Raw genomic sequence first — 57671 nt, 5'->3', positions numbered from 1 at the left:
AGGACAATTTGGTCCTGATACGGGATTAACCATTATTGGCAACTTTTTCATGTTGAGTATGGTGGTCACTTTCTTACACTTTGCTCGTGGAGAAAGACTAGGCTTTTTTAAAGGTATTTTTTCTGCTTTTACTGATGGCCGGTTTGTACCGGAATTTTTGAATTATCTTTGTGGGTATATTTTTCAATTTCTGTGGTCTCTATTATTAGTTATCCCAGGCTTAATTAAGTCTTATTCTTATGCCATGACGCCATATATTGTTAATGACTTAGTAGAAAGTGGACAAGAAGTTCACGCAACAACAGCGATTACTGCAAGTCGCCAGTTAATGAACGGGCATAAATGGGAATTATTTGTATTAAATTTAAGTTTTATTGGCTGGTATCTTTTGAGTGTACTAACTTTAGGCATTGGTTATATTTGGTTAGTTCCTTACGAGCAGACAACTAAAGCTAATTTTTACCGCAGGCTAGCCGGCGATCGTTATTTAAAAAAATAAATTGATAACAAAACAAATTAAAAGAGCAAGATGTTCATTATCTTGCTCTTTTTAAGTGTCCATTTAAAAAATTAGTATTTGTTCAGGTCTTCAATACTCTCCTGAAACCATTTGCCAGCATATGTAGAGTTGAAATCATCGGTCTTTTTAAGGGCTTCTTTGATTTGACTGGAATTCAAGTGATCCATCAGGTATAGCTTTAATGCCTTGTTAATTAAGTCATTAAAATCGGTATCATTAACTTCTAAATATTTTTCTGTTAACTTTGCTACTTTTTCAGTTAATTCGATTTTCTTTCTGCTCATTTTTAAACCCCTTAAAATATACATTCATTATACCATTTTATTCATAACTAATAAGAAAAAATAATTAACGGCATAAAAAATAGCTAGCAATAAAAAAATAGAGTATTATTTTATTTTAAATACAATATTCAATGTTAGGATCAGAATTAATGAAAGAATTTACTATCGATATCGTAGCACGTATGCAGGAATTTTCTTTTTTTCGTGCGACAAGGCATACCATGGCAATACTGATGCCGATTGCAGTGGTTGGCTCATATTTTAAGCTGTTTAATGATCTGATTTTTACACCCAATGGACTGATTTATAATATTTTTAATTTAGATACAGTTTTATTAGATCACATTTGGTATGGTGGTTCTTTTGTATGTCGCGGAATGGTAGAAATTACTTTTGGTGTTTTTGGCGTCTATGCCAGTTATTTTATGGCCCGTTATACTGCACGGCTTTACCATAAAGATTCAACCATGGCCGGCTTAACAGCGGTTTTAATTATGCTTTTTTGTTCATATGCATCTAGTAGTGGTCGTAATGCCCGCATGCCGTTTACTGCCAGTTTGTTACAAATTAATGCGGTTTTTATAGCCTTAATTATAGGATATTGTGTGGGACAAATATTTCATTTATTAGGGAAAGATTTTTCTTACGTAAAAGATGAAGGCACAAAAGTAATTCAAAAAAGGGCAGGGGATGCTGTTTTACCTAGTGGTATTTCATTAATGCTGGGCATTCTTTTGGGTATTTTGATATATGAACTACAACTTAAGTTGCTTAACTCTGCCAGTTTTAATGAAATTGTCAGTCGAGTTCAGACAACTAATAATTTTGGCGAAGTATTAATACTCTCCGCCGTAATTACCTTTTTAGACTGGCTTGGGATTGGTTATCCGTTGCGGTCTTTATCGGGAACGGTTAACAATGCTTTCACCGCTGAAAACTTAACTTATACATTAAAACACGGTAATTCTTGGAATGTGCCGTATAAATATTTGGGCAGTTCACTCATTAACAGCTATGGCATAATGGGTGGTGCTAGTGTTGCTTTAGCTGTGATTGTGTTGCTTTTGATAAGGCGAGGTAATAGAGAAAATGAAATAAATGCTAAAATTAATTTATTGCCAGCTGCTTTTGGTTCTACCTTAGGGTTTACAATTGGTTTGCCTTTAATCTTAAATCCTGTATTCATATTGCCTAGTGTTTTAATTCCGATTATTAATATGACCTTGGCTGCTTTTGCTATTAGCGTACATATTATTCCTGTTAGTGTTTATCAAATATTAAAAGGAACCCCGGGAATTTTAGTTTCATTTTTCGGTACTAATGGTAATTGGCCAACGCTGATTTTTACATTACTGCTGTTTCTGTTAGATATAATTTTGCTTTTGCCAGTAATTAGAATTAATGAAAAAATCGGAATAAGAATTGCTTATCAGAAGAAGGAACGATCAGATGCGTAAAAATCCTAATTATAAATGGTTAGTCTTGGTCATAATTGTTTTAATTATGCTGGCTGTCCCCAGTTTCTTTTGGATGAAAAAGGATAATAAATCAAGAGCAGAACTTAGCAAGTCGCTGCTTTCGCCTGTAATAATGGTACCTGGTTCCAGTGCTACAACTGAACGTTTCAATGATTTAATTGATGAGTTGAATAAAACTACTCTCAATAGACACAGTGTAATAAAAATTAAAGTTTCACGTGAAGCAAAACTAACTTACAGTGGCTCTATTGGTAAAAACGATTTGGAGCCCTTTATTATTATTGGCTTTGATAACAATAAAGACGGTTATACAAATATTAAAAAACAGGCAAAGTGGTTGGATGTGGCATTTGAATCACTAATTCAAAACTATAAGTTTAATAATTTTAAAGCGTTTGGTCATTCTAATGGTGGTTTGATTTGGACTTACTGGCTGGAACATTATTATTCTGAATATTCTGATAACATTAAGATAAAGAAGTTAATGACTTTAGGAACTCCTTATAATTTTACGGAAAGTAATATTAATAACCGGACGCAAATGCTAGCAGATTTTATTAAAAATCGCGAAAAACTACCACCATTTTTAAAAGTTTATTCTCTTTCTGGGGGCAAAAATTATGAATCAGATGGGATCGTACCCGAAACAAGTGTCGCGGCCGGAAAATTTATTTTTCAAAATCAGGTCAAGAACTATACTGCAATAACAGTTACGGGCGAAAAGGCAGATCACTCAGACTTGCCGCAAAATAAGCAGGTAATTCAAGCAATCAGGCAATACTTGTTGAAGAAACCCAATAAGCCATTAAAGCCAATTAAAAGAAAGGATAATCATTAATGAAGTACCAAGAACAACCGTCAAAAATTGAAGTTATCGGTGGTAGAGTTAATAATCTCAAAAATATTAACGTTAATATTCCCTTACATAAATTTGTAGCCATCTCTGGCTTAAGCGGTTCTGGAAAATCCAGCTTGGCAATGGGCATTTTATACTCAGAAGGTGCAAGACGTTATCTTGATTCCTTAGCAGCCTATACTAGGAGACGAATTAGCCAAGTTGGTCGTGCACAAGTAGATGAAGTCAAGCACATCCCTTCAGCTCTGGCTTTACGACAGCGACCGGCCGTTCCGGGAGTGCGCTCTACTGTTGGCACAGTGACGGAAGTTTTTAATATCTTGCGATTAATTTTTTCCCGATTAGGTTCACCCGTATGTCCTAATGGTCACAGAGTTCCACCAACCATAAAAATTGCGGAAGCAATGGATTTAACTGGGGAAGCAATGGGTCGCTTGACGTGCCCTACATGTGGCATACAATTTTATGCTTTTAGTGCTGAAGACTTTGCGTTTAATTCAGATGGTGCGTGTTAAAAATGCCAGGGTCTAGGAACGGTTGAGCAGATTGATGATAGTAAGATTATTGCTGATGAAAATTTAACGCTTGAAAAAGGTGCAGTAGCTACTTGGCAAATTCCTGGTCGAAATTGGATGTGGCGCATTGCCCGTGAATTAGGTGTACGTACTGATATCCCATATAAAGAGTTGAATGCTAAAGAAAAAGACATTGTCCTTCATGGTAAAGAGCGAAAAGTTCCCATTGACTTGCCAACTTCAACTGGTCGGGTTTATCACCTTGATGCGTTATATGAGAATGCCTATAATGCGGTAGCTAACTCCCGTAAAACTACTAAGTCAGAGCGAGGATTGCAAAGAATTAACTCTTTTTATAAATTTAGCACTTGCCCACGCTGTCATGGCTATCGGATTGATCCTAGTCGTTGGCAGCAGCTAGTTGCCGGTAAAAATATTGTTGAAGCTGAGAAACTGACTTTAGGTGAATTAGAGCACTATATGGATAAGATTTTAGCTAGTTTGCCACAAGACATGCAGGACTTAGCAGCAAATTTAACGGGTGAATTGCTGCACCAAGTAAAACCTTTATTAAAATTAGGACTAGATTATTTGAGCATAGATAGACAAGCAAGCAGTCTTTCCACTGGGGAACTTCAACGTATCCAGCTTGGCAGAACGCTACGTACCGAAACTACAGGAGTGCTCTATGTTTTAGATGAACCATCGGTTGGCTTACACCCTGACAATGTAGCTGGGCTAATTGATGTATTTCATGAATTGGTTAATCAAGGCAATTCTTTAGTTGTTGTTGACCATGAAACTGCCATTATTAATGCGGCTGATTGGGTGATTGAAATTGGTCCAGGTTCAGGTAGTCAGGGTGGAAGAATTATTTCCCAGGGAATACCTAAAGAGATAGAACATGACAAAAGATCTTTGATTGGGCCTTATTTAACAGGTAAGGCACCACTATTTGTTCGCCCCAGGGCTGATAAAAACCAAATTTTTAAACGCGGCAAAGTAGAACTTGATGTTACTGAACGTTTTAACTTAAGAAACTTGCATGTGCAAATACCTGTCAATCGTTTAACTTCTGTTACTGGATTTTCGGGTGCTGGTAAAACTACTTTAATTCTTGATTCCTTAATTCCAGCGCTTAAAGCACAGAAAAATCAAAATGATGGGCCTAGTTGGGTTAAGAACTTAAAGAATGGTGACATTAAAAATATAGTTAGTGTTGATTCTACGCCAGTTGGTAAAAATCAGCGCTCAACTGTTGCAACATATACAGATGTTATGGACAACTTGCGTAAGCTTTTCGCCAAACAACCATTGGCTAAAAAGTTAAAATATCGCGCGTCTCATTTTTCATATAATAATAAAGAAGGTGCATGCCCTGCATGTGGTGGTACAGGTGTGATTGCACTTGATATTCAATATTTACCTGACATGGTTGAAACATGCTCTGTCTGTGGAGGCCATCGTTTCAATCAAAAAGTTTTGCAGGTAAAATGGCACAACTTGAGTATTGCTGATGTTTTAGATTACTCAGTAGATGATGCCTTAAAAGAAGAAATTTTTCAAGAAGTGCCAAAAATTAATAAAACAATTACAACATTGCGTGACATGGGATTAGGTTATCTTCATTTAGGAGAATCTACTCCGGCTTTGTCAGGAGGAGAAGCACAGCGCTTAAAGTTAACTAGCCATATTCATCAAAGACAAAAAGGTACTTTATTTGTTTTTGATGAGCCAACAGTAGGTTTGCATCCACAAGATGTTAGAACCCTCTTACAAGTGTTTCAAAGACTGCTTGAACAAGAAGGCACTATTATTACTATTACGCATGACCTGGATATTATGGCTAACAGTGACTATATGATTGATATGGGACCTAGAGGAGGACAACAAGGAGGAAAAATTATTGCAAGTGGTGTACCTGTGGATATTTCTCGAAAATCTAATAGTTTGACTGGTAAATATTTAGCAAAGCAGTTTAATTTATATCAAAAATAGAAAGCAAAAGTCCTAAAAGTAGCGATTAATGTAACTTTTAGGGCTTTTTTGCTTCTTGTGGAAAAAATTCCAATCCTGTGGAAAAAATTAATCAAAACTATTGCTTTCTGTGGATAACCTGCTATAATATTATATGTAAGCAATTAGCAGTCGAACGCTACGAGTGCTAATTACAAATTTATAACCTATCAAAGGGGTGTTTACATATGGCATATTTTGATAATGATTTTGACGATTTATTTAACGAATTAAACAATTCTTTCTTTAACAATACTAATGATAATGGTGGAGCTATTCCTATTCACTATTCAAGCAGTATGAATATTTCACCGCAAGATATAACTCAAAATGGACAAATGGGGCAAAAGCAAGGTCAAAAACCAATTGGGGTTGATCTGGTTGAACAGGCTAAGAAGAATAAATACGATCCTGTTATTGGGCGTGACGAACAAATTCAGGAAGTTATAGAGATTCTAAGTCGGCGCAAAAAGAACAATCCAGTTTTAGTTGGACCAGCAGGTGTAGGTAAAACTGCCATTGTAGAAGGATTGGCACAAAAGATTGCTGCAGGCGATGTTCCGGACAAGATGAAAGACAAGCATATTATTGCAATCAACATTAATGATATGGTTGCTGGATCAAGTTTGCGTGGTAGCTTTGAAGAGCGCCTGAAAAAAGTGATCGACGAAGCTAAGAAAAATCCTAATATTATCTTATTTATTGATGAATTACATAATATTGTCGGAGCAGGGTCAACTGACTCTGAAAATAACAATGGTGACGCTGCTAATATTTTGAAACCGGCTTTGGCTAGTGGCGACTTGAATCTGATTGGTGCAACGACTACGAGTGAGTACCGCAGGATTGAAAATGATGCGGCATTAGCACGTAGGTTCCAGCCTGTACAAGTTCCAGAACCATCTGCTGCAGTGACTGTCGAAATTTTGGAGGGTCTCAAAGATAAGTACGAAGCTTTCCATCATGTGAAATATAATGATAGTGCCTTAAAGCTTGCAGTCACGTTGTCACAGCGTTATATTCAAGGACGCTATTTACCTGACAAAGCCATTGATTTAATGGATGAAGCAGGTGCCAAAAAGGGTCTCGACACTATTCCTGATGATGAAGCAACTTTAAAGAAGCGGATTAAAAAGCTGGAAAGTGAAAAAGAAACTGCTGCCAAAAAGGAAGATTACAGTAAAGCAAGTGAGCTGAAAAAGAAGATTGAAGAGTTGCGCGACAAAGCTGATCATGTAGATGATGAAGCGACTCCACATGTTACTGATGAAGATATCTATGCTTTGATTGAAGCCAAGACAAAGATTCCAATGAGTGAATTGCACGCAAGTGCAGGACAAAAGAACCTTGATTTAGCTGAAAAATTAAAGAAAGTGGTTATTGATCAGGATAATGCGGTTGATGTCATTACTGATGCAATTGCCCGTAAACAAGTTTTCAAAGACAATGATCGTCCTACTGGGACATTCTTGTTAACCGGACCTACTGGTGTAGGTAAAACGGAATTAGCTAAACAACTGGCCATCCAACTATTTGGTGGTGAAAATCATCTTATTAGACTTGATATGTCTGAATATCAAGATCAAATGGCAGTTAACAAACTAATTGGTTCTGCTCCAGGTTATGTTGGCTACGGTGAAGGCGGTCAGTTGACTGAAAAAGTTCGTCACCAGCCATACAGCTTGATTTTGTTCGATGAAATTGAAAAAGCTAATCCGCAAGTATTTAATGCTTTACTTCAAATCATGGATGATGGCCGTTTAACTGATGCACAAGGCAGAACAGTCTCCTTCAAGGATACAATTTTAATCATGACTTCTAATGCGGGTTATTCTGACCAATTGCTAAAAGACGGTAAAGTAGATCATGATAAATTAATCAAGGCTTTGGAAGCATACTTCAGACCAGAATTTTTGAATAGACTTGATGCGATTGTGCCATTTAATTCATTAACTAAAGATGATATGAATAAGATCATTGATATTTACTTAAAGAAAATGGCACATGCTTTGGCCAAAAAGAAGGTTAAGGTTGACGTGTCTGATGAAGCTAAAGCTTATTTAGCTGAAAAAGGTTATGATAAGAAATTTGGTGCAAGACCTTTACGCAGAGTAGTTGAGCAAGATTTGGAGACACCGATTGCTAAATTATTAATGAAAAGGCCCGATACTAAAGAAGTTAAGTTTACAACTGATAACAAGCATGTTTACTTAAATGACGCTGCAGTATTAGACATTAAACCAAAAGAAAAAACTGAAAATAGCGATAAAACCAAACAAGACTAATTTCAAAAAGGGGTCATATCATATTAAAGGATGATTCCTTTTTTTGTTTGTAATTGTTTCATGTGAAACCTTATATATGATAACAAATTTGCATTTTTGTTTTATTTATTAGTGGAAATTCATATTATTTTATTAAGATTAATGCAATTTTACTATTGACATCAACAAAAATATGGTTTAAATTAGGTAGCAATTAAATTATTATTAAAAAGCTAAAAATTGTTTTTTAGCTTTTGTAGTTTTATTATAGGGGACAATCAAATGAAACAACGAGTAGAAGACCTGGATTGGAAGAATCTGGGATTTAAGTATCGTGATCTGCCTTATCGATATGAGGCGAAATATAAAGATGGTGAATGGCAGGAAGGAAAACTGACCGAAGATTCATCAATGACCTTTTCTGAAGGTGCAGAAGTTCTGCATTATGGTCAGGAAGTTTTTGAAGGACTGAAGGCTTACCGTAGAAAAGATGGTAAGATCAATCTCTTTAGACCTGATCAAAATGCACACCGCTTTACTCTTTCAGCAAAGAGGCTAGCCATGCCACCATTTCCTGAAGATAGATTTGTTGATGCCGTAAAACAAGTTGTTAAGGCTAACGAAGAATTTGTACCACCATATGATAGTGGCGCAACTCTTTATTTAAGACCACTTATGGTGGGAACAACTAAAGTTTTAGGCGTCGAAGCAGCCAGCGAATATACCTTCCGCGTTTTTGCGGTTCCAGTTGGCGCATACATTAAAGGATTGAACCCTGCAGATTACGTTGTTAGTGAATACGACCGTGCCGCATATGCTGGTACCGGTCAAGCAAAGACAGCAGGTAACTATGCCAGCAGTTTGCTTCCGACAGTTGAAGCACACAAAAACGGTTTTGCCGATAGTCTTTACCTAGATCCACGTGAACATAAATATATTGACGAATTTGGTGGTGCTAACTTCTACGGCATTACCCAAGAAGGACAGTTTGTCACACCAAAATCACAATCGATTCTGGTTTCTATTACTAAGCGCTCACTTTTGGAAGTCGCTAAGTGGCAAGGTCTAAACCCAGTTGAACGTCAGATCACTTTGGAAGAAGCGTTCAACATGAAAGAAGCTGGTGCGATGGGTACAGCTGCTGTAATTTCTCCTGTAGGTTCAATTACCTACGAGGGTAAAAAGCATGTCATCTATAGTGAAACAGAAACTGGTCCAGTTACTAAGAAACTTTATAATGAACTAGTTGATATTCAGTATGGTAACAAGAAAGGTCCAGAAGGCTGGGTTCAAACATTGGATTAAGTTTAAATATCGGGAACAAAAAAGCGAGGCTTAGGACTCGCTTTTTTTCTGCTCAAAATAAATTGCCACTACTCTTTATCAGTAAAGTGCGGTTTTATGATATGTTATTCTGCAATCTGGCGTAGGCTTTGCTTCAGCAATCTACGAAAACTTTTATCAGCTGGTAACGATTTATCCGCAAACCAACCTGTCCCAACGTTGACAATATCTCCTATTGCTAAATCTCTAATGCATCTGCTTGCCAGTAATTGTTTTTTAGAGTCAGTGAACTCAGTTGCTATCATTTGATTAAAGATAGATTTTAGTTCATTAAAAGCTGCGGTAGTTTCAGGATAGTTATCAGTGCGTGGCATTTTTAAAACAAATTGAGTTAAGAGAAAATGATTCAGTGCTGTTTCGCGAAATGTCATTGCAAAATCAATAATTGCTGTCAGGCCAGCTTTACCGAACAAATCTTTGCGTAATTGATCTGTTAGCAGGCTAACAGTCCACGCAACTATGGCATAATTTAGTGCTAACTGATTAGGAAAATAATTATATAGAGCTTGCGATTGAGTGCCAAGTTTTTTGGCAATAGACGCAAAATTATTTTCTTTGTTGTCTTCAATTAACTCAATGCTTGTTTTAATAATTATTTCTTTAGACAAAATTTGTCGTGGCATTTTGAACTCCTTACTTAATTTGACTTTTACAATATGTAAATTATAATTACATATTGTAACTATACCATATAATATTAAAAAAATTAAGAAGGTCAAATATCATGAAAATTTTTTTGTTGGGATTAATAGGGTTGATAATAGGAACCTTCGTTATTCTTTTTGGCGGTGGTGGAGCAGCCATTTACCTGGCAATTTTGACGGGTTTATTTGGTCTCAATGCGGCAGCAGCTTCTTCAACTTCCTTAGTGACAGCTTTGCCTTCATTAATTATTGGTGCAATTAGCTATTATCATCAAAGACAAATAAATACCAAAATAGGTAATCAAATATTAATGACAGCAATTCCAGCTGTGATAATAGGCGCATTACTATCAAAATATATTCCTACCCAAATTTATAAATGGCTGATAGGAATCGTTTTGGTAGTTCTTGGCATTAATATGCTAATGAAGAAGAAAACGCAAACTGCCGCAACTGTTAAAAAAACGCAATATGCCAGACTAGAAGCAGGGATGTATGGTATTTTAGGGGGCTTAATGGTTGGCGTTGCTGGCATGAGTGGTGGCGCTGTTATTATCGGTGGCTTATTTTTACTGGGATTACAAGATTTTCAGGCTACTGCAACTTCAACTTATGTTCTGGTTTTTATGACTATCACGGGTGCTATCTTTCATATCGCTGATGGGCGAGTTGATTGGACTGCTGGCTTGCCCTTGATGATCGGTGCTATCATTGGAGCTGTTATTGCACCTAGACTTGCCCAAATTCTAGCTAAAACTAAAATCACACGCTACATGAAACCCACAATTGGTTTCTTGCTGGTATTATTAGGCGTTAAGTCGTTGCTCTGAATCCTGAAAAATACGGTTTATTAGAATTAAAAACGTGATCCTGCTATAAAAACAGAATCACGTTTTTGGTGTATATTAAATTCTTAATTCTATAATTGCACAGACATTATCTTGTCGAAATCTGCAGCAGATTTATTTGTCAGTGTGTATTTAACATTCTTAACTTTGTCTTTTGAATTTGTGATTACCACGATGACAGTTGGATCTTTGCCACTATCTTTAACTTGCTTAATATCCATGAATGCAATTTTTTGACCGGTGACAACTTCATCGTCCTTTTTAATAAAAAGCTTAAAAGGATTGCCTTTTAGTTCAACTGTATCAATTCCTAAATGTATTAAAACTTCTAGTCCATTATTTGTGGTGATACCGATACCATGCTTTGTTTCTGCCAACATAGTGACTTTACCTGAAACTGGAGCATAAATGCTGCCTTCAGAAGGCTTAATTGCAAAACCTTCACCCATACTTTTGCTGGCAAAAACTGAATCAGCTACATCTTCCAATGGAATTACAACTCCGGCAGCAGGAGTAGAAAAAGTCATGCTTTGTGTAGAAGTAGTTTTTGTTTCATTTTCCCTAGCAACCTTTCCACCCAAAATTACTGCCACTAGAGCACTAGTTAAGAAAGCTGCTATTAAGCATATAATCATTAACAAAACATTGGTAAAACCTTGACCCGCCTTGACATAAACAGGCAGAGAAGTGATGCCGGGCATTACAAATGCATAGCACTTAATACCAAGTAAAACGGTTAGCAGGCCACCAACTCCGGAACCACACATTGCTGCTAGCATGGAACTTTTATGAACCACATTAACTGTATAAAGAGCAGGCTCAGAAATGCCTATAAAAGCAGAGAAACTGGTAGATAATCCTGCGGCACGCAATTCTTTATTTTTCATTCTTAAAGAAGTGCCAAAAGCTGCTCCAGATTCGGCCATATTGTGTACAAAAGAGACGGGCAATAAGTAATCATAACCTAATGTAGCGATATTCTGAATTTGAATAGGAGATGTTGATTGATGCATACCCGTTAAAACGATTAGTGGCATGAAAAATCCTAATAAAAATCCTGCTAACAAACCAGCTTTTTGGAATAACCATACTATACCGTCAGCTAGATATTGACCTCCGTATGCTCCTAGTGGTGCCAAAATCCACATTGCAATTGGTACGGCGGTAATTAAAGTTATGGCAGGAACAACTACCAATTTTAATACGTCAGGTATAAAGCGGTCAACAAAGTGATAAATAATGGCCATTAGTCCTACGCCTAAAATAACTGGAAAAACAGAAGAGGCGTAGTTAAAGACTGGAATATTTAAGCCAAATAGCGTTAACCCAGAATGACCACTTGCTATTTTGGCAACAAATGTAGGATAAAGCAATGCACCGGCCATACAGATGCCAAGAAATTCATTTAATTTAAATTTGCGTGCTGATGAAATTGCCAGTAAGAATGGTAAAAAGTAAAAAGGAACATCAGCGATTAAATTAAATAGAGCCATCGTGGTGTTTTTTTCGAGTCCTGGTGAAATTGCTAGAACTATTGCCAAAATACCTTTAAGCATCCCTCCTGCAACTAATGCAGGTAAAATTGGTTGGAAAACTCCTGAAATGACATCTAGAATTACTTTTCCAGTGATTTTAAACTTGTGCTTACCTTGATCTTGACTATTATCATTTTGCTGGGAACCCATAGTTTTCTCAATTTCTGCAAAAACTGAATCCACGTTTGGACCAATTACTATTTGATATTGATTGCTCTTGATAGTAGTTCCAAGAACACCTTGTAAATCATCAATTTTTTCTAATTTTGCTTTACTAGCATCTTTGATTGTAAATCTAAGCCTGGTAACACAGTGCCAATAGTTATTGATGTTATTTTTTCCGCCAAGATAATTAATTATTTGGTTAGCCAACTCCTTCTTTTTCATAATTTCTCCTCCTGTATATTTATTTCTTTTTCGACTTAGCTATGTGTTCTTGGATTCGATTCTTGTACCAGTAAAATGAATCCTTTTTGTATCTTTTTCCTGTGCCTTTGCCACCATTATCTAAATCGACATAGATTACACCATATCTTTTGTCCATGGTTAACGGACCGCAAGAAACGATGTCGATTATGCCCCACATAGTGTAAGCAATTAAATTTACGCCATCTTTTACAGCTTTATCTAATTGATCTATATGGGCACTAAGATATGCGATGCGGTAATCGTCGTGTATTTTGTGATCTGAAGTCAATTCGTCATGGGCACCAATACCATTTTCTGCAACAATAATTGGTAGGTGATAGCGATCATATATTTGGTTAAGAGTGAACCTTAAGCCAATAGGATCGATTTGCCAGCCCCACTCGGATTCCTTTAAATAGGGGTTTTTCTTAGTCATAATCAGATTGCCTGCAGTTTGCTCCCAATTGTCATCATTGGTAGACACTTGTGAAAAGTAGTATGAGAAGGAAACAAAGCCAACAGTTCCGTCTTTTAGTAATTCTTTATCACCGGGTTCAAAATGAATGTGAACGTTGATTTTATCAAAATAACGTTTCATGTATTCTGGATAGTAGCCCCTTGCTAAAACATCTAAGTAAAACCAATTTGAATACTGGTCATCTTGGATGGCTTGCAAGTTGTCTTCCGGCTTTGAAGTTGCCGGATAGGTGGTAAAACGGGCAATCATGCCACCAACTAGTTTTCCTGGCACAAGCTCTCGTCCTAGTTGTACTGCTCTAGCACTACATAAAAATTGGTGATGTAAGCATTGAAAAATTTCCTGATCCATGTTCTTTTCTGTACCAGGTATTAAGCAAACTCCATCCCAAGGGGAAAACTTAGCAGCGTTTATTTCATTGAATGGCAACCAGTAATCTACCAAGTCACCTAATCTTTTATATAAAACAGTTACATATTTTTCGAAAAATGAAATAATTTTTCTGTTTTTCCAGCCACCGTATTTTATGACCAAATTAACGGGGATGTCATAGTGAATCATTGTAGCGAAAACTTTTATGCCGTATTTTTTACACTCAGTAAACATGTCACGGTAATATTTAATTCCTTCTTCATTAGGTTCTTGATCGTCACCGTTGGGGAAGATTCTTGACCAACTAATAGAAGTACGAAAAATTTGCAATCCCAGTTCTGCCAGCATTTTTATATCTTCTTTATAATGATGATAGAAATCAATACCTCTTCTGAGGGGATAATATTTTGTTCCCTGATCTTTCAATGCTTGATCAAATTCCTCTTGTGAAAAAGGATTATTTTGGTGCTTATCTTCAATTTGCTCAGGTGTCCAGCTAGGATCTAGATAGCGTAAATCTTGTGTAGAAATTCCTTTGCCTCCTTCTTGAAAGCCTCCATCTGCTTGAGAACACGCAATTGCTCCTCCAAGCAGGTAATTTTTATCATAATCTTTTTTCTTCATATTTATTTAACTCACTTTCTAAGTTTTTGTACCGCTTACAATGCTATAATAATTGGAGTTGTAAATCATTTAAATATCATTAACAGTTTTATTTTTTATCATATTCATTAAGGTAACATTGTGAGCAAATTATTACAGCAAAAAATTTTTCAAACTACAGATAGCGAAGAATGGCATTTACGAAATAAGAACAAATTAAGTCCTTTTTACAAAACATTAAAAACTAAAAATTATCATGGTCATCAAGTATTCTTCTTTGATTTTGTCAATACGTTAAAGGAAAACAAAATAGGTATGATTCGCGAAACACGATATACAACAATACCACCGCATTTACATAAAGATATGGAAATGAATTATATTTATTCTGGGAAATGTACATTTTTTATTAATGGTAGAAAAATTACTTTGAGGAAAGGTGATGTATGTATTTTAGATACAGATGTTATAAATAGTGCCGCATATAAGGGGACTAAGGACATAGTTTTTAATATAATATTTAAAAAAGAATATTTTTCTTCAAACTTTTTATCACAGTTTAACGGTTCAGATACTTTGAGCAGATTTTTGTTGAATGCAATTATAGGTAAACAAAGCTCCGATAACTTTTTAATCTTTCATACAGAAAACACAAAAAAATTTGCGCAAATTTTTGATATGCTTTTAGAAGAGCATTATTTTCCTAAATCCAATAGTATTAACATAATTGAAAATTATTGTTCGATTTTATTTTTTTATTTGAGCAGGATAATTGGTGATGATAATCAAAATTTAATTGTCAATACGGCCGATAAGAATGTTTTACAGATTTTGCAAACTATTGAGAAGAAAGATGGCAATTGTTCACTCAATGAAGTAGCAAAAGAACTTCATTTTTCTGTTAGCACAATTTATAAGTTGTTAAAAGAAGTAACTGGTAAAAATTTTTCTCAGATTAAAATTGAAACACAGTTAAAAAGAGCAAAATTTCTTCTATCTGAAACGTCATTGCCTATCACTGAAATTATGTTAAACGTAGGTATTAAAAATACAACTTTTTTCTATAGTAAGTTTTATGAAAAATTTGGCGAAACCCCCAAACAATTTAGGCAGAAAAATCAGCACTTGCAGATTTAAAAAAACAATAAATGTAATAATTATTTAATAGCCTTATCATATAGCTTACAAATATACAATGAGTTTTTAATTAAATGATAAAATACCTATGTAACCAATGATATGCTTGTTATAACTATTTGTAATAAAGGAACCTAATCAAATAGCATTTTAAGTTGGAAGCTTTTCAGAGGATAATAAAGAATTAGGGTTTTTCCTGGCAATAATACAAAAAATCAAAAATTTCAAAAATACAAAAGAGAAAAGAGATCGGGATGAATATTATCAAAAATCATTTTTTTGAAGGTGAAAGAATTCTTTTTGGACTAAAAAATTCGGAGCTGGTAGGAATTACTTTTGGTGAAGGTGAGTCGCCGCTTAAGGAAGCCAGTAAAATTGATATCAAGGATTCTATCTTTAAATGGAAATATCCATTATGGTATGACAGGGACATTAATGTGGATAATACTGTATTTGAAACTATGGCTCGCAGTGGTATATGGTATACCAAAAATATTTCTATTAAAAATTCGGCTTTGCAGGCTCCAAAATTATTTAGGAGAGCAGAAAAAATAGTCTTAGACAATGTTCATTTTGCTAATGCTGCAGAAACGATGTGGACCTGTAAAGATATTAGAATTACCAATAGCCAAGTTAACGGTGACTATTTTGGTAAAGACAGTCAAAACATCTATCTTGACCACGTTAGTGTTATTGGTAATTATGCTTTTGACGGAGCTAAAAATATTGAAGTACATCACTCCACTTTTATTTCTAAAGATGCTTTTTGGAATTGTCAAAATGTTGCTGTGTATGATTCGATAATAGATGGTGAATATTTGGCATGGAACGGACAAAATATCAAGTTTATCAATTGTAAAATTGAAAGCGACCAGGGGCTTAATTACATCGATCATCTGGAATTGAAAAATACCAGTTTAATTCATACTGACTTAGCATTTGAATATGTTTCTAATATTAATGCTACAATTTCAAGCAAAATTGACAGTGTGAAAAATCCAATTTCTGGTAAAATTTCTGCTCCTGCAATTGGTAAATTAATTTTAGATCCTCAAAAAATAACTCCTAGTGAAACTGAAATTGATTGTGCTAAAATTGATGCGAAAGTTAATCATTCAGATGAAAATCAGAAACCGAAGGATTAGAAATAATGGATAAGTATGATTTTATTAATGCACCAGATAGAAGAGATACAGATTCAGTCAAATGGCATGTCAAGAAGGGCGATTTGCCAATGTCAATTGCTGATATGGATTTTAAAACAGCATCCGAAATAATTGACGCAATGAAAAGGAAAGTTGATCGCGGTGTTTTTGGCTACGAGTGGCCTGAAGATGACTATTTTAATGCGGTGGCTGACTGGTACGAAAAAGAACATGGTCATCGGCCTCAGCAGGAATGGATGATTTTTACTACAGGGGTGGTACCCGCAATTTCTGCAATTGTAAGACGAGTTTCCCATATTGGCGATAACGTTTTAGTCCAAGCTCCTGTATATAATGTTTTCTACAATTCAATTGAAAATAATGGCCGACATGTTTTATCCAATGACTTGCAATTTGATGGTGAAAATTATGCAATCAACTGGGATGATCTCGAACAGAAATTAGCCTTACCTTTGACAACACTAATGATTTTTTGTAATCCTCATAATCCCATTGGTAAGGTATGGACTCAAAAAGAAGTGCAAAGAATTGCAGATTTATGCTATCAACATCATGTAGTTCTTTTATCTGATGAAATTCATGGCGACTTGGTGCGCAAGGGCCCAGACTATACCCCAGCTTTTTCAGTGAATAATCCTGCACGCGAAAACGTTGTTTCATTAGTTTCACCCAGTAAAACTTTTAACGTTGCTGCACTACACGCAGCAACAGCGATTGTACCAAATAGTAATTTGCGCGCTATGGTTAATCGCGGTCTTAATAGCGATGAGTTAGCTGAACCAAATTTGCTGGCAATTCCTGGAACAATTGCTGCCTATGAACATGGTCACAACTGGCTAGAGGCATTGATTAAGCAATTAAATGTTAATTTCACTTATGCTGAAGAATTCATCAATAAGAACCTTCCACAAGTTAAGGTAGTTGCAGGCGCAGCAACATACTTAATTTGGCTTGATGTAAGTCAAGTTAGTAGTGACTCGCAAAAATTAGCGGAATTCTTAGAAAAAACAACTGGGTTGGTTTTGTCACCCGGAAGCATTTATCGTGGAAATGGTCATAACTTTTTGCGTATGAATCTTGCCTGCCCCTTAACAATGGTTAAAGATGGCTTAGAACGGTTAAAAGTGGGATTGACAGAATATTTGGCTTGAGAGTTTTAAAAAGGCGACTATGGTAATTATCATAATCGCCTTTTTATTGCCTAAAATTGTAGCGGATCAGAAATGTTTCCAGTATTTCATAATCTTTATGCATATTGAAAATATATGATTCTAAAAATCACATTGTTTCATGTGAAACTGGAAAAGTAACGAACCAAATAGTTAAAGTAGACAATTAAACGGTATTTCCCAGGAAATATTGTTTAATTAGTTAATACCTTGATAAATTGGTTAAAAGTATTTGCTATCTTATGATTAGACTCTATCCCTAAGTTCAATCCATGCAGATATGGATTAGCCAGCTTAGATTGAAGTAAATTACTGGTATTTTTAAAATTGAATATAATGCCAACAAAACTAAAAAAGTAGTTAATCAGGCCTAGTTTCTAAGTTACTGCAGTTGTGCCTTTCAAATTGACTGTGTATAGCTAGTCTTTCAATTTTTATAAAAATATATGTAGGCAAAAAGAAAAAGTCGCTTAAACTAATTGCAGTTATGGCGACTTTTAGCTTTTCAAAAAATACTTTTAACTAAGATTAAGAGCAATTTGTGAGATTAAGGTGTCCATAAAGTACATACCAAAGAAAACAAAAATTGCTACGATTAAAATCTTCCAGGATATTTTAGTCAGTTCTTTCAAACGGTGGGTAACTGATATTCCAGCAAATGCTAGAACAGAGGTTGTTAGTGACAAAAAGTCTACAGCATTGATAACGCGAACGCAGTAGGGACTAAGCAAACAAAAAATTAGAGAAACAATTGAAACCCAGCCTAAAATAGGGAAGCCCTGAATGATTTTCCAAGGCACTTTTTTCATCAGCATACTAATAACTATGCCTAATAACGAAAAAAGCCATAACATACCTAAACCAATGAATGTGTCAGTAGTAATTGGTGTGCTTTTGGGATTTCTAATTAATTTAACCCATTGAACAAATAATACTAAGCTAACACTAAGTAAAAGAATGACTGCATCTTTAAATAATTCATATAAATTGTTTTCTTTAGTCATGATCTGGATAAACTTCTTTCTTTTTGTCTAGTAGGCTGGTGATGTGTGTGTACATGAATCTTTGCAGAGGCACTGCTAGGAAGTACATGATATAAGTGCCAATAAAACTAGTTAGCAATTGACTGGCCGCGGCAAAGGACAAAATAGTGTCACTGTGTTTTGGTACCAAAGCTGCTAAAGACGATGAAGCTGCAGTCATCATTGAACTAGAACCAACACCGGCACTCATTGCAACAGCTTTATAGTTAAAGCCCATGCCTAGAAGAAGTGGAGCAAGGATTGAAAAGATAATTGAACCAAAAATGGTACCAATTAAATAAATTCCAAGTACGCCACGACCTTCAGGGGAATTTAGCGTGTATTTTTCACTAATATATGCTAGTTCACCTTCACGGCCTAAGCCTAAGGTTGAACCTATAGCTTCTTCTCTTAAGCCAAGTAATAATGCTACAGGTAGCCCGAAGATAATCGTGCCTAAATTACCTAATTCGTGGACTAGAAAAACCCAACCAACAGAAATAATTTCATTGATTTTAGGAGCCACATTTGCCCCATACCGTGCCATTAAAGGCAACATGATAAGAATCATGTATTTACCGGCAAATTGCACCCGTTTATCGTTATAGAGTTTTTTAATAGGCTTTGCTGGGATTAAATAAACTAAAATAGCAATAATTACCGCAAATACTAGAGGTAAGATAGAAATTTCAATTTTGCCGATTTTAAATACTTGGGTACTGATCATTTCAGAGACTGTATCTATTAACAACACTAAAATGATTAGCGGACCATATGCTTTTAAATATTTCATTTTATTTTGCCATCTTTTCTAATTCAGTTAGATATTCTTCTTTTGTTTTCTTATAAGTTTTTACCTGATCTAAGTTATTTGAAATCTTAAGAATACTGTTAAAGACAAATTCAGGAAAAATTGCTAGTACAAATTCAGGGTCAACTAAAGTAAAATCATCACCATGAATTGTTCCGTTCCAGCCGCCATAACCGATTTGAATGGTTGGTATTAAGAAACTAACATCTCCAATATCACCTGCTGCCATTGTGTAGCCACGGTCTTCTATTAAACCGGTAATTTTTTTATTTGCAGAAAAGACGTCTTTCACTATAGCACTCATACTCTTACTGGAAATCAAAGGCAGGTAGCCAACTTGCCGTTCAGATTCAACAGAACCACCAAGTGCTGATGCACAGCCTTCTGCTGCCTGTTTAAAACGGTTCATTAGTTTTTGTGCATTGTCTATGTCAAAAAATCTTAAGTCCGTACCCATTTTAATATGATCAGGAATGACGTTAATTGATTCATGATTTTCTCCAATAAATACTGGATTGAATCTTATACGATTGGGATCCTTAATTTGTTGACGTTGCAAAGCTAAAGCAGTATTGAATAGTGTTGCTATGCTTTGAGCATTAATACCTGCATCTGGAGCGAAGGCTGCGTGACTAGCTTTGCCATAAAAATCAAAATATTCAAAATTAAAGCCTGCAAGATCACAATTAATTTCGATAGTGCGTTCATCAAAATCTTCGCCAATTGCATGAACTGAAACACAATAGTCAATATCGTCAAAAATGCCAAGTTTAATAGCTTCTTGTTTGCCACCGAAGTAATCTAGTTTACCTGCCTCTTTTTGTTGTTTTCTCCAGGCAAGATCAACAAATTCTTCTGACGGAGTGAAGATAAAAGCTAGATTGGCCCCAAAATCCTCAAGTCGGTGATCGTTAATTACTTCATTCAAGATTGCAAGTGCAGTAGTGACTTGGGTGTAATGACCACAAGCTTGAGCAGCACCAGTATTCACATCTGCTAGTTTGTGATTAGGCTGATAGAGTGAGTCTATTTCAGCGATAATTCCAATAGTTTTCTGGCTGCCATTAGTTAGTGTTACCTTTAAACCTGTATTTAGATAATGTTCGACTTTTAACTCGGGGCTAATTTTGTTAATTTCAGCTTCAATCTTTTTAGATGTTTTAAATTCTTTATAACCAAGTTCTGGATTATGAAGTAAAAAATCAGCAGTTTCAGCTAGTTCAGCATAGTATTTTTGAAAACTTGACATTGTATCCTCACTTTTTGTTTTATTATTATCATATGTGACAATAATAAGAATAAAATAAAATTAGCAACTATGCAAGAACAAAAATATTAGCTTGTGTTATTAAAGTTCGTATTTTATAATTTTTTCTATCAAAATATGTTACTAGAGGGTAGGTATTGATATTTGGACGAAAAGAAAAAATAAATTATTGAAATTACTAAAAAAGCAGATAAATCACATTTTGATGATTTATCTGCACCCGAAATTATAGTTTAAAAGTTGTTTTTAAAACAGAAATAGTTAAGAGCTTTATCTGTAAAAGTAAAAAATATAAAATATATTGCAATACAAATTAAAAATAGCAGAAGATTTCTACCACTAGCCCAAAATGGCGAACAATTCGGTAAAAATTTTTCAACCAAAATGCTGCTTATCATTATGGAGAAAAAGTATGCCAAAAACTGATAAAGTTTAAAGTGTTTGGGCTTACTTCTTAATCTTTTTTGATTTGCTGTTAGTTTTTGTTTATTTGTTTCCATAATTACACTCTATTTTTAAAATATAAAAATTGCAACTGGACTTAAAGCTAAGGCAGTTAATTCTGAGATTGTCATTTTATTAATTTGAAATTAATCATTCCTTTGCTTTTTAACTTTTGTACCGGTACCTTTTAAATTATATAAAAAATTTAATCATAAGCAAGTGATTAATTTAATGTAAATATTATTTATCCTATGATAATTATATCAATATTTTATATACGTTTAAGATAATGTATATTATAAATATTGAAAAAGGTACTACCAGATCAAGCTAATATTTAAATTAAAGTAAATAATTGAAATGCTTTTATAATAAAAACAATTACTAAATTACATGTTTATCATTTGACAGAATCAATTTTTCAGTAGATACTGGCAAAAGTTTGGTTTGTAAATGCTGTTAAACTCAGTAATAGTCAGCTACTTGTTTGCTGGAAAGATAAAAATATATCAGTTAAAGAATTACAGATTATACAGACTTTTATCGCTTGATTGATGCATGATAGTCAATTCTTGTTTCATGTGAAACATAATTATAATATGGACGTTTCTTCGATATTTTGAGTAATACCCAGTTAGCGTAATGAAAATTAAAATAGTCTGAATGATAATCACTATTTCTAAAATGACCTTTATTGAGACAATTACCATCGAATCTTGCTAAACAGATTGAACTTTGACCACGACCGTGTGTAAATGATGCAATAATAAAGTCTCCAGTTGAATATCAACAATATTTTTGCCCACTTTTTCAACAATGCTCAATGTTTCATGCTTCGTAGTTGAATTTGCAGAAATTTTGATATACCACAGAATCACCATAAATCAGATTCGCATACAGAGGAACGAACAACTTTTAAGATTGCATTATTTCCTGGTTGAAGTTTGGGCATAGGACATTCTTTTAATTCACTCTGCTTAGTTTAATAAATGCTCCTGCTTTCATTTATACTAGCTCTTTAGTAAACAGGCCGATCTTTTCCCTGTGTATCTGGATCGGCAATTCCAATGCTGTCATTATCATATAATGCAGGATTGCGCACAATTTTTAAAATTGCGTCTGCAATGCTTTTGCGTGAACCTGAAACCCCAATATAAGGTTCATTATGAGTAGTAATAGAATATTTGATTTCATTACAATCATTGAGCCAGGGTAAACGTAAAGTAGTATAATGCAAGCCAGATCTTGCTAAAAGTTTGTCCGAGTTAATGGCAGCCTGTAGTCCCGGCATAACAAATTGATGATTCCACCGGCCAAATTCACCGTCAACTTCGTTATATATACCCAGAATGTTAGCAAAAATTACACGTGAAACATGGTTAACTTTCATTGCTTCAATTACGTTTTTAGTAATGATATTGTCTTTAGTGTGATCTACAACGTCTACGAAAACTATATCTTGGTTATGCATAGCTTTATTAACGGCCTGATTGTCAGTTAAATCAACTTCCATTATTTGGGCTCTGGATTCCAATGAACATAAGCGATGTGGATTGCGCAAACCCAGAGTCAATTTGATATCTTTAAAAGTATCTTCAGATAATATTCTGCTTTCAACGATTCGAGCTATTTGACCATTAGCCGCTAAAATTAAGAAATTTATAATTACACCCCTTTTTGTAATTAATGTTCAGTATAGTGGGTTCGAGTAACTCTAAGTCAAATTTTTTAATAAATGTCGTTTAGTTTAGTTGAAAGTGAAATATAAAAAATAAGTGCTTTATCCTGTCTTGGTGAAGTTGCTAAAAAGGAGATAATAATGAAAAAATTTAGAATTAAAGATGTCAGCGAATTGCTGGGAATTAGTACATATACTTTACGCTACTATGAAAAAATTGGTTTATTAAAATTTGTTAAACGTGACGAAAATGGGATTCGTGAATTTGAACCAAATGATCTGATAGTGATTAGTACAATTATTTATCTAAGAAAAACGGGAATGCCACTTAAGGAAATCAAAAAGTATCTTAAACTAGCTGAGAATGGTATTGATACAGTTGAGCAGCGCAAGGAAATGTTTTTAAAACAGAAACAAAAAGTGATAGAAAAAATAAGGGTACTGGATAAATCAATGGAAGTAATTAATTATAAGCTTAATTTTTATGATAAAGCTGCGAAAAAACATAGTATGGACGTATGCAGGGATGAGCGCAAAAAGTGGTTAGCGGAAATATTGTCTGGAAAAGAAAAAGTGCAATAACTGCACTAAAGGTACATTATTACACATAATTTATATTATTTAAGTTTAAACAAAGCAACTTGGGCAGGCTTAAAGCAAAAGATTAACATTATTTTAATCGTAATTATTTGCTTTTGACGGCAGCAGCATTAAGATAATAAACCAAATATCTCCAATGATTGGTATTATCATAATTAGAACCCACCAGCCAGAGCGATTAGTATCATGTAAACGACGAAAACGCAAAGATAGCATTGCAATCCAAACAACGAAGGAAATAATGAGAGAACTAGTCTTTATACTCCAATCGCCCCAATTATAAATATCATTAATTGAATGGCCTAATAAACCTTCAACTAAATGCATTAAAACAAAAGCTAATACCCAGTTAATAATTACTGGCCACCAATATTCAGACCGATTAGCAGTACCAGAAAAATTAAAGATATTCTGCCAGAATTTTTTATAAGATTTAAGCATTGAATTTTTCCTCCTGTTTATAGCTCATAAATTCATCATAGAACAAAGAAAGTAATAGAGCAAAGATAATGTATTTTTTGTGCATTAATAAGCAATATTTTTGTTTTATTATTATAAAAGCGGTATCTTGAAATTGAATTTATTGAAGGGAGAAAGTACAAATGGACAATAAATTATCAGACCCGTTAAAACGTTATTATCATGATGATTTTCCTAAGCAATCACAAGAATATCCTGGACTGCAAAGTAAAATGGATCCAGTACCTGCTGGAGACATGAATGACTATGAAGGCCACGGCTTATTAAAAGGCCGTCATGCCCTTATCACTGGAGGTGATTCCGGTATTGGTCGTTCTGTAGCAATTGGCTTTGCCAAAGAAGGAGCCGATGTCGCCATTCAATATCTACCGGAAGAAGAATCCGATGCTAAAGATACAGCTGAACTCATTAAAAAGGCTGGACGTAAGGCAGTTTTGCTGCCAGCTGATTTCCGTAAACGCGGCGAAGCAGCAAAAGTTGTTGAAAAAGCTGTCAAAGAATTGGGCAGCTTAGAATTATTGGTAATGAACGCAGCTATCCAACAAAATGTTGATGGCATAGAGAATTTATCAATGGATCAAGTTCACGATACCTTTGAAGTTAATATCATCTCAATGTTTGAAATGGCTAAAGCGGCTGTACCGCATATGAAACCAGGCAGTGTAATTTTGACCTCGACTTCTTTAGAAGGATTCAGTCCATCACCAATATTGCTTGATTATGCTGCTACAAAAGCAGCAATTGTCAGCTTTTCTATTAATTTGGCTCAAAGTCTTGCTCCTAAAGGAATTAGAGTTAACAGTGTTGCACCTGGTCCGGTTTGGACTCCTTTGCAGGTTTGTGGTGGTCAGCCAACTGATGCACTTGCTACATTTGGTCAAGAAGTGCTATTGAAGCGTGCTGGACAACCTGATGAAATAGCCCATGTTTATATTTTCTTAGCCTCAAATCTGGCAAGTTATGTTACAGGACAAGTATATGGTGCAACAGGTGGACCAGCAATTAATTAAAGGGTAACAAATAAAATCTTAGTTTCCGTTTTTGTTTCTATGTGAGCAAAAGCGGATTTTTTTAGCTAAATTTGCCTTTTGGATGGGTTTTCAGTATATTTAATAATTAATTAGTATTTAATATCCAAAGAATAGGGGTGAAGAAATGAATAAAAGTATTTTTCAAAAAATAGCACTACTGTCGCAAAAAAATGCCAGGATTATTGCAGATGAGTGGCATTACGACGGACAATATGCTTTTTATGATATGAAAAATGATCAAGAAGATTATGATGAAATAATTTCTCCCAAATTGCGTAAAAATAACTACTTTCAGGTTTTGGATACAAACGACAACTTAGTCGCCTTCTTTTGTCTTGATCCAGATAAGAAGAAAAAAGAACAAGTTGAAGTTGGGTTGGGACTAGCTCCTAATCTAACTGGTCATGGTCTAGGCAGCGAATTTATAACTGTCATTGAAAATTTTGTCAAAGATAACTATGACTATAAAGTAATTGTTTTATCCGTTGCTGACTTTAATTTGCGTGCAATTAAGGTCTACCAAAGAGCTGGTTATGTCAAAAGAAATACTGAGATGGTACATTCAAATGGTGGCAGCTATAATTTTGATATCATGTCAAAGAAAATTTGAGTTAAGCTTTATAGATATTTGATGAAAGAATTGCAGGTGAAAATAATGCACAAAAAATGGCAAAAAATGTCTGAAGCAGCGAAAAAAGTGCAAGGGTTCACTGCTATTGGTCCCCATATGGAAGCTGGTGGTGTCGCTGCTGCTGTTCTAGCTGAATCAGGAAAAATTTATACGGGAGTTTGTGTTGACACAGCGTGCGGATTAGGCGTCTGTGCGGAACGTAGTGCTCTTTTTAATATGATTACCAATGACGAAACCAGAATTAGCCGGGTTTTAGCATTAATGGCAGATGGTAAAAAGGGAGCTCCATGTGGTGCTTGTCGCGAATTTATTGTTCAACTCATGGAAAAAGATTATCAACATGTTGAAGTGATGCTGGATTATGAAAGTGGGAAGGTCGCTACGATGGGTGAACTGACTCCAGAATGGTGGTTATAATGGACGAAAAAGTAAAACAATTCTGGTATAACTTTTGTCTTAAACACAATTTGGCTCTTGCTACTAAAGTTGATGCCTGGGCTTTTGGTTCTAATAAAGAAGATGCAGATAAATTAGCTAAATTAGTTGACAAGGGAATAAAAACTGCCACAACTTCGGAATATGTATCGGGTGATGAAGATATGCCTAAAGTTGGCGATTGGAACATAATTCTCGATGGTCAAGGTAAACCCGTCTGTGTTGTCCAAGACAAAGTTGTAGAAATTATTCCGTATAATCAAATTTCCGCAGAACATGCTTATCATGAAGGTGAAGGAGACCGTAGTTATCAATATTGGCGCACAGTTCATGATCAATTCTTTGAAGAAGAATTTAAAGCCAATGGTCAAAAATTTTATCCGCAGGCACCAATGGTATGTGAGATTTTTGAAAAAGTTGAATAATTTGTCTGTTGAAAAATCAAATAAATATGATATAGTTGAAACAATTTAGGAAATGAAGGTAATGCAAAAAATGGAGAATTAATTTCTGGTTTTATTAGTAAGCAAAAAAGTTTGATAACCAATGCTTTTATCATGCATTTTTGCCGATAATCAGAAATTAGTATTGTTCTCTATTAAGGTGGCGCTTTAATTTCACCGCTTTTTGTGCACTGCTAATCAAATTATGGGCAATTTGGTTATCAGTGCTTTTTATTTAGCAAAAAGCAGGTGCTAGTATGGAATATATTAGAATAACTAACCTCAACGTTGAAAATCGTGACGAATCTTTATTTTATGCTCCACATTTGAATATTCAGGACAATCAAATAATTGGTTTAATCGGGGATAATGGTGTAGGTAAAACCACATTGATTAATACTATTGTCCAAATGCCCACAACTTTCAGAGTAACGGGACAAATACTGCGCCATTGTCGTATTGTCTTGGTACCACAGCTTTTAAATAACGATGAGCAAAGTGGTGGGGAAAAAGAAAAAGAAGCCATTACTCAGGCAATAATCAGATTGGGTCAAGCCAAAGATTCTTTGCTAATTCTGGATGAACCAACTTCTAATTTAGATATTGAGCAACAAAGATGGCTAATTAAAGCCTTAAGTAGTTTAAAACAACCAATTTTGATAATTAGTCATGATCAGTCTTTTTTACAGAAACTTGTTAATGTTATTTGGCACATTAAAGATCATCAAGTTCATGAATTTAATGGTTCATATAGTGAATATTGTCAATTTCTCATAGCTGAAGAAAAAAGAAAAAAGATAGAATACCATGAAAAACTAACTAAAATTAAAAAACTAAAGAAAGATCAAAGGCAGGCTGAAATAAAGTCTCAAAATGCTACCAAGAAAAAGAAAGATATGTCTTGGTCGGATTGGAAAATAAAAGACAGCGGCAAGATTGAGAAAAGGCTTAGCCGAATTAGTACTCAATTAAAAAAACGTATAACAAGCGAGGAAGCTGCGCTGGAAAAACCACAAGTCCATCATACAATTACATTAAGTAACGTTAAAACAACAAACTTAGATCTATCACAAAAAAGTAGTTTGGTCAGATTAGGCATTCAAGATGTTGTCTTACACGGAAACAAATTGTTTAGTATAACAAAAGAATTGCAAATAAAAGGAAGAGAAAAAATTGCATTAACTGGCAAAAATGGTGTCGGAAAATCAGTTTTTTTAGCAAAATTATTTCATCAAAAACTTAACGCTTGGTTTAATCCGCAATTAAAAATCGGTTATGTTAAACAGAATATTGCTCAAGAAGCTGCGGTAAAGGAGACATTGATAGAAACAATTTCTAAGATCAGTGTTTTTGATAAAACAACTACCATGCAACTTCTAGGTGATTTACGTTTAAGAAGATTTTTGAATAACCAAGTCTGTGATTTAAGTGGAGGTCAGCTAGTTTGTTATAAATTGGCAAAGGTGTTATTAGGTGAACACAATTTACTGATACTTGATGAGCCAGATAATTTTTTGGATATTTCAGCTATTAACGCTCTTGAAGAGTTCTTAAAAAATTATCCATTTGCTATTATCCTGGTATCTCATGATCAAAACTTGCTGAAAAATTTGAATTTTGCAACCTGGGAAATAAAAAATCATAAATTAATTAAAACCACTGATTTTTCGAGTCATAAGAATACCAATATTGATAATCGGATTAATTTGCTGCAATTTAAATTAGATAAACTAATTGCTGACCCCAATGCTTCATTTAAAGAGATAGAAAATATTTCCCGGGAAATAAATAATCTCAAAAATAAATAAAGTCTCTAAAGAGAACCAAGTCTTATTAATTAAGGAAGCAGAAGCATTACTATTCTGGCCAGTATGATTAAAAAATAAAGTTGATTACCAAAAAGTCAATTAAAACTCGACTGTTACAGATATGTGTCTGTTTTAGAACAGGAAGTGGAGTTGCTGGAATTACAAATCTTGTTAATAAAATTAATTAAAAACAATGGAAATGAAACTTTGAAAAATTGAAAGTAGAAAGCTGATAATGATTATAGAGATAGAGGTTCAGTGGGATTAGCGAAAGGAGTAATGTACTTCTTAGATTGGCTGCAATTGAGGTTTGTGCCAAAGGAAAGAAAATAAGTTTAGTTTTTTACACTCAAGACTGCGAACTATTGCTATATTTTTTGATAAAAACAAATGGCACACTTAAATTGCTAATAACTATTATAATGTTAATAACTAGTAGTATAAGTTTAATTAAGGAGAAAAAATGACAAAACCAATTATTGGCATAGCAGGATCTGAAATGATTGATTCTGCTGGAATGCTTCCAGGATACAGACGTAGTTATGTTAATGAGGACTATGTGGATTCTGTTGTTAAAAATGGCGGAATTCCCTTTATAATTCCTTTTACTGAAGATAATGAAGTTATTAAAAGCCAGATGGCTCATGTGCAAGGATTGATTTTATCTGGTGGACATGATGTTGATCCTCACTTATATGGTGAAGAATTAATGCCTAAAATTGGTCCCATTTGGCCTCAGAGAGATCACTTTGACATGCTTTTATTAAAAATTGCTGAAGAATCTAATAAACCCGTTCTGGGAGTTTGCCGCGGGGCACAAATTATTAACGTAGCACATGGCGGCAGTCTCTACCAGGATGTTAGTTATCGCTCAGAGCAAACTCTAAAACACGAACAAGGTCATACACCTGATTTACCTACTCATAAAGTAACAATAAAGGAAAACAGCTTATTAGCTAAAACATTAGGTAAGACTGAATGCATGGTTAATTCTTTTCACCACCAATTAATTAAAAAGGTCGCCCCGGATTTGCTTGAAGTTGCGGATGCAAGCGATGGTGTCCCGGAAGGACTTGAAAATAAACAGGGTACTGTTTTGGCGATTCAATGGCACCCCGAAATGTTACATAATAATCCGGATACAGAATATATGAATAATTTATTTAAATTTGTGGTTAAAAATGCCAAGTAAGGAGTAATAATGACTCAAAATAAAAATGCTGGGGATAAACTAGGTTTCTGGTCAATTGTCTTTTTAGCAATTAATTCAATCATTGGCTCTGGTATCTTTTTGACGCCTGGGAGTGTGGTAAGTCAGGCAGGGAGCAAGGCCCTAATTGTCTATTTCATCGCTGCAATTTTTGCTTCAATTTTAGCAATTTCCTTTTCAGCAGCAGCCAAATACGTAACTAAGTCTGGCGCTTCTTATGCTTATTCTAAGGCAGCCTTTGGTGACAATGTTGGCTTTTACGTCGGTATCTTGCGCTATTTTTCAGCCAGTGTTGCTTGGGGAGTAATGGCTGTCGGTGTAATAAAGTCAACTATTTCTATTTTTGGTGGCAATCCTGACAAATTTTTAAATGTCACCATTGGCTTCATTATATTGATGCTTGCAGTAACTGTAATTAACTTATTTGGACAAAAATTTGTAAAACTTGTGATGAACATGGCTACAGCAGGTAAATTAGCTGCATTAATTTTGATCATAGTGGCAGGTGTCGTTTTACTTATTACCACTGGTGCCAGCCATAGTCTGTCGTCTGTCGACCAAATAACGCAAAATGGGCATAAAATAGTACCGGCTTTAACCACTACCGGTCTTGTTATGGCTGTTGTTTCTGCATTTTATGCTTTTACCGGTTTTGAATCAGTTGCTTCTGGTTCGGAAGATATGCAGGAACCGGAAAAGAATTTACCTAAGGCTATTCCACTGGCAATTTTGGTTATCGCTGCTATTTATATTGGAGTAGTCGCTGTAGCAATGGTTTTGGATCCTAAGGCATTGATGACGACTAAACAAGTGGTAGCAATTAGTGCGATTTTTAAAAATGATATATTGCGGGATGTAATTTTAGTCGGAGCGCTTATTTCGATGTTGGGAATAAATGTTGCCTCTAGTTTTAATGCACCGCGCATTTTGGAGGCAATGGCCCGTGAACATCAACTGCCGGCTACTTTAACAGAAAGGACTAAAAATAACTTTCCCATTAAAACTTTCTTTATTTCTGAAGCACTAGCTATTTTAGTACCCTTAGCTTTTCAATATAACATGACTAACTTGATTACGTTGAGTGCTATGGTCAGATTTTTAGGATTCATCATTGTTCCTCTGGCAGTAATCTGCTTTTACTATGGTAAAAATAAGCAGCCAATATTGCCGGCTCCTAAAAATGCATTGACTGATATTTTTGTACCAATATTGTCAATTGTTTTGGTAATCTTTTTGCTAGTCAAATATAATTGGCAAGCGCAATTTGGTATTATTGAAAATGGCAAAGTCGTTGGCGTTAACTGGTATGCAATTTTTATGATGATCTTTGGCTTCATAATTTTGCCGCTGTTTATGTTTTGGTTTTCCAGAAAAGAAAGAAGCAATCAGCAATAGCTTTAAAAGCATACAGTAAAAAACCGGGCTAGACAAGACTAGTTCGGTTTTTTACACTGTTAATTAATGTATTTACGGAAAAAGTTTAGCTCATCTTCATTACATTTCTTGGCCAATTCATCTTTTTGATTAACATGAAAAACATGACCTCGTGGGTGTTCCTTATCACCATAGAAATGAAGTTCATGGTAAACATTTTTGGCTTTCAGGTAGCCTGACAGCATATAGGCATTATCACGCAAGAAATCATCTGTGCAAGTCATTAAGAAAAGCGGTGGCATTGCTTGAGTTAAAAATTGTTCCGCATCTAATTCGTCATGCTTATTTAAGAGAATTTCAGGTCTGAAATAGGCTTCGGGTGCCCCAGTATATGATGGAATTTCAGTTAGGAAGTAGGCGCCACAATTTAAAGCGGCAGCTTTAATTGTTAAACGAGGTACTGAATAACCAAAATACTTACGGTATTCATTGTTAGTGTATGCTGCTAAAATTTGTTCTCCCATTTGGCCGCCGGCACTGTCTCCAACAATAAAGACGTTATTTAGATCGAATTGATATTTTGTCGCATTTTCCTCTTGGGCTACCCAATGAAATACACGGTTGATATCATCCAGTTCTCCGGGATAGGCCACATCTGGTGCTAAGCGATAATTGGCATTAACTACGGCAAATCCTTCTTTAGCCAGAGCCAAGCAATAAAACTGATAAGTTTCTTTGGTGCCATATATCCAGCCACCACCATGAATATTTACGATTACCGGTAATTTAGCATGGGTTCTATTCTTTGGTAAATAAACATCGAGTATCTGATACTTAGGATCCTTACCATAGGAAATATTGTCAAACCTTTCTACTTCCGGAATTTGTGTTGGCAATCCAGCATCGCGCTGATCATCACCTTTTTTAATTACTTTTCGTGTTTCTTCAACTAATTTTCGATAGTCAGGTTCTGACATTTTACAGCTCTCCTTTTTTGTAATCGCTTTAGTATTATATTTTACTTCATCACGAGTAAAAAAGAACGGTATTAAGACTTTTTAAAGTGATAATAAAGAAACTTTGTAATAGCTAATTCTTATAAAAGTAAGTACTAATTTTTAAACATCAATTAGCATAACTTGAACAGCTTTAATAAAACAACTAACATAATTGGTAAATAAATATGGGGTTTTTAAATGAATGTAAAGCAAAAAGTGTTAACTTTAATTAAAAAAAGCCAACAGGAAAACAATCAATATTTATCAACTACTGATTTGGCAGAAAAACTTAGCCTTAAACGTAATACAGTTAGTCACTATCTAAATCAGTTAGTTAAAGAAAATGAATTAATAAAAATTAATACACGCCCAGCAGTATTTATTTTTAAAAAAATTGCTGAGAAAAAATCAGGATGTGTATTAGACAATGAGTATAGCAGTATAAAAGAGTTACAGAAAAAGTATCGTGATGAAGATGTCTTTAATAACGTAATTGGACATGATAAATCACTTTATAGCCAAATAAAAAAACTCAAAGCAGCTGCATCATACCCAGGAAGCTTACCAATTCTTATTAATGGACAAACAGGAACAGGTAAAAGCTATATCGCACGAAAGTATTTCGAATATTGTGTAGCAGAAGATTACATTTCTAAAGATGGTAAATTTGTCAGTTTTAATTGTGCGGAATATGCGGATAATCCAGAACTGCTGACGGGAACTCTATTTGGTTATGTAAAGGGAGCTTTCACTGGCGCAGATAGTAATCATCTTGGGCTTTTTGATGAAGCCGATGGAGGCATGCTCTTTCTAGATGAAGTTCACAGACTAGATGCCAAAGGACAAGAAAAACTTTTTTCATATTTAGATAATGGCAGTATTTCTGCTTTAGGAGATGCAGGAAACAAGAAAAAAGTAAATGTAAGGTTAATTTGTGCGACTACAGAAGATATTCAGAGTAGCTTCCTAGAGACATTTATTAGAAGAATCCCAATTCAAATTTCAATGCCTCCTTTGAAAGAGCGTACACAAAATGAGATTCGTGCTTTAATTATTTATTTTTATATTCAACATGCTCAAAAGATCAACAAAAGCTTTAAAATTAATAATCAAGTTTTCTTAACGCTGAGCAATGTTAACTATCAAAATAATATTGGTCAATTAAAAAATGATGTTTTATTGTCTGTTGCCAGTGCTTTGGAAAAAGATAGTAATTCCAAAATTATAAGTATTAAACTTGCAGATTTACCACAAGATATTTTGCCTTCAAGCTTAGCTGAAGTTAATAATTCAGTCAAAAGTAGCGCAGACTTAAATATTAAACCTACTAGTAAAATTACTGACTTTATTGAAAGCGAAAATAGCACTAATTATATTAATAAAGCGATCCAAAAGATATACTTGTTATATCAAAAAGAGGACTTTTTACAGTTTAGATCAAAAGCTTTTGATGTTGTTAACTCTCTATGTGATTATTTAATTTTTAAAAAAGATGACTTAAACATAGGTGAATTACCCTTAAATTTGATAAAAAACACACTTAACCAAGAAGTAGGTTATTTGAAAAATGATTTTTATAATGACTTTAATGGCAACATTATTGTAGCTATTTCTTATTACTTTTATTTTCGACAGGAAAATCATTGGGCAATTTCTTCTAAAGAGAGCCAATTGATTAGAGAAATCATTGCAAAATTAAATGAAGTAACCTACGTCAAGCAAATTGTGCAAGTAATCTTGGATACTATAAACAAAACCCTGAACTTGTATACTGATGAAGTCGACAGAATGTTTCTGACTATTTATCTTGAAAGTATAAAAAGAAGTACTAATTCTGACCTAATTCACTGCATATTGTTAGCACATGGTTATTCCACTGCAAGTAGTATTGCTGACACGGTTAACAAAATAATAGGTGAACCATTGCTGGATTCTTTTGATATGCCAATTGATATTAAACCTGAAGATATAGCTCAGAAAGTAGCAAACTATATTCGTGTAAGACATGTCACTAAAGGAATAATTTTAATGGCAGATATGGGTTCTTTAGAAAAGATACCTGAATTAATAAAAACGGAAATAAACTTTCCTATAGTTATTTTTAATAACGTATCAACCCAATTAGCATTGTTTGCTGCTGAGTATATTAAAAAGAAAAAACCTTTATCAGCTATGGCTAAAGATTTAAATCAAGTTATTCATAATGATTATCGTATTATATATCCTAAGATGATCAAGCAGAATGTTATCATTGTTTGCTGTACAACTGGAATAGGGACTGCTGAAAAGATAAAAACAATGATTAAAGATAGCTTACCAAATAAAACCAAAATAATGGTGAAGGCATATTCTTACGACTCATTAAAGATAGAAGACCAGGAAAATACTCTTAAAAGAAAATATAATATTCTAACAATTATAGGGACTGTAAACCCTGGATATGAAAAAATCCCATATATTTCAATCGATCAACTTGTAAATGGATCTAAATTAACTACATTAAAAGATTCTTTGCAAGGTATCCTAAGTAAACAAGATTTATATAAATTTAATGATTCTATTCTTAAAAACTTCAGTATAGAAAGAGTAATTAATTCCTTAACAATTTTGGATACTAAAGCAGTTATAAGAAACATTAGTTTTTGTCTTGAAAAAATGAATAATTATCTCAATAAAAGATTATCAAACCAAACAACAATGGCACTTTATGTGCATATTAGTTGCATGATTGAAAGAATTATTCGCAACCAGTCCTTAGAGAACAGTCCAAGAAATTTTACAGACAGTAAGGAAAAAGAAAAAGGGATTGAGACAATAAAATTAGCTTTACACCCACTTGAAGAAATCTATAATATTAGAATTCCTAAGACGGAGCTAAAATATATATATGAGTTAGTTTTTAATTATGATAGATAATAATCAGACACTATTTATAGTTCCTGGTTATAGTGTCCAAATCATAGTATTAAGCTGGAATAAATAATATAAAAAGCAGATTGTGGAAAAGTGATATGATCCCTCAAGTTTGTTCTAATTTTAGGGTTCACATCAAACCAAACTGTTTTTTTTGACACTGGGTTGGCACACTTTTTGCTATTAAATTGGTGAAAGCGATTGAAATATAGAAGTTACTAGTATCATTTGAAAGGAAAATAAAATGAGTATTGTTTTAGCAAGAATAGATAATAGACTACTTCATGGAATAATTGTTACTCAATGGGCTCCACAATCCGGATCTAACAGGGTAATGGTAATAGATGATGAAACAGCAAATAATTCAATAAGTAAAGCTACTATGAAAATGGCACGACCAGCTGGAAATGCAATTTCCATTATTACAGAAGAAAAGGCCTTAACTAATTTTAAAAATGGTAAGTATGATGCGGAAAAGTTACTTGTTCTGGCTAAAGAACCACAAACTTTTTTGGATTTGGTAAAAATCGGTGTTCCAATTAAAAAATTGAATATTGGCGGTACTACAGCTCGTGATAATGGTATAGAAATTTCTAAGCGAGCTTTTGCTGATAGTCATGAAATAACAGTATATGAGTCATTAATTGATAAAGGTGTCAAGTTATTTTCTCAATATGTCCCGGCTGATAAAGAAATAGAAGTTACTAAGGAATTTTTAGAAAGTAAGGCTAATAGTTAAAATGCATTTTTCAATATTACAAATTATTCTGTTAACGCTTTTAGCTTTTATAAAGCACGTTGATTACTATGGTATTCCGATGCTATTCGTTAATTATCCCGTTTTTTGGGGGCTTTTTACCGGAATAATAATGGGAGATATACAAACCGGATTATTAGTAGGTGGTACAGTTCAGCTAATGTCATTAGGTGTCGCTGGCTTTGGTGGTTCGTCAGTACCAGACTATGGTACAACAGCGATCATTGCTACTGCTTTTGGAGTTTCAATGGGTAAGAGCGCAGGTTTAGCAATAGGCTTACCTGTTGGAATGCTGGGAGTTCAATTAGATGTTATTGTTAAAATTTTAAACGGATTTGTAGCTAAAAAAGCAAAAAGTTATGCTGATTCTCGTCAATTTAAAAAAATGAGTGCAGTTACCTGGTTAGGTCCATTATTCTTTGGCCTTTCAGCAGCAATTCCAGTTTTTATTGCCGTCACTTTAGGTCAGTCAGCTGTGAACTTTATTTTACAAGTTATGCCAAAATGGTTCATGACAGGACTAACTATAGCAGGTGAAATGTTACCTGCCGTAGGTATTGCAATGCTATTAAATTATATGCCTACAGGTAAACTAGTTAATTACTTATTGATTGGTTTCTTTCTAGCTGCTTTCCTAAAAGTGCCAATTATCGGTGCGGCAATTATTGGTTTTGCAGCTGCATTTACAACCTATAAGCAAGCTGAAAAAGAAGGCCAAGCTAAAGCCATGGCTGCAAATACAAATTCAGGTATAGGAGAGGACGAATAAAATGGCTAAAGAAAAAGACGAAAAAATTTATGGCCCAATAGTAACAAAAAAAGATTTGCGTAAAGCTAATTATCGTTGGTTAATGAGTGTTGAGACATTTAACTACGAAACTCAACAAGGAGCGTCTGTTGCATATGCTCTATCCCCAATTTTGCGTAAAATATATCAAAAAGATGATGATTATGTCGAAGCTTTAGACAATCATTTTCAATATTATAATACTCAACCATGGTTAGCTGCTATTGTTCTAGGAGCTTGTGTTGCTATGGAAGAAAAACAAGGATTAGCTGCTAAAAGTGCTATTAATGATTTTAAAGTTGGTACTATGGGACCACTAGCTGGAATAGGTGATTCTCTTCTAATGACAATGATTCCAACTATCATGGGGTCAATAGCAGCTTATATGGCTTTAGAAAATAATCCATTCGGTATTATTCTGTGGGGTATCTTAATAGCAATTATCTTTTTCCTACGTATGCATTGTTTTGAGTTTGGATATAGACAAGGCTCTAAAGTTATTACAGAATATGGTGATAAGATAAATTACTTAACTGAAGCTGCTTCTGTTTTAGGCATCACAGTTGTAGGCTCTTTGATTGGATCCGTTATATCTGTTACATCGCCACTAAAATTCCAATTTGGAAAAGTTACAATGCAAATTCAACCAATGTTGGATAAAATATTACCACAATTAATTCCAGCATTATTAGTTTGGCTAGCTTATAAGCTTTTAAAATCTAAAAAGTGGAATATGACCTGGGTGATTTTATTATTTATTGTAATAGCAATGTTTGGGGCAGCATTTGGTTTCTTAAAATAATAGGTAAGGAAAAAATAATGAAAAAGATTATTATTGTAACTCACTATACGCTTGCACAGGGCTATCAAGAAACTCTTGCTGGCCTAACAGGAGATAAAAAGATTGTCGCAGCCATTTGCGCCTATATGAACAATGAAGGAACAAATGAATTAAAGGAAAAAGTTGGCAAGATGTTAAATAATTCGGACGAATTTTATATACTTACCGACTTAAGTTTTGGAAGTGTAAATCAAGTGATGAGTCAATTTGCATCTGCTAAGATTCATATAATCACTGGGGTTAATTTACCATTTGCATTAGCGTTAGCTCTTGCAGTTAAAAATGATCAGCCAATTAATATCACTAATTTAATTAATCAAGCAAGACAGCAATTATTACAAGTATCAGTAAATGATATAACTGATTCAAATGATGATGAGTAGGTGGTAAAGAATGAGCTCTTTAGATGATGTATTACATTTTAAAAACGAACAAAGCAGGACTATTTCTGCCGAAAATAAGACAGGGGCTCCTGGGAAGGCAGCAATGGCAACCGGCAAGCTGGGACCACAAAGGAAAGGAAGTGCTGATATTTCGCTTGAACAGGGAGAAACAGTAACATTAGCTGACATTATTGGGCCAGGAGAAATTCGCCATATGTGGTTTACAGTTACAGACAAGACAACTAAGGGAAGCTTTGTTTTGAGGGATTTAGTGCTGAGAATGTACTGGGACAATGAGCAAAATCCTTCTGTGGAAGTCCCATTGGGTGACTTCTTCTGTAATGGTTTTGGAACTCGATGTATAGTTAATTCTATACCAATTGTTGTAAATCCCTTTGGTGGCATGAATTCTTACTTTAAAATGCCCTTTAACAAACATGCAAAAATAACTATTACAAACGAACACCCTGGATTTATTAAACACTTTTTTTATACTATAAATTATGTTAAAAAAACCAAAACTGAAGATTTATTGTATTTTCATGCGCTTTGGAACCGCGAAAATCCAGTAAAAATGGGACAGGATTATACTTTACTTGATGGAGTAAAGGGCAAAGGCTATTATGTGGGTACATACATGGCTCTTTGCGCTTTACAAAGATATTGGTGGGGTGAAGGTGAATTTAAATTTTATATTGATGAAGATAATCAATATCCTACTGTAACTTCAACTGGGGCAGAAGATTATTTTGGTGGAGCTTGGGCTTTTCAAAAACAGGAATATGGACATTTGCCAGAAACTTATACTTTTTCAACTGCCTATCAAGGTTATCCGTTTCACGAAACTCAAGACCATTCGCGGGATATGTTTAGCGCAGGAAAATCAGACCCTAATTCTGTTCATGCTTGTGGGAATGATGGCTTACCAGAACATGGGTTGTACCGATGGCATTTACCGGATCCAATAGCTTTTACTAAAAATCTAAAAGTTACTTTTCAAGATATAGGTAATGATGATATTGGCCTGTTCGAACGTTCAGATGATATTGCAACAGTAGCTTATTGGTATCAAACTGAGCCCCATCAACCATTTAAAAGCTTTTTATCGAGAAATGAACGTTTGCCAAGATAGATAAAAAGGATATTTTAATTGAGTTCAAAATTTGGTTATCCTTTTTAAAAAATATAATTTAAGAGTCTGGGAAAAAACTCTAACCTAACTAAAAAAGGCCGACAAATCACGTCAATAAAACGTTGACTTGTCGGTCTTTTTAAATTGTGAAATTTTTAAATTTAACTTCAAAGAACACTTTTTTCCCAGACTCTTAAAATATCAGCTAATTTAGTTATTATTCACAGCAATAAAATTCTGATATGCTTCATTCTCTGAAGTAGTGGTAATCTTAAAATTATTAAAATCAGGCTGCTTCTGGTGCAAGGTACTTTCTGCAACGTCAATGTAATGTGTAACTGTCGCATTTCCAATTAATTCGATCCAATAGCTATTGGCGGTGCGATGTACCTTTGTTTGGACAAATCCTCCGGGATTTGAAACAGTCAGCAATTTATCAAACAGATCCTGTGACTTGTTGGTCAAAGCGTAAATTAAGCTTGCTGCAGACATGCCAGTACCACAAGCGTTGGTAAAACCAACACCGCGCTCAAAAGTGCGAACGAAAAGGTGGCCAGAAGACAAAACTTTAGCAAAACTGACATTTACTCCATCTGGAAAATAAGGATTTTTATGATTTAATTTTGTTCCTAAATTTGCTAGTAGGTCACTTTTTAAAACATCATCTGAAACTAAACTAATCAAATGAGGATTGGGAACAGCAACTGCTGAAAAAGTTAACTTGGGTGCAAATTCAGGTACTGCTTGGTTTAGTAGTTCAGAGTAACCTAAGTTAGTAAAAGGAAGATCTGCAGCTGCAAAACTAACTGGGCTGATTTCGACACTAACTGCTTTAACGTTTTGCGCCCAGTCTGGCTGACAACTAACACGCAAATCACTTTGCATTGTTTCGACTTTGAAAGATTGCTTGTGGTATTTTTGCGCTAGATAACGGCCCACAGTCCGTAAGCCATTGCCACACATGGAAGCAAAAGAACCATCAGCATTAATGACCTGCATTTTGCCTAAAACTTGTGGGTGCTGCGAATTGCTGACTACTAACAGACCATCAGCTCCGTTTAATAATCCAGTGGCAGAGTTTGTTATTTGCCAAGCCAAATTGACCAATTCGTCTTTAGTTAAAGGGGTTTGCAATTGAGTTTGATCTAGTAGAAAAAATTTATTCTGTGAACCGTGAACTTTTTGTAGTTGTACCATAAAAATCTCTCCTTAAATTAATTAAAAAACTGGTGGTAAATTTCTCTAACAGCAGCAGCAGCGTCCGCTTTTTTGGTACCCAGCATAATTGAGATTCGTGAAGCACCTTGGTTAATCATATGAATTGCAATATGCTTTTGTGCTAGAGGCAGCGTGATGTTCTTCATTACGCCAATTTTGTTTTTCATTCCTTCTCCTACCACCATGATAATGGCATAGTCATCGATCCACTCTAATTGATCAGGATTAAGTGCCTGTTGAATTTCAAAACACATTTGCTGGCGAATTTGCTCATTAAATTGGCGTTTGTCAAAAATCACAGTTAAATCATCAATTCCTGAAGGCATGTGCTCATAAGATATATTAAATTTATAAAAAATTTGTAGTAATTTAAGAGTAAAACCAACCTGTTTATTTAGCAAGTATTTATGTAAATATAATGCTGCAAAATGACCAGAACTAGCTACTCCTGTAATTGTACTTTGAGGCTGAAAGTTATTTTCAGGTACGATCATTGTTCCCGGCAAATCTGGGTGATTGGTATTTTTGACATTAATTGGTATTTGTCCTTCAATTGCAGGAATAATAGCTTCATCGTGAAAAACTGAAAAACCCGCATATGACAGTTCCCGCAACTCGCGGTATGTCATAACATTAACAGCGTGGGGATGCGTAACTAATCTAGGATCAGCAGCGTAAATAGCATCGACATCAGTGAAATTTTCATAAAGGTCAGCGTCAAGTCCGCGTGCCCAAATTGCTCCGGTAATATCAGAACCGCCACGAGAAAAAGTAGCAATTAAACCGTCTTGAGTAATACCATAAAAGCCGGGAACAATTAATAAGTCTGAAGTTTGAGCCCACTTTTGCAAATTGCTGTAAGTTTCCGGCAAAACCTGAGTGTCATTAGGATTGTTGGTCACAATAAAACCAGATTCTTTCGGGTCTAAGAAACGAGCTGGTATATGACGACTTTGTAAAATTAAAGTCAAAAGCTGAGCATTTAGTTTTTCTCCGTGCGCTTTAAAGCCTGCCATTAAAAAATCCTTGTTTGGATAAGAGATATTGGGTAGATTTTGTAATTCTTGCAATAAAGGCTTTAATAATTGTTCGGGTATTTTAAAATAAGCAGCAACGTCATGATACCTGGACCAAATTGTTTTAACGACTTCCCTGTAATCTTGTTTAGCAATTGCTTTTTGCGCATACTCGATTAATAAATCTGTTACTTTAGTGTCATTTTTATATCTTTTTCCTGGCGCTGAGGTAACTACGATTTTACGAGCCGGATCAGCATTAATAATTTTTAAAACTTTTTGAAATTGTTCTCCGTCCGCTAAAGAACTACCACCAAATTTTACAACTTTCATGTTAATACCTTTCACAATTAAATTTAATTTAAGTAATTAGTATTGGATTTTAACATTAAAATTTTAATCTTCAAACGAAAAAAGAAAATTGCTAATTAATAACGCTATTATTTCTCTTAAGAAAACTTTGGTAAAAATGCTGTCGATAAATGCCGAATATAATAGCCTTTGCTACAACTTTGAAACAATTAATTGCAAAAAATAATTTTAGGGATTTGAAAATCAAAAAATATTTACCAGCAAAAATGGTTGACAATCATATTAATTAATAATAATATTTTAATAAATCGAAGAGGTTGCAACCAACAAAAGTAGCTGGTGGAGTTTCTGCAAAAGCTGAGAAGCCAGTTAAAGGGGCGGTTGCCGAAGCATTAATTATTGCGGTAATTAATTAGCTGGGACGTAATCTAACAGGTTACGGACTGTCGCAATTTTATATTCGCGGAGCGCTATCGACAAAATTGATACCAGATAATAACTTGAAGGACTCTTTTGTTAAGCACAACAAGAGAGCCTTTTTTATTTAACAAAAAGGAGAGACTTAAATGGCTGCTAATGATTATTACCAGACTAACGCTCAAGGTCACTTGGCAATTGGTGGAGTAGATGCATTGAAACTGGCAAAAGAATTTGGTACTCCATTAGTTGTTTATGACGTACAAAAAATCAAACAGCAATTTCAGGCTTTCCAAAAGGCATTCGCAGAAGAAAGTGTAAATTATGCAATTAGTTATGCAAGTAAGGCTTTTACTACAATTGCGATTTATCAGGTAATTAATGAACTTGGTGGACATGTTGATGTTGTTTCAGGTGGAGAATTGTACACGGCATTAGAAGCAGGATTTCCGGCAGAAAAAATCAGTTTTCATGGCAATAATAAGACAGCAGATGAGTTATTAATGGCTGTGCAAAACCATGTCGGCGTGATTGTTTTAGATAATTTTTATGAAATTAAGTTGCTGACGCAAATTTTGCAAAAAACAAATGCTCAAGTGCAAGTGATGCTGAGACTGACCCCAGGGGTCTCAGCTCATACTCACGAATACGACCAAACTGGTCAAGAAGACAGTAAGTTTGGTTTTGATATTAGATCAGGCCAAGCCGAGCAGGCATTTTTAGAGGTAAAAGCTAATAAACAGATGGACTTGATTGGCTTGCATGCACATATCGGTTCACAAATTTTGGAAACAGCTGGTTTTAAGCTGGAAGTTGAAAAACTTATGCAACTGGTCAATAATTGGAAACAAAAATATGATTACCAGCCTCAAGTCTTAAATTTAGGTGGCGGGTTTGGCATTAGATATACCAAACAGGACAAAGTTTTGACTGCGCAAACTTTTATCAGTCAAATAGTGCAGAAAGTCAAAAAATGCATACAAGAAAGTCACTTAAAAATGCCGGCTATCTGGATAGAACCGGGTCGTTCAATTGTAGGAGAGGCTGGTTATAGCTTATATACAGTTGGTGCACGCAAAGAAGTACCGGGACTATTGCCTTACGTTACAGTAGATGGTGGTATGGGAGATAATATCAGACCGGCACTTTATCAAGCACAATATGAGGCATTATTAGCAGAAAATCCTCATGCAGAGCCTGAAGAAACTGTCAGACTGGCAGGGCGCTATTGTGAATCAGGCGATATTCTTATTAACGAACTGGCACTGCCTCAAAGTAAACCAGGTGATGTAATTGCAGTTCTGGCTACTGGGGCCTATGGCTATAGTATGGCTTCAAATTATAACCGTGTTCCACGTCCAGCCGTTGTATTTGCAGAAAATGGTCAAGCACAAGTAGTAGTTACACGTGAAACTTATGCGGATCTAATCAGCCATGATCGCTTTTATCAAACGAAAGGATAATTAATAAATATGAAAAAAATGTCGGCTGCTGAAATCATTGATTTCATTGCTAATTCAACCAAAAAAACAGCAGTTAAAGTATATGTCAAAGGTGAGATGGCTAAACTGGACTGGCCTGAAGATTGCAAAATTTTTAATGAAACTCACACTGGTGTCGTTTTTGGAGATTGGCAAGTATTGAAACCCTTTTTAGAAAAAAACGCAGAAAAGATAACATATTATCAAGTGGAAAATGTCAGTCGTAATTCAGCCATTCCATTATTGGATTTAAAAAATATTTCCGCCAGAATTGAACCGGGTGCGCTTATCCGTGAAAACGTTGAGATAGGGAAAAATGCGGTAATTATGATGGGGGCTGTCATTAATATTGGAGCAGAAATTGGCGAAAATGCCATGATTGATATGAATGCTGTTTTGGGCGGCCGAGCAATCGTTGGTGCGAACAGCCACGTAGGAGCGGGTGCCGTAATTGCCGGAGTTGTCGAACCGGCTTCAGCACAACCTGTGAAAATTGGCAAAAACGTTTTGATTGGTGCTAACGCCGTGGTTTTAGAAGGAGTCCAAGTTGGCGACCATGCAGTGGTAGCAGCAGGTGCTGTAGTAACTAAAGATGTCCCAGCAAATAGTGTCGTAGCCGGAGTGCCGGCAAAAGTTGTTAAAATGCGTGATCAAAAAACTGCCTCTAAGACAGGAATTGAACAGGGATTAAGAAAGCTGTGAATTAATTAATGTTAACTTCTGAGCAACTCATTAAAATTCGCCGCGATTTACACCAAATTCCTGAATTGGCCTTGCATGAACACCAAACACAAAAATATTTATTACAGATTATTGGCAATTTTACTCAAAAATATATTGAAGTTCGCACATGCCCTGAGCTGCCCACAGCAATATTGGTCAGGGTTCAGGGAAGTAAACCGCAAAAAACAATCGGTTATCGAGCAGATATTGATGGCTTACCTATTGAAGAAAAAACGTCTTTGCCGTTTGCCTCCAAAACTCAAGGTCAAATGCACGCCTGTGGTCACGATATTCACATGACAGTGGCACTGGGAATTTTGGATTATTTTTGTGAACATCAGCCACAGGATAATTTGCTTTTCTTTTTTCAACCAGCTGAAGAAAGTGAAAGTGGCGGTAAAAAAGCCTATGAGGCTGGAGTCTTTACTGGCAAATGGCGCCCTGATGAGTTCTTTGCCTTGCATGTTACACCTGATTTGCCTACTGGCACAATTGGCTGCCGTTTAGGAACATTATTTGCGGGAACAACTGAAATCAATATTGATTTATATGGTAAAGATGGGCATGCCGCATATCCACAACAAGCCAATGATATGGTAGTAGCTGCTTCTTCTTTAATAGAACAAATTCAGACAATTGTATCACGTAGTATTGATCCCATTGCAAGCGGAGTTATTACAATAGGAAAGGTCAGGGCCGGAACAGTTAGAAATGCTATTGCAGGTCATGCTCATCTAGAAGGGACTATTCGCGGACTAACCCAAAAAATGATTGAAAGAATAGATCAGCGCCTGCGGGATGTGACTCAAGGAATAGCGCAGAGTTTTAATGCTAAGGTTGATTTGCAGCTTAATCAGGGTGGCTATTGGCCAGTTGAAAATGACCCCCAAATTACAGCAGAATTCATTAATTATATGAAGAAAAATCCTCAAATTGATTACCAAGAGTTGCAACCGGCTATGACAGGGGAAGATTTTGGCTACTTACTGGCACAAATTCCCGGTACCATGTTCTGGCTGGGAGTGAACGATAATTCTCAACTCCATTCTGCAACCTTTAACCCACACGAAGAAGCAATAGTAACAGGAATTAAAGCAATGGTAGGCTTTTTACTGAGTCATATGTAGCTCAAAAGGAGAAAAAACATGACTAATTTTGATAAAGCAGATTTATTGACCGCGATAATTACGCCCTTTAATAAAGAAGGAAAAGTTGATTATCCCGGACTGAAAGAATTGACAGAACATTTAATTAATACCGGCAGCAATGGTTTTGTGATTGGTGGCACCACTGGGGAAACAGCAACAATGACCCATGATGAAAAAATAGAACTATATACTAAGTTTGCTCAAATAATTGCGGGGCGAGTCCCCGTAATTGCGGGCACGGGCAGTAATAATACTGCACAGACAGTTGCATTTACTCAAGAAGTAGGGCAAATTCCTGGCATTGATATCGCTTTGGTAGTAGCGCCATATTATAACAAGCCTAATCAAAGAGGAATTATAGCCCACTTTGAAAAAGTAGCAGAAAATTCTCCCGTCCCAATTATTATTTATAACATTCCAGGTCGGACTGGAATTAAGATTAGCAAAGAAACTTTGGTTAGTCTGTCGCATAATCCTAAAATTGCTGGTGTTAAGCAATGTGCGGAGTTAGAAGACTTAGAATATATTGTCGAACACGCAGCAAGTGACTTTTTAGTGTATACAGGCGAAGACCTGCAATCTTTAACTGCTAAAGTTTTAGGTGCAAAAGGAGTGATTTCGGTAGCTTCTCATGTTTATGGTTCGGCCATGCGTGAAATGTATAATGATTTAGATCAGGGTAAAGTAGCTGCAGCGGGTAAATTGCAAAGACAACTAATGCCGAAAATGCAAGCCTTATTCATGTATCCTTCACCGTCTCCAGTTAAAGCTGTCTTAAATGCACAAGGCTTACCATCTGGTGGCTGTCGTCTGCCTATTATGGACTTAAATGAAGCAGAAAAGCGGCAATTAGCTGTTCATTTAGGTTTAGATGAATCAGCTTTATTGCATAAACTGCCGTTAGAACTAGGAGTATAATATGAAAAAAATTTTGGTAGCTGGGGCCACAGGATCTATGGGAAAACAAACGGTGCAATTAGTTAATAAATTAACGGATTGTCAATTAGTAGCTGTTTTAGCTCCAACGGCATCTAAAAGTTCAGAATTTGGAGCTTCAGTTAAATGCTTTGACAATTTGACTGCTGTCGATATTGATGCCGATATTTGGATTGATTTTACCACCCCACAAGCCGTTTATGAAAATACTAAATTTGCTTTAAAGCACCATATGCACCCCATTGTGGGAACAAGTGGTTTAACCCCAGATCAAACAAAAAAGCTGCAAGCAATTGCACAAAAAGAAAAAATTGGTGGCATTATTGCTCCAAATTTTGGTTTGTCGGCTGTCTTATTAATGAAGTTTGCACAAGAAGCTGCCCAGTATTTTCCTGATGCAGAAGTAATTGAAATGCATCATGCTGATAAAAGGGATGCACCTAGCGCTACTGCTATTGCGACTGCCAAAGTGATAGCAGCTAACCGCAATCCAGAAAATTGCTCTCAAACTACGAACGATTCTGCAGCTCGTGGTGCTGATTATGATGGCGTTCCTGTACATTCCGTTCGTTTACCAGGCTATGTAGCTCACGAACAGGTGCTTTTTGGTGGCACCGGAGAGGCTTTAACTATCAGACAAGATTCATTTTCCCGTTCTTCATTCATGCAGGGCGTGAAAGTGGCCTTGAGTCGGGTAATGGACTTACCAGATTTAGTGGTCGGTTTAGACCAGATTTTATAATTTATAAGGAGAACAAAAATGCCACAATTAGCTACTGATTTAACTTCTATTATTCATACACCATTGGAAAAAATCCCTCCTTCTGGTATACGTGCTTTTGCCCAAAAAGTTGAGGACATTCCAGATTTAATAAAATTAACCTTAGGAGAACCTGATTTAAATACACCTGAACATGTTAAAAAAGCAGCTGCTCAGAGCATTTTAGATAATGATTCACATTATTCTGCTCAAAAAGGAACACCTAGATTGCGTCAGGCTATTAGCAATTTTTTACAGCGCAAGCAAGGCTTAACTTATGATCCTGACAGCGAAATTGTAGTTACAGTGGGTGCAACTGAAGCTATAGCCGCAACAATGCTGGCTTTGTTTCAACCGGGGGATGAAATTATTGTACCGACTCCTTCTTATGCCCTTTATTTTCCATTAATTCAATACACTAAAGCTAGGTTGGTTGCTATCAATACGTCAGGAACCAATTTTGTGTTGACTCCTGAAGATTTGGAAAAGACACTGGATGAGCACCCTCATGCTAAAGCGATTTTACTGAATTATCCTACTAATCCAACTGGCAGGGAATGTCCCAGTTCTGTTTTAGAGCAAATAGCACCAATCATTAAAGAGCATCACCTTTATGTGATTTCTGATGAAATATACAGTGAGCTGACTTATAACTTTAATCACGTATCGATTGCGCATTATTTACCCGATCGTACCCTACTAATTAATGGCTTATCCAAGTCTCATGCGATGACCGGTTACCGTTTGGGTTATGTAACTGGACCAGCCGCTTTAATTAGCTTAATTGCAAAAATGCACGCATTCTTGGTTACAGCTCCATCAAATCCGGCACAAGCAGCAGCTACTGAAGCTTTGGAAAACGGTGATCAGGATCCGGCTGCAGCGCGACCAATTTATCAAAAACGGCGTGACTATATTGTTAATGCATTAAATAATATGGGTTTAGAAACTCATGCCAGTGAGGGTGCATTTTACGTTTTTGCCAAAATACCAGCAAGTTATGGTAAGAATGATGAAGCTTTCGCACTGGATCTGGCCCATAAAGCTAAAGTTGGAGGCACTCCCGGAAATGCTTTTGGCCCTGGTGGTGAGGGCTATATCCGCTTTTCTTATGCTGCCAGTGACGAAAATCTTCATACTGCTATGAGTCGAATCCAAAAGTTTTTAGCAGAAAAGGGTGAAAACTGATGAGAGAGTATGTAGTTGCAATTTTGGGTGCTACAGGTGCAGTAGGTCAACGTTTAATTAGTGAGCTGGAAAAAGCAGCAATTCCAGTCAAGCAAGTTAAGTTGCTAGCGTCTAAGCGTTCAGCAGGCAAGAAGTTACAATTCAAAGGGCAAGAAATTACAGTTGAAGAGGCACAACCTGAATCATTCACTGGCGTTGACTTGGTTTTATCATCTGCTGGCGGTGCTGTTTCAAAAAAATTGTTGCCTGAAGCTGTAAAAAGGGGGGCAGTGTGTGTAGATAATACTAGTGCTTTCCGTATGAATGATGATGTTCCAATAATTGTTCCCGGAGTTAACGATGACCAATTAGTTAATCATCATGGCATTATTGCTAATCCTAATTGCTCGACCATTCAGATGGTTGCCGCGCTTTATCCGCTTCACGTTAAGTGGGGTATTAAGCAAATAATCGTTTCAACTTACCAAGCGGTTTCTGGTGCTGGCAAAGCGGCTTGGGGTGAACTGTTGCAACAAGCACAAGATAGGCTGAATAATAAAGAAACTGAAGCCAAAATTTTGCCAACTGCGTCTGCTAAAAAGCATTATCCTATGGCATTTAACCTGTTACCGCAGATTGATGTTTTTGAAGATGATGGCTATACGCACGAAGAATGGAAAATGATTCATGAAACCAAAAAGATTTTGTTTAATGATCAGGACACAAAGCAAATAAAAGTTACTGCTACTTGTGTTCGTGTGCCAGTTGAAATTGGTCATGGTGAGACAGTCTATTTTACGTTGAAAGATCAGTCAGCGACTGCTGCTGCAATAAAGCAGGAAATCGAGCAGACTCCCGGGTTAGTTTTACAAGACGACCCGCAAAACCAAATTTATCCACAACCACTTTTAGCAGCAGGTAAAAAAGAAATTTTCGTTGGCCGTATTCGTTCAGACCAAGAAAATCCTGGCGCCTTTAATATGTGGGTAGTTGCTGATAACTTATTAAGGGGCGCTGCCAGCAATACTGTGGAAATTGCTGAGTGTTTAGTTAGAGATAATTTGGTGCGTGTCCCTGATAAGTAATGTTTTTCTTAATAAATAAGCCAAGCTTTGGGCTGTTCAATATTTAATATAAAAATTAACTCTTTTAAACTGATTTAATTCAGCTTAAAAGAGTTTTTTGTTTAATGTTCGTAATGCTCTTGATAATACACGTATGGCAATCTTAAGCACTTTCATTAGTTGAAAAATACAAACTATTTAATGAAAAAAGATAAATTTTATTCGTATTTGATGTTGACAGTGGATTAAAAATTAGATAACCTAATATACAAAGCGGAGGTAATATATGAATCGCAAAACAGCAGTATGGTTGTTAATTCCTGCATTCTTGGGAGTATTGGTATTCACTTTTTTCCCCCTAATTCAAATTGCAATACCAACATTCCAAAGTAAAAGTGGCTTCTTTTCACTTTACGCACAATTTTTAAAAAGTTCTTTCAACTGGGCAGTCCTTGGACGTAGTTTTTTGATAGCGGTTATAACAGTGATTGTTGTTTTGATCCTTGGGATACCTATCTCTATCTGGGTAGGAAGACAAAAAACAGTAGTCAGACAAGTACTGAATTTGCTAATTCTTTTTCCCATGTTAACCAATGCAGTTGTAAGAAACTTTGCTTGGATTATTATTTTGGGTCATGACGGAATCGTCAATAAAATTTTACTGGCGTTGCACCTAATTAAGTCACCGCTAAATATTCTTTACACTAATGCTTCTATTATTATTGGTTCTGTTTATTTATTTTTACCAATTATGATTAATTCGTTAATTGGTAGCGTGGCTGAATTAAATGTGGAAGTTGAAGAAGCTGCAGCCGTTCTTGGTTCCAATCCGTGGCGCACACTGTTTAAGGTGATCATTCCACAATTGACTACCGGCATTTTAACTGGCTGTATTTTAGTTTTTGCTGGAACGATGACAGCTTATACTACTCCAGAAATTCTTGGAGGCAACCGCCATTTGGTAATGGCAACTATGATTTATCAGCAAGCAATGACGTTAGGTAATTGGCAAAATGCCAGCGTTATCTCATTAATTTTAATTGTTATTTCTGCTCTTTCAATGTGGCTCATGAGGAAGCTTAGCCAACATTTAGATCGGAGGCCAATTAATGCTTGATCGTAAAAATAAAGCTTTGACTGTGATTTCGATTATTATTTTGGCCTTAATCATGTTGCCACTAATTTTAGTCGTAATTACATCCTTTAATACGCAAAGCTCGATTTCATTACCGATTACCGGCTTTACCCTTTCTTGGTACAGCAATATTTTCCAACAGCCTGATTTTATTGCAGGTTTTGAATCAAGTTTAATTGTAGCTTTAATTGCCAGCATTTCAGCTTTAGTTATTGGCATTCCTGCTGTCTACGCCTTGACGCGTTACAACATTCATCATGCCGCTTGGTTTCAATCGTTTTTCCTCAGTCCGACTTTAATTCCTGAAATTGTTATTGGCTTTGCGCTCTATCAAGCCGCAGTTATTACTATGAGAATTCCGGTATTTATTGGGTTGATTGTCGGACATTTTCTTTTGTGTTTACCGTATGTCATTCGTTTAATTACAGCCAGTATGCTGCTAATGGACAGTCACATCGAAGAAGCGGGCTGGATTTGTGGCTGCTCTCGCAAAAAAGGATTTTTCCTAATTGTTTTGCCAAATATTAAGGCCAGTATCATTGCTGCGTTTATGATGTGTTTCATCAATTCCTTCAACAATATTCCAGTTTCTTTATTCATGAGCGGCCCTTCTTTAACCATGTTGCCACCGGCAATTTTAAATTATTTGCAAAATAATTATGACCCTACTGTATCAGCAATTTCTGTGCTTTTGATGATCTTTACAGCACTCATGATGTTTTTGGTTGAAAAAGCGATTGGTATTAAAAATATTACAAAGTAGAGGAGTAGTGCAGTGGCAAATTTAGAAGTACAAAATTTAGCAAAATCATACGATGGTAAAACTAAAGTTTTAAAAGATATATCTTTTGCTGTCAATAACGGTGAGCTGGTTTCCATTCTTGGACCTTCTGGCTGTGGCAAAACGACTACACTTAGAATTATTGCCGGTTTAATTCCAGAAACTGCAGGACAAGTTTTAGTTAACGGTAAAGATATTACCAAAGTGCCTGTTTATAAGAGAAATTTCGGGATGGTTTTTCAAAGTTACGCACTTTTTCCCCATATGAATGTTTTTGATAACGTTGCTTTTGGACTGAAAATGCGCAAGCTTGACAAAAATACTATCAAGAAAAAAGTGACTGAAATGCTGGCAACTACCGGTTTAAGTCAACTGGCTCAACAATTTCCAGCGCAGCTTTCTGGAGGGCAGCAACAAAGAGTTTCATTAGCAAGGGCTCTGGTTACTAATCCCGAATTGCTATTAATGGATGAGCCTTTAAGCAATCTCGATGCTAAATTGCGGCTGAAAATGCGAGAAGAAATTCGCGACTTGCAGCAAAAACTTAAAATGACGGTACTATTTGTCACACACGACCAGCAAGAATGTTTCGCAATTTCCGACAGAGTTTTAATTATGAAACAAGGACGCATTGATCAGTTTGACACGCCACAAAATATTTTTCATCATCCTCGAACAGAATATGTTGCCCGTTTTATTGGTTATGACAATTTTATTACTGTCACTGCTGCTAATCGTCAGGATGAGCACCATATCAAAGTAGGCAATACGGTTTTGACCACGGTTGAACCAAATCAAAATGCAAAAGTGTTAACCATTCGTCCAGAAAACATCCACTTGAATTTAGCGGATGCTTCTGAAAATACATTTACCGGTAAAATTATGAGTCGAGAATATTTAGGACAAAGTTTTAAGTATGCCATTCATTCAGCCATTGGGGACTTTCAAGTTGAGGAAGCACGGCAAAAGATGCGCAGTTCAGGAGAAGAAGTAACGCTAACTCTTCCTGCTAAGCATCTTCACCCGTTATCAGAATAGTCAGTGTTTTTAGAAAGGTATGGTTATGAAATTTAAAAAAGCTTGTTTATTAGCAGTTAGTTTTATCATTGCTGGCACAACTTTGGCAACTTCTGCTTGTTCGTCTAATGCTGGCAGCGGCAAGCTGACGGTTTCTACTTTTGGCTTAGCAACTAAACAGATGCGCTCGGACGTGCTTAATCCGTTTGCCAAGAAAAATAATGTTAAGGTGTCTACACAGTTTGGGGATAGCTCAACTCGTCTAACGCAGATTGAGCACAATTCTAATTCACCGGTAGATGTCATTGAATTGGCCCAAAATAATGCGATTACAGGTGCTAAAAAGAAACTCTTTAAAAAATTGGATTTCTCCAAACTCAAGAATTTCAAATATTTATCCGCTGACCAGCAAAAGCTGGCAAAAGACACTAATACTGTTCCGTATACTGTTAATAGCTTTGGCATTATTTATAATCCGAAAAAGGTTCACATTAAAAGTTGGGATGACTTATGGTCTAAGAACTTAAAGGGCAAGATTGCGATTCCTGATATTGTAACAACTTTTGGTCCTGCAATGCTCTATGTGGCAGGGGACCATGCTAAAGTCAGCGTAACAAAGGATGATGGCAAGGCTGCCTTCAAAGCGTTAAAGCAGTTAAAGCCGAATGTGGTTAAAACCTATTCTCAAAGTTCAGATTTAAGTAATATGTTTAAAACGGGAGAAATTACCGCAGCAGTCGTAGGTGATTTTTCAATCAGCATGCTGCAGGCCACTAATCCTAGTTTGAAGTATCTGGTGCCAGCTTCAGGGACATATGCTAACTACGATGATATTGCAATCTTGAAAAACAGTAAGAATACTCAAGCGGCATATAAGTATATTGACTTTCGTATAAGTGAAGCGAACCAAAAGAAAGTCGCCAGTGCCAAATCGCTTAATAATGCCCCGGTTAATTCACAAGTAAAATTGACTGCTGCTGAAGCTGCCAATAAAACATATGGTGCGATCGCGCAAAGAGCAAAAACTATTGACTTTTATTACGTGAACAAGCAGATGCCTTCATGGGTCAGTCAATGGAATAAAATTATGAACCAATAATTTATCAAAAAAGAACCTGCCCTCATTAATAAGGCATTTTAGATTTACAGAAAGGTCTATCATGAAAATCAAAAAAGTATGTTTAATGGCAGCCAGTTTAATTGTTGCGGGAGCAGCTATTGCTACTTCAGCTTGTTCTTCTAAAGCAAACGGTGGCAAGTTAGTTGTTTCTACGTTTGGCATCTTGACTAAGCAAATGAGATCAGATGTACTCAATCCTTTTGCCAAGAAAAATAACGTTAAAGTTTCCGCACAATTTACTGCAGATACAACTACAAGCTTAACTCAAATTGAGCATAATCCTAATTCTTCAGTTGACGTGATTGAAGTGGCACAAAAGAATGCTTATGCTGGTGCGAAAAAGAAGTTGTATAAAAAAGTAGATTTTTCTAAAATCAAGGATTTTAAATATCTATCCAGTAGTGAACAAAAGCTGGCTAAAGATACCGGAACTGTTCCTTACACTGTTAACAGCGTAGGTATTATTTACAATCCTAAAAAAGTTCATATTACAGAGTGGGATCAACTGTGGTCTAAAAAATTGAAAGGCAAGATCGCTATTCCTGACATTACTAACACTTTTGGTCCTGCGATACTGTATATTGCTGGTCGCCATGCTAAAGTCAGTGTCCCAAGTGATGGCGGTAAAGCAGCTTTCAAAGCCATGAAAGAACTGAAGCCTAATGTGGTTAAGACATATGACCAAAGTTCAGATTTATCCAATATGTTCAAAACAGGTGAAATTAGTGTGGCCGTTGTTGGTGACTATGCTATTAGCATGTTGCAGGCTACTAATCCTGAACTTAAATACATTGTTCCAGCATCAGGCACATATTCTAACAGCAATGTTGTTGCCATCTTGAAGAATAGCAAGAATACAGATGCTGCCTATAAGTATATTAATTTTAGACTAAGTCAAGCTATTCAAAAGAAATGTGCCAGTGCAAAATCACTTAATAATGCCCCAGTTAACACGCAAGTTAAGTTAACACCGGCTGAAGCCGCTAATAAAACTTATGGGGATGTGGCTAAACGTGCAAAGAACATGAATTTCTTCTATGTTAATAGCCACTTGCCTTCTTGGGTTAATCAATGGAATAAAATTATGAATAAGTAGATATAAAATGAAGGGTTGGAATATTTCAACTCTTTCGTTATTTATGGAGGAGAAAAATGACACAAGTTGATCTTTTGATAAAAAATGGCCATGTTTTTAACGTCTTTTTACGTAAATTTGTTGACACTCAAGTTACGGTCAAAAACGGTAAATTTTATTGGATTAATCAAGACTTACCAGGAATTAGGGCTAAAAAGACAATTAATCTTAAGGGTAAATATCTAATTCCAGGATTTGTTGATGCCCACATGCATATCGATTCATCCATGACTACTCCTGCGATTATGGGACAAACTATTCTAAAATACGGTACGACAACGATTATTGCTGACGACCATGAAGTAACAAATGTTGCTGGTATCAAGGGACTAAAAAATTTCATTGCAGAGCCGTCACCGATTGATATTTTCTTTGGCATTCCATCGTCGGTTCCATCAACGAACCCAGATATGGAAACGACAGGTGGCAAAATTGGCGTGAAAGAAGTACAAGAACTGCTTAAAGATCCGCGCTTTATTTGTTTAGGCGAAGTGATGAACTTTAAGGATATGACTTCTCCGCATAAAACCTTGATCAAAGATATTATCAAAGTTTGTCGTGAGGAAAAACCCACAATGCCTCTTGAAGGTCATGTGCCAGCATATGCTGGTGAAGATCTGGCTAAAGTTATTTATGCTGGAGTTACTACTGATCATACGGAACAGACAGCTGCCTTAGTTAATGAAAAAGTTCCTAATGGCATGTTTGTCGAGGTGCAACTGAAATCGATGTTGCAGGAAGTAATTGATACGATCATTAAGAACAATTACTTTGACCATATTGCCCTGGTAACTGATGATTCTATGCCTGACACTCTGCTTCATGGTCACTTGAACTATTTGGTGAAAAAAGCAATCAAAATGGGGATGACACCTGAAGAAGCTATTTACATAGCTACTTATACACCGGCTCGCCATATGGGATTATGGGATAGAGGTGCAATTGCTCCCGGCCGAGTAGCTGATTTTGTTATCCTCGATGATTTGCATGATTTGTCAATAGCAGCTGTTTATAAAAATGGGATAAACGCGGCAGATATCAAGGAGCAGACAGGTTACCAATTTTTGCCAGAGTTACGTCACTCAGTTAACGCGCCTAAGTTACTACCCGATGATTTTGTGGCAAAAACAGATTTAGTTGCAAACGGAGAAGTATTGGCAAATATTATTCAACTTAATCCAGCAGGTACTTTTACCAACCATATCCAAGAAAAACTGGAGGTAAAAGATCACATAGTTCAATGGCAGAAAGCCGGCTTAGCATTGATTATGGTGCAAGATCGTTATAGCGGCGATGGACACTATAGTCTGGGCTTTGTTGACCGTGGTATTGTAAAAGAGGGTGCGGTAGGAGCAACTTGGGCGCATGATCACCACAACATAATGATCATGGGCACTAATACTGCCGCAATGCTCAAGATTCAGCATCAGCTGGTTGAACAGCAGGGCGGCTATATTGCAGCAAAAGGTGACAAAATAGTTGCCAATGCAAAATTACCGATTGGTGGAGTTGCCAGTGACCAACCAATGTCTGTTTTAGGTACAGAAATTGGCAAGGTGCGCAAAACACTGCAGGAGCTAGGGTATAAAAATCCTAACGAGATTATGTCGTTTTCTACTTTGTCTTTACTGGTTTCACCAACCATTAAAATTTCAGATAAGGGCCTATTTGAGGTCAAAAGTCAGAAAAAGATTCCGCTTTTTGAAGAAATTAAGTAGGAAGTGCAGAAATTAATTAAATAGTGATCAAAAAAATCTGCTAGTAAGATATTGTGAAATTTCACAATATAAACTAACAGATTTTTTCATACTTAAGAAGTGAAGATGTTTATTTCTTTAACCATTCTTTTACTATAGCCTTATATTGAGCCAAAGTAATTGCGCCATCTTCTCCTTCATTAGTTGCATTAAAAGCATCAGCAGCACCATAAGGAGTTTGCGTCATGTGAGCCATGCCCATTACGCGATGTCCCTTATTTAATAAATTGGTATAGTGTCCTGCCATTCTATAACCGTTTGTTCCTAAAACGGCCTGATGATATACAGGGTCTTCCCAATTAGGAGTGAACTCATAGGGCGCTAGGCTAGGGCTTTTCTTTACGTCCCATTCCCAGGCTACTTTTTCAGTCATCCAGTTGCTAATTGGCTCAGCACCGGCAGAAAGATTTTCCAGGTTGAAATGATAGCCGTAAAAGCCCGGATGATTTAAGGAACCCTGTTTTTGATAATCTGCATCAATCATGGAAATGGCTGTAGAAGTTGGGGAAATTTTTAGCGCACCAACTCCAGCTTTAGTTCTTTCCTTGTTTGCATTAGCAAGACTTTGAAGGGAAGCTTTAATATTAACGTTGCTAGTAGCATCATCTTTGCCACCTAGTTTGACATAAGTATTAAACCACGATGGTGCGCCTTTTTGCGCTTGACTATCTATTTTGCCTGTTCTAAGTAAAGTCGCTGCTTTTTGTGCTTCCTGTCTTTGAGCAGAAGTTAGCGAACTATCATTTGCCATAAAATCCATCAAACTTGCCCCGTTTTTAGCAGGCCTATTTTTTGGTGTTTTGACTATATTGAGCGGTAAACCATCGTAGTAGTGGATGTATTTATTTTTACCGATACGATAATATTTATAACCTTTAATCTTTTTAACAGAAGTATAATAAAGACTTTTGCTCTTTTTATATACTTTTTTGGTTTTCTTGCCCTTATGATCATAGACATATGTTTTGCTGTACACAAATATTTGATGTTTAGCAGCAGATACTGGTTGTGGACTACTAAATGAACCAGTACCTAGTAATACTAAAATACTGGCAATCATTGCAATAAGACTTTTTTTCTTCATTGCTTCTCCCTTCATAAAATAATAAAACCTATGTGCTGAAAAAATACTAATATAATTTAATTTTCGAATTAACGATCTTTTTATTATTATGCATTACCTTTTTCAAAAAGGATTTCTTGGCGCCACAGTTGACATACAGGTCTACTTGAGGAAGGTGGGTACTATTGGAAAGATTGCCTTTGCGTGAAGCCTTCTGAGTAAACCACCGATATTTAGCATAATGTGGGCTATTGAAGTGCATGTCATTTTTAAAACGATATTTTTTCCCTGGCTTAAGGTGAGAAAGATTAAAGCGAAATCGCATTAAATAAACACGACCATGTACAAACTTTTTGTGGTCGATGTTATTTATGTAAATGCCATCTTCTTTAGCAGAAAGTCCCGTCGCCTTTTTATTAACAACATATATGCTTGGAGTAAAGAACATTGGCTTTCCCGTGTTAACTTTTAGATGTCGAGTGAAAAAAATAACATTTCCTACCCAATTACTATAAGCCTTTTCAGTAGAATTAACGTTATAATATTTTTTATCAAAAGCTGCTTTAATTGTTATAGCAGATGCACTAACGCTTTTAGGTGAAAATAGAATAAGGCCAGTCAATAGCACAAAAAAAGTAGCAATAATTTTAACAACTGATTTTTTCTTCATTATTTATTCCCTTTAAAAACAAAATAAGAATATACGGATAAATTTATAAGTCATCGCCGCCAATAATAA

General features: G+C 35.6%; 52 protein-coding genes, 1 pseudogene and 1 riboswitch (2 of these 54 cut by a window edge). Of the genes and pseudogenes, 37 read left to right on the top strand and 16 right to left on the bottom strand.

All coding sequences use genetic code 11. The features are described 5' to 3' along the window. Window positions 1-499, top strand: partial view of a DUF975 family protein gene (locus ACZ2M0_RS04065; protein WP_223902308.1) — the 3' portion only. The gene continues 209 nt to the left of window position 1, outside the view; the window shows 499 of its 708 coding nt (coding positions 210-708); the start codon falls outside the window, past its left edge; its stop codon occupies window positions 497-499. A gap of 71 nt (window positions 500-570) precedes the next feature. Here the strand turns inward: ACZ2M0_RS04065 and ACZ2M0_RS04060 are convergent, their stop codons facing one another. Next, window positions 571-804 carry a hypothetical protein gene (locus ACZ2M0_RS04060; RefSeq protein WP_223902309.1) on the bottom strand — a complete coding sequence of 78 codons (234 nt, stop codon included), beginning with the start codon at window positions 802-804 and terminating at the stop codon, window positions 571-573. A 149-nt stretch (window positions 805-953) separates the two neighbouring features. Between ACZ2M0_RS04060 and ACZ2M0_RS04055 the strand changes: the two genes are divergently transcribed. The 5 genes and pseudogenes from ACZ2M0_RS04055 (at window position 954) to ACZ2M0_RS04035 (ending at window position 9238) form a co-directional block, all read left to right on the top strand. Further along, entirely contained in the window at window positions 954-2261 is a 1308-nt protein-coding gene (locus tag ACZ2M0_RS04055; RefSeq protein ID WP_223902310.1) for a PTS sugar transporter subunit IIC, read from the top strand. Next, on the top strand, window positions 2254-3120 hold the full coding sequence (locus ACZ2M0_RS04050) for an alpha/beta hydrolase (RefSeq protein ID WP_223902311.1): 867 nt from the start codon (window positions 2254-2256) through the stop codon (window positions 3118-3120). Before ACZ2M0_RS04055 ends, ACZ2M0_RS04050 begins: the two co-directional genes overlap by 8 nt. After that, window positions 3120-5651 (top strand): annotated as a pseudogene (locus tag ACZ2M0_RS04045) (AAA family ATPase). Before ACZ2M0_RS04050 ends, ACZ2M0_RS04045 begins: the two are co-directional and overlap by 1 nt. A 206-nt stretch (window positions 5652-5857) precedes the next feature. Then, the gene (locus ACZ2M0_RS04040; RefSeq protein WP_490058623.1) at window positions 5858-7954 is read left to right on the top strand and encodes an ATP-dependent Clp protease ATP-binding subunit; all 2097 of its coding nucleotides are present in this window, start codon (window positions 5858-5860) and stop codon (window positions 7952-7954) included. Window positions 7955-8215: 261 nt separating this feature from the next. After that, on the top strand, window positions 8216-9238 hold the full coding sequence (locus tag ACZ2M0_RS04035; RefSeq protein ID WP_046332828.1) for a branched-chain amino acid aminotransferase: 1023 nt from the start codon (window positions 8216-8218) through the stop codon (window positions 9236-9238). Between the two features lie 104 nt (window positions 9239-9342). Here ACZ2M0_RS04035 and ACZ2M0_RS04030 read toward each other — a convergent pair whose 3' ends face one another. After that, a complete protein-coding gene (locus ACZ2M0_RS04030) occupies window positions 9343-9900 on the bottom strand; it encodes a TetR/AcrR family transcriptional regulator (RefSeq protein WP_490058622.1) in 558 nt (185 codons plus the stop codon). A 101-nt stretch (window positions 9901-10001) separates the two neighbouring features. On the opposite strand from ACZ2M0_RS04030, the gene ACZ2M0_RS04025 reads away from it, so the two are divergent. After that, entirely contained in the window at window positions 10002-10751 is a 750-nt protein-coding gene (locus tag ACZ2M0_RS04025; RefSeq protein WP_490058621.1) for a sulfite exporter TauE/SafE family protein, read from the top strand. Window positions 10752-10840: 89 nt separating this feature from the next. Here the strand turns inward: ACZ2M0_RS04025 and ACZ2M0_RS04020 are convergent, their stop codons facing one another. Continuing rightward, window positions 10841-12691, bottom strand: a complete 1851-nt coding sequence (locus tag ACZ2M0_RS04020) for a glucose PTS transporter subunit IIA (RefSeq protein WP_490058620.1) — start codon at window positions 12689-12691, stop codon at window positions 10841-10843. A gap of 19 nt (window positions 12692-12710) precedes the next feature. Continuing rightward, on the bottom strand, window positions 12711-14186 hold the full coding sequence (locus tag ACZ2M0_RS04015; RefSeq protein WP_490058619.1) for a glycoside hydrolase family 1 protein: 1476 nt from the start codon (window positions 14184-14186) through the stop codon (window positions 12711-12713). Between the two features lie 120 nt (window positions 14187-14306). Between ACZ2M0_RS04015 and ACZ2M0_RS04010 the strand changes: the two genes are divergently transcribed. From ACZ2M0_RS04010 to ACZ2M0_RS04000, 3 genes are all read left to right on the top strand, one after another. Continuing rightward, a complete protein-coding gene (locus ACZ2M0_RS04010) occupies window positions 14307-15302 on the top strand; it encodes an AraC family transcriptional regulator (RefSeq protein ID WP_052726920.1) in 996 nt (331 codons plus the stop codon). A gap of 254 nt (window positions 15303-15556) precedes the next feature. Further along, window positions 15557-16447 carry a DUF3737 family protein gene (locus tag ACZ2M0_RS04005; protein WP_490058618.1) on the top strand — a complete coding sequence of 297 codons (891 nt, stop codon included), beginning with the start codon at window positions 15557-15559 and terminating at the stop codon, window positions 16445-16447. 5 nt (window positions 16448-16452) lie between these two features. After that, entirely contained in the window at window positions 16453-17619 is a 1167-nt protein-coding gene (locus ACZ2M0_RS04000) for a MalY/PatB family protein (protein ID WP_490058617.1), read from the top strand. Window positions 17620-18155: 536 nt separating this feature from the next. Here the strand turns inward: ACZ2M0_RS04000 and ACZ2M0_RS03995 are convergent. The 5 genes from ACZ2M0_RS03995 to ACZ2M0_RS03975 form a co-directional block, all read right to left on the bottom strand. Continuing rightward, the gene (locus ACZ2M0_RS03995) at window positions 18156-18641 is read right to left on the bottom strand and encodes a hypothetical protein (RefSeq protein ID WP_045928807.1); all 486 of its coding nucleotides are present in this window, start codon (window positions 18639-18641) and stop codon (window positions 18156-18158) included. Continuing rightward, entirely contained in the window at window positions 18634-19452 is an 819-nt protein-coding gene (locus tag ACZ2M0_RS03990; protein ID WP_490058616.1) for a DUF3100 domain-containing protein, read from the bottom strand. Before ACZ2M0_RS03990 ends, ACZ2M0_RS03995 begins: the two co-directional genes overlap by 8 nt. A gap of 1 nt (window position 19453) precedes the next feature. After that, window positions 19454-20719 carry a M20/M25/M40 family metallo-hydrolase gene (locus ACZ2M0_RS03985; RefSeq protein WP_490058615.1) on the bottom strand — a complete coding sequence of 422 codons (1266 nt, stop codon included), beginning with the start codon at window positions 20717-20719 and terminating at the stop codon, window positions 19454-19456. Between the two features lie 1181 nt (window positions 20720-21900). Next, the gene (locus tag ACZ2M0_RS03980; RefSeq protein WP_490058614.1) at window positions 21901-22062 is read right to left on the bottom strand and encodes a hypothetical protein; all 162 of its coding nucleotides are present in this window, start codon (window positions 22060-22062) and stop codon (window positions 21901-21903) included. A gap of 137 nt (window positions 22063-22199) precedes the next feature. Next, complete coding sequence (locus ACZ2M0_RS03975) at window positions 22200-22844, bottom strand: NAD(P)H-binding protein (RefSeq protein WP_490058637.1); 645 nt, start codon at window positions 22842-22844, stop codon at window positions 22200-22202. A 156-nt stretch (window positions 22845-23000) separates the two neighbouring features. Here ACZ2M0_RS03975 and ACZ2M0_RS03970 point away from each other — a divergent pair, with 156 nt between their 5' ends. After that, window positions 23001-23441, top strand: a complete 441-nt coding sequence (locus ACZ2M0_RS03970) for a MerR family transcriptional regulator (protein WP_490058613.1) — start codon at window positions 23001-23003, stop codon at window positions 23439-23441. A gap of 93 nt (window positions 23442-23534) precedes the next feature. Here the strand turns inward: ACZ2M0_RS03970 and ACZ2M0_RS03965 are convergent, their stop codons facing one another. Continuing rightward, complete coding sequence (locus ACZ2M0_RS03965) at window positions 23535-23900, bottom strand: DUF805 domain-containing protein (protein ID WP_490058612.1); 366 nt, start codon at window positions 23898-23900, stop codon at window positions 23535-23537. A gap of 161 nt (window positions 23901-24061) precedes the next feature. Between ACZ2M0_RS03965 and ACZ2M0_RS03960 the strand changes: the two genes are divergently transcribed. The 7 genes from ACZ2M0_RS03960 to ACZ2M0_RS03930 all read left to right on the top strand — a co-directional run bounded on the left by ACZ2M0_RS03960 (window position 24062) and on the right by ACZ2M0_RS03930 (window position 30892). Next, entirely contained in the window at window positions 24062-24949 is an 888-nt protein-coding gene (locus ACZ2M0_RS03960; protein ID WP_490058611.1) for an SDR family oxidoreductase, read from the top strand. Window positions 24950-25094: 145 nt separating this feature from the next. Then, window positions 25095-25580: a GNAT family N-acetyltransferase gene (locus tag ACZ2M0_RS03955; RefSeq protein WP_490058610.1), complete on the top strand. Its 486-nt coding sequence runs from the start codon at window positions 25095-25097 to the stop codon at window positions 25578-25580. 45 nt (window positions 25581-25625) lie between these two features. Beyond that, window positions 25626-26018, top strand: coding sequence for a cytidine deaminase family protein (locus ACZ2M0_RS03950; protein WP_490058609.1), 393 nt, complete (start codon window positions 25626-25628; stop codon window positions 26016-26018). Beyond that, window positions 26018-26461, top strand: a complete 444-nt coding sequence (locus ACZ2M0_RS03945; RefSeq protein WP_223902325.1) for an ASCH domain-containing protein — start codon at window positions 26018-26020, stop codon at window positions 26459-26461. The genes ACZ2M0_RS03950 and ACZ2M0_RS03945 overlap by 1 nt, the downstream gene beginning before the upstream one ends. Window positions 26462-26736: 275 nt before the next feature. Next, window positions 26737-28287, top strand: a complete 1551-nt coding sequence (locus ACZ2M0_RS03940; RefSeq protein WP_490058608.1) for an ATP-binding cassette domain-containing protein — start codon at window positions 26737-26739, stop codon at window positions 28285-28287. Window positions 28288-28750: 463 nt separating this feature from the next. Beyond that, complete coding sequence (locus ACZ2M0_RS03935) at window positions 28751-29479, top strand: gamma-glutamyl-gamma-aminobutyrate hydrolase family protein (protein WP_490058607.1); 729 nt, start codon at window positions 28751-28753, stop codon at window positions 29477-29479. Between the two features lie 9 nt (window positions 29480-29488). Next, entirely contained in the window at window positions 29489-30892 is a 1404-nt protein-coding gene (locus ACZ2M0_RS03930) for an APC family permease (protein WP_490058606.1), read from the top strand. 59 nt (window positions 30893-30951) lie between these two features. On the opposite strand, the gene ACZ2M0_RS03925 is transcribed toward ACZ2M0_RS03930, so the two are convergent. Beyond that, a complete protein-coding gene (locus tag ACZ2M0_RS03925; protein ID WP_490058605.1) occupies window positions 30952-31848 on the bottom strand; it encodes an alpha/beta hydrolase in 897 nt (298 codons plus the stop codon). A 219-nt stretch (window positions 31849-32067) separates the two neighbouring features. Here ACZ2M0_RS03925 and ACZ2M0_RS03920 point away from each other — a divergent pair, with 219 nt between their 5' ends. The 6 genes from ACZ2M0_RS03920 (at window position 32068) to ACZ2M0_RS03895 (ending at window position 38682) form a co-directional block, all read left to right on the top strand. Beyond that, window positions 32068-34785 carry a sigma 54-interacting transcriptional regulator gene (locus ACZ2M0_RS03920; protein ID WP_490058604.1) on the top strand — a complete coding sequence of 906 codons (2718 nt, stop codon included), beginning with the start codon at window positions 32068-32070 and terminating at the stop codon, window positions 34783-34785. 241 nt (window positions 34786-35026) lie between these two features. Continuing rightward, a complete protein-coding gene (locus tag ACZ2M0_RS03915) occupies window positions 35027-35521 on the top strand; it encodes a PTS sugar transporter subunit IIB (protein WP_187154133.1) in 495 nt (164 codons plus the stop codon). A gap of 1 nt (window position 35522) precedes the next feature. Continuing rightward, the gene (locus ACZ2M0_RS03910) at window positions 35523-36308 is read left to right on the top strand and encodes a PTS mannose/fructose/sorbose/N-acetylgalactosamine transporter subunit IIC (RefSeq protein WP_187154132.1); all 786 of its coding nucleotides are present in this window, start codon (window positions 35523-35525) and stop codon (window positions 36306-36308) included. Window position 36309: 1 nt separating this feature from the next. Beyond that, window positions 36310-37128, top strand: a complete 819-nt coding sequence (locus ACZ2M0_RS03905) for a PTS system mannose/fructose/sorbose family transporter subunit IID (RefSeq protein WP_187154131.1) — start codon at window positions 36310-36312, stop codon at window positions 37126-37128. Between the two features lie 17 nt (window positions 37129-37145). Further along, a complete protein-coding gene (locus ACZ2M0_RS03900) occupies window positions 37146-37550 on the top strand; it encodes a PTS sugar transporter subunit IIA (RefSeq protein WP_187154130.1) in 405 nt (134 codons plus the stop codon). A 10-nt stretch (window positions 37551-37560) separates the two neighbouring features. Continuing rightward, window positions 37561-38682: a glycoside hydrolase family 172 protein gene (locus ACZ2M0_RS03895; RefSeq protein WP_187154129.1), complete on the top strand. Its 1122-nt coding sequence runs from the start codon at window positions 37561-37563 to the stop codon at window positions 38680-38682. Between the two features lie 210 nt (window positions 38683-38892). Here ACZ2M0_RS03895 and dapF read toward each other — a convergent pair whose 3' ends face one another. Together dapF and ACZ2M0_RS03885 are read right to left on the bottom strand one after the other, a co-directional pair. After that, window positions 38893-39879 carry a diaminopimelate epimerase gene (dapF, locus tag ACZ2M0_RS03890; protein WP_490058603.1) on the bottom strand — a complete coding sequence of 329 codons (987 nt, stop codon included), beginning with the start codon at window positions 39877-39879 and terminating at the stop codon, window positions 38893-38895. Between the two features lie 17 nt (window positions 39880-39896). Beyond that, a complete protein-coding gene (locus ACZ2M0_RS03885; protein ID WP_490058602.1) occupies window positions 39897-41249 on the bottom strand; it encodes an aspartate kinase in 1353 nt (450 codons plus the stop codon). A gap of 282 nt (window positions 41250-41531) precedes the next feature. Further along, window positions 41532-41710: riboswitch (Lysine riboswitch) on the top strand. An 84-nt stretch (window positions 41711-41794) separates the two neighbouring features. Here ACZ2M0_RS03885 and lysA point away from each other — a divergent pair. From lysA to ACZ2M0_RS03820, 13 genes are all read left to right on the top strand, one after another. Then, window positions 41795-43108, top strand: coding sequence for a diaminopimelate decarboxylase (lysA, locus tag ACZ2M0_RS03880; protein WP_490058601.1), 1314 nt, complete (start codon window positions 41795-41797; stop codon window positions 43106-43108). A gap of 9 nt (window positions 43109-43117) precedes the next feature. After that, a complete protein-coding gene (gene dapD / locus ACZ2M0_RS03875; protein ID WP_490058600.1) occupies window positions 43118-43828 on the top strand; it encodes a 2,3,4,5-tetrahydropyridine-2,6-dicarboxylate N-acetyltransferase in 711 nt (236 codons plus the stop codon). Between the two features lie 8 nt (window positions 43829-43836). After that, window positions 43837-44976: an N-acetyldiaminopimelate deacetylase gene (locus ACZ2M0_RS03870; RefSeq protein WP_490058599.1), complete on the top strand. Its 1140-nt coding sequence runs from the start codon at window positions 43837-43839 to the stop codon at window positions 44974-44976. Between the two features lie 18 nt (window positions 44977-44994). Further along, on the top strand, window positions 44995-45915 hold the full coding sequence (gene dapA, locus ACZ2M0_RS03865) for a 4-hydroxy-tetrahydrodipicolinate synthase (RefSeq protein WP_490058598.1): 921 nt from the start codon (window positions 44995-44997) through the stop codon (window positions 45913-45915). 1 nt (window position 45916) lies between these two features. After that, entirely contained in the window at window positions 45917-46675 is a 759-nt protein-coding gene (gene dapB / locus ACZ2M0_RS03860; RefSeq protein ID WP_490058597.1) for a 4-hydroxy-tetrahydrodipicolinate reductase, read from the top strand. Between the two features lie 18 nt (window positions 46676-46693). Next, the gene (locus tag ACZ2M0_RS03855; RefSeq protein WP_490058596.1) at window positions 46694-47881 is read left to right on the top strand and encodes an aminotransferase class I/II-fold pyridoxal phosphate-dependent enzyme; all 1188 of its coding nucleotides are present in this window, start codon (window positions 46694-46696) and stop codon (window positions 47879-47881) included. Further along, window positions 47878-48945: an aspartate-semialdehyde dehydrogenase gene (locus tag ACZ2M0_RS03850; protein ID WP_490058636.1), complete on the top strand. Its 1068-nt coding sequence runs from the start codon at window positions 47878-47880 to the stop codon at window positions 48943-48945. The genes ACZ2M0_RS03855 and ACZ2M0_RS03850 overlap by 4 nt, the downstream gene beginning before the upstream one ends. 265 nt (window positions 48946-49210) lie before the next feature. Then, a complete protein-coding gene (locus ACZ2M0_RS03845; RefSeq protein WP_490058595.1) occupies window positions 49211-50041 on the top strand; it encodes an ABC transporter permease in 831 nt (276 codons plus the stop codon). Continuing rightward, complete coding sequence (locus ACZ2M0_RS03840; protein ID WP_490058594.1) at window positions 50034-50822, top strand: ABC transporter permease; 789 nt, start codon at window positions 50034-50036, stop codon at window positions 50820-50822. Before ACZ2M0_RS03845 ends, ACZ2M0_RS03840 begins: the two co-directional genes overlap by 8 nt. Window positions 50823-50834: 12 nt before the next feature. Further along, window positions 50835-51878 (top strand): ABC transporter ATP-binding protein, encoded by a 1044-nt coding sequence (locus ACZ2M0_RS03835; RefSeq protein ID WP_490058593.1) that lies wholly within the window; start codon window positions 50835-50837, stop codon window positions 51876-51878. 25 nt (window positions 51879-51903) lie between these two features. Next, window positions 51904-52956 carry an extracellular solute-binding protein gene (locus tag ACZ2M0_RS03830; RefSeq protein WP_490058592.1) on the top strand — a complete coding sequence of 351 codons (1053 nt, stop codon included), beginning with the start codon at window positions 51904-51906 and terminating at the stop codon, window positions 52954-52956. Window positions 52957-53017: 61 nt separating this feature from the next. After that, window positions 53018-54073: an ABC transporter substrate-binding protein gene (locus ACZ2M0_RS03825; protein ID WP_490058591.1), complete on the top strand. Its 1056-nt coding sequence runs from the start codon at window positions 53018-53020 to the stop codon at window positions 54071-54073. A 56-nt stretch (window positions 54074-54129) separates the two neighbouring features. Beyond that, complete coding sequence (locus ACZ2M0_RS03820) at window positions 54130-55830, top strand: adenine deaminase C-terminal domain-containing protein (protein ID WP_490058590.1); 1701 nt, start codon at window positions 54130-54132, stop codon at window positions 55828-55830. Between the two features lie 109 nt (window positions 55831-55939). Here the strand turns inward: ACZ2M0_RS03820 and ACZ2M0_RS03815 are convergent, their stop codons facing one another. The 3 genes in view from ACZ2M0_RS03815 to ACZ2M0_RS03805 are tightly spaced (at most 46 nt apart) and all read right to left on the bottom strand, a layout consistent with a single transcriptional unit that may run on beyond the window. Next, entirely contained in the window at window positions 55940-56953 is a 1014-nt protein-coding gene (locus ACZ2M0_RS03815; RefSeq protein ID WP_490058589.1) for an SLAP domain-containing protein, read from the bottom strand. A 46-nt stretch (window positions 56954-56999) separates the two neighbouring features. Further along, entirely contained in the window at window positions 57000-57602 is a 603-nt protein-coding gene (locus ACZ2M0_RS03810) for a hypothetical protein (protein ID WP_490058588.1), read from the bottom strand. 43 nt (window positions 57603-57645) lie between these two features. After that, a protein-coding gene (locus ACZ2M0_RS03805; protein ID WP_490058587.1) for a hypothetical protein crosses the window boundary here: on the bottom strand, window positions 57646-57671 show its end. 520 nt of this gene lie beyond the right edge of the window; the window shows 26 of its 546 coding nt (coding positions 521-546); its start codon lies beyond the right edge, outside the window; the stop codon is at window positions 57646-57648.

Source organism: Lactobacillus sp. VURO6/B1 (VP7), assembly GCF_058139575.1.
Note: the sequence above shows the minus strand (reverse complement) of the source record. Positions and strands in the feature narration are given on the sequence as shown.

Bases quoted from the DNA above. Each gene is read 5' to 3' on its own strand.
- ACZ2M0_RS04060 (WP_223902309.1), bottom strand. From the start codon at position 804: ATGAGCAGAAAGAAAATCGAATTAACTGAAAAAGTAGCAAAGTTAACA.
- ACZ2M0_RS04055 (WP_223902310.1), top strand. From the start codon at position 954: ATGAAAGAATTTACTATCGATATCGTAGCACGTATGCAGGAATTTTCT.
- ACZ2M0_RS04050 (WP_223902311.1), top strand. From the start codon at position 2,254: ATGCGTAAAAATCCTAATTATAAATGGTTAGTCTTGGTCATAATTGTT.
- ACZ2M0_RS04040 (WP_490058623.1), top strand. From the start codon at position 5,858: ATGGCATATTTTGATAATGATTTTGACGATTTATTTAACGAATTAAAC.
- ACZ2M0_RS04035 (WP_046332828.1), top strand. From the start codon at position 8,216: ATGAAACAACGAGTAGAAGACCTGGATTGGAAGAATCTGGGATTTAAG.
- ACZ2M0_RS04030 (WP_490058622.1), bottom strand. From the start codon at position 9,900: ATGCCACGACAAATTTTGTCTAAAGAAATAATTATTAAAACAAGCATT.
- ACZ2M0_RS04025 (WP_490058621.1), top strand. From the start codon at position 10,002: ATGAAAATTTTTTTGTTGGGATTAATAGGGTTGATAATAGGAACCTTC.
- ACZ2M0_RS04020 (WP_490058620.1), bottom strand. From the start codon at position 12,691: ATGAAAAAGAAGGAGTTGGCTAACCAAATAATTAATTATCTTGGCGGA.
- ACZ2M0_RS04015 (WP_490058619.1), bottom strand. From the start codon at position 14,186: ATGAAGAAAAAAGATTATGATAAAAATTACCTGCTTGGAGGAGCAATT.
- ACZ2M0_RS04005 (WP_490058618.1), top strand. From the start codon at position 15,557: ATGAATATTATCAAAAATCATTTTTTTGAAGGTGAAAGAATTCTTTTT.
- ACZ2M0_RS04000 (WP_490058617.1), top strand. From the start codon at position 16,453: ATGGATAAGTATGATTTTATTAATGCACCAGATAGAAGAGATACAGAT.
- ACZ2M0_RS03995 (WP_045928807.1), bottom strand. From the start codon at position 18,641: ATGACTAAAGAAAACAATTTATATGAATTATTTAAAGATGCAGTCATT.
- ACZ2M0_RS03990 (WP_490058616.1), bottom strand. From the start codon at position 19,452: ATGAAATATTTAAAAGCATATGGTCCGCTAATCATTTTAGTGTTGTTA.
- ACZ2M0_RS03985 (WP_490058615.1), bottom strand. From the start codon at position 20,719: ATGTCAAGTTTTCAAAAATACTATGCTGAACTAGCTGAAACTGCTGAT.
- ACZ2M0_RS03980 (WP_490058614.1), bottom strand. From the start codon at position 22,062: ATGGTGATTCTGTGGTATATCAAAATTTCTGCAAATTCAACTACGAAG.
- ACZ2M0_RS03970 (WP_490058613.1), top strand. From the start codon at position 23,001: ATGAAAAAATTTAGAATTAAAGATGTCAGCGAATTGCTGGGAATTAGT.
- ACZ2M0_RS03965 (WP_490058612.1), bottom strand. From the start codon at position 23,900: ATGCTTAAATCTTATAAAAAATTCTGGCAGAATATCTTTAATTTTTCT.
- ACZ2M0_RS03960 (WP_490058611.1), top strand. From the start codon at position 24,062: ATGGACAATAAATTATCAGACCCGTTAAAACGTTATTATCATGATGAT.
- ACZ2M0_RS03955 (WP_490058610.1), top strand. From the start codon at position 25,095: ATGAATAAAAGTATTTTTCAAAAAATAGCACTACTGTCGCAAAAAAAT.
- ACZ2M0_RS03950 (WP_490058609.1), top strand. From the start codon at position 25,626: ATGCACAAAAAATGGCAAAAAATGTCTGAAGCAGCGAAAAAAGTGCAA.
- ACZ2M0_RS03945 (WP_223902325.1), top strand. From the start codon at position 26,018: ATGGACGAAAAAGTAAAACAATTCTGGTATAACTTTTGTCTTAAACAC.
- ACZ2M0_RS03940 (WP_490058608.1), top strand. From the start codon at position 26,737: ATGGAATATATTAGAATAACTAACCTCAACGTTGAAAATCGTGACGAA.
- ACZ2M0_RS03935 (WP_490058607.1), top strand. From the start codon at position 28,751: ATGACAAAACCAATTATTGGCATAGCAGGATCTGAAATGATTGATTCT.
- ACZ2M0_RS03930 (WP_490058606.1), top strand. From the start codon at position 29,489: ATGACTCAAAATAAAAATGCTGGGGATAAACTAGGTTTCTGGTCAATT.
- ACZ2M0_RS03925 (WP_490058605.1), bottom strand. From the start codon at position 31,848: ATGTCAGAACCTGACTATCGAAAATTAGTTGAAGAAACACGAAAAGTA.
- ACZ2M0_RS03920 (WP_490058604.1), top strand. From the start codon at position 32,068: ATGAATGTAAAGCAAAAAGTGTTAACTTTAATTAAAAAAAGCCAACAG.
- ACZ2M0_RS03915 (WP_187154133.1), top strand. From the start codon at position 35,027: ATGAGTATTGTTTTAGCAAGAATAGATAATAGACTACTTCATGGAATA.
- ACZ2M0_RS03910 (WP_187154132.1), top strand. From the start codon at position 35,523: ATGCATTTTTCAATATTACAAATTATTCTGTTAACGCTTTTAGCTTTT.
- ACZ2M0_RS03905 (WP_187154131.1), top strand. From the start codon at position 36,310: ATGGCTAAAGAAAAAGACGAAAAAATTTATGGCCCAATAGTAACAAAA.
- ACZ2M0_RS03900 (WP_187154130.1), top strand. From the start codon at position 37,146: ATGAAAAAGATTATTATTGTAACTCACTATACGCTTGCACAGGGCTAT.
- ACZ2M0_RS03895 (WP_187154129.1), top strand. From the start codon at position 37,561: ATGAGCTCTTTAGATGATGTATTACATTTTAAAAACGAACAAAGCAGG.
- dapF (WP_490058603.1), bottom strand. From the start codon at position 39,879: ATGGTACAACTACAAAAAGTTCACGGTTCACAGAATAAATTTTTTCTA.
- ACZ2M0_RS03885 (WP_490058602.1), bottom strand. From the start codon at position 41,249: ATGAAAGTTGTAAAATTTGGTGGTAGTTCTTTAGCGGACGGAGAACAA.
- lysA (WP_490058601.1), top strand. From the start codon at position 41,795: ATGGCTGCTAATGATTATTACCAGACTAACGCTCAAGGTCACTTGGCA.
- dapD (WP_490058600.1), top strand. From the start codon at position 43,118: ATGAAAAAAATGTCGGCTGCTGAAATCATTGATTTCATTGCTAATTCA.
- ACZ2M0_RS03870 (WP_490058599.1), top strand. From the start codon at position 43,837: ATGTTAACTTCTGAGCAACTCATTAAAATTCGCCGCGATTTACACCAA.
- dapA (WP_490058598.1), top strand. From the start codon at position 44,995: ATGACTAATTTTGATAAAGCAGATTTATTGACCGCGATAATTACGCCC.
- dapB (WP_490058597.1), top strand. From the start codon at position 45,917: ATGAAAAAAATTTTGGTAGCTGGGGCCACAGGATCTATGGGAAAACAA.
- ACZ2M0_RS03855 (WP_490058596.1), top strand. From the start codon at position 46,694: ATGCCACAATTAGCTACTGATTTAACTTCTATTATTCATACACCATTG.
- ACZ2M0_RS03845 (WP_490058595.1), top strand. From the start codon at position 49,211: ATGAATCGCAAAACAGCAGTATGGTTGTTAATTCCTGCATTCTTGGGA.
- ACZ2M0_RS03840 (WP_490058594.1), top strand. From the start codon at position 50,034: ATGCTTGATCGTAAAAATAAAGCTTTGACTGTGATTTCGATTATTATT.
- ACZ2M0_RS03830 (WP_490058592.1), top strand. From the start codon at position 51,904: ATGAAATTTAAAAAAGCTTGTTTATTAGCAGTTAGTTTTATCATTGCT.
- ACZ2M0_RS03825 (WP_490058591.1), top strand. From the start codon at position 53,018: ATGAAAATCAAAAAAGTATGTTTAATGGCAGCCAGTTTAATTGTTGCG.
- ACZ2M0_RS03820 (WP_490058590.1), top strand. From the start codon at position 54,130: ATGACACAAGTTGATCTTTTGATAAAAAATGGCCATGTTTTTAACGTC.
- ACZ2M0_RS03815 (WP_490058589.1), bottom strand. From the start codon at position 56,953: ATGAAGAAAAAAAGTCTTATTGCAATGATTGCCAGTATTTTAGTATTA.
- ACZ2M0_RS03810 (WP_490058588.1), bottom strand. From the start codon at position 57,602: ATGAAGAAAAAATCAGTTGTTAAAATTATTGCTACTTTTTTTGTGCTA.